The organism is Allobosea sp. 05T433, assembly GCF_056396065.1.
Genome location: NZ_JBFTKS010000030.1, coordinates 1 through 54,983 on the forward strand (window position 1 = coordinate 1; position 54,983 = coordinate 54,983).

At 60.3% G+C, this 54,983-nt stretch carries 58 protein-coding genes and 3 pseudogenes (1 of these 61 running past the window's edge); 34 read left to right on the forward strand and 27 right to left on the reverse strand.

Annotated elements, in window-relative coordinates:
• Window positions 1–195: 195 nt before the first annotated feature.
• Window positions 196–1,107, reverse strand: a complete 912-nt coding sequence (locus AC1DGP_RS29045) for a universal stress protein (protein WP_441493352.1) — start codon at window positions 1,105–1,107, stop codon at window positions 196–198.
• Between the two features lie 672 nt (window positions 1,108–1,779).
• Here AC1DGP_RS29045 and AC1DGP_RS29050 point away from each other — a divergent pair.
• Both AC1DGP_RS29050 and AC1DGP_RS29055 read left to right on the forward strand, forming a co-directional pair.
• On the forward strand, window positions 1,780–2,415 hold the full coding sequence (locus AC1DGP_RS29050) for a DUF6904 family protein (protein ID WP_476826833.1): 636 nt from the start codon (window positions 1,780–1,782) through the stop codon (window positions 2,413–2,415).
• A 274-nt stretch (window positions 2,416–2,689) separates the two neighbouring features.
• On the forward strand, window positions 2,690–2,911 hold the full coding sequence (locus AC1DGP_RS29055) for a hypothetical protein (RefSeq protein ID WP_441480352.1): 222 nt from the start codon (window positions 2,690–2,692) through the stop codon (window positions 2,909–2,911).
• A gap of 203 nt (window positions 2,912–3,114) precedes the next feature.
• Here the strand turns inward: AC1DGP_RS29055 and AC1DGP_RS29060 are convergent, their stop codons facing one another.
• A complete protein-coding gene (locus tag AC1DGP_RS29060) occupies window positions 3,115–3,696 on the reverse strand; it encodes a transglycosylase SLT domain-containing protein (RefSeq protein WP_441508883.1) in 582 nt (193 codons plus the stop codon).
• 1,019 nt (window positions 3,697–4,715) lie between these two features.
• Here AC1DGP_RS29060 and AC1DGP_RS29065 point away from each other — a divergent pair.
• A complete protein-coding gene (locus AC1DGP_RS29065) occupies window positions 4,716–4,994 on the forward strand; it encodes a hypothetical protein (protein WP_441508884.1) in 279 nt (92 codons plus the stop codon).
• An 860-nt stretch (window positions 4,995–5,854) separates the two neighbouring features.
• On the opposite strand, the gene AC1DGP_RS29070 is transcribed toward AC1DGP_RS29065, so the two are convergent.
• Window positions 5,855–6,391, reverse strand: a complete 537-nt coding sequence (locus AC1DGP_RS29070; protein WP_441508902.1) for a hypothetical protein — start codon at window positions 6,389–6,391, stop codon at window positions 5,855–5,857.
• Between the two features lie 483 nt (window positions 6,392–6,874).
• Here AC1DGP_RS29070 and AC1DGP_RS29075 point away from each other — a divergent pair, with 483 nt between their 5' ends.
• Window positions 6,875–7,351, forward strand: a complete 477-nt coding sequence (locus tag AC1DGP_RS29075; protein ID WP_441508885.1) for a Ros/MucR family transcriptional regulator — start codon at window positions 6,875–6,877, stop codon at window positions 7,349–7,351.
• 1,164 nt (window positions 7,352–8,515) lie between these two features.
• On the opposite strand, the gene AC1DGP_RS29080 is transcribed toward AC1DGP_RS29075, so the two are convergent.
• Window positions 8,516–8,875: a DUF7957 family protein gene (locus AC1DGP_RS29080; RefSeq protein WP_441508886.1), complete on the reverse strand. Its 360-nt coding sequence runs from the start codon at window positions 8,873–8,875 to the stop codon at window positions 8,516–8,518.
• Window positions 8,876–9,114: 239 nt separating this feature from the next.
• Here AC1DGP_RS29080 and AC1DGP_RS29085 point away from each other — a divergent pair, with 239 nt between their 5' ends.
• Together AC1DGP_RS29085 and AC1DGP_RS29090 are read left to right on the forward strand one after the other, a co-directional pair.
• Window positions 9,115–9,426: a response regulator gene (locus AC1DGP_RS29085; protein ID WP_476832805.1), complete on the forward strand. Its 312-nt coding sequence runs from the start codon at window positions 9,115–9,117 to the stop codon at window positions 9,424–9,426.
• A gap of 56 nt (window positions 9,427–9,482) precedes the next feature.
• The gene (locus AC1DGP_RS29090; protein ID WP_476832806.1) at window positions 9,483–9,788 is read left to right on the forward strand and encodes a response regulator transcription factor; all 306 of its coding nucleotides are present in this window, start codon (window positions 9,483–9,485) and stop codon (window positions 9,786–9,788) included.
• Between the two features lie 158 nt (window positions 9,789–9,946).
• Here AC1DGP_RS29090 and AC1DGP_RS29095 read toward each other — a convergent pair.
• Window positions 9,947–10,267: pseudogene (locus AC1DGP_RS29095) on the reverse strand (IS110 family transposase); the annotation flags it as partial.
• An 81-nt stretch (window positions 10,268–10,348) separates the two neighbouring features.
• Here AC1DGP_RS29095 and AC1DGP_RS29100 point away from each other — a divergent pair.
• A pseudogene (locus AC1DGP_RS29100) lies at window positions 10,349–10,589 on the forward strand (IS481 family transposase); the annotation flags it as partial.
• A 202-nt stretch (window positions 10,590–10,791) separates the two neighbouring features.
• On the opposite strand, the gene AC1DGP_RS29105 reads toward AC1DGP_RS29100, so the two are convergent.
• Entirely contained in the window at window positions 10,792–11,436 is a 645-nt protein-coding gene (locus AC1DGP_RS29105) for a metallophosphoesterase (RefSeq protein ID WP_476832852.1), read from the reverse strand.
• 116 nt (window positions 11,437–11,552) lie between these two features.
• On the opposite strand from AC1DGP_RS29105, the gene tnpA reads away from it, so the two are divergent.
• From tnpA to AC1DGP_RS29125, 4 genes are all read left to right on the forward strand, one after another.
• Window positions 11,553–11,948 (forward strand): IS66-like element accessory protein TnpA, encoded by a 396-nt coding sequence (tnpA, locus tag AC1DGP_RS29110; RefSeq protein ID WP_476832807.1) that lies wholly within the window; start codon window positions 11,553–11,555, stop codon window positions 11,946–11,948.
• On the forward strand, window positions 11,945–12,292 hold the full coding sequence (gene tnpB / locus AC1DGP_RS29115; protein WP_476832808.1) for an IS66 family insertion sequence element accessory protein TnpB: 348 nt from the start codon (window positions 11,945–11,947) through the stop codon (window positions 12,290–12,292). The genes tnpA and tnpB overlap by 4 nt, the downstream gene beginning before the upstream one ends.
• A 99-nt stretch (window positions 12,293–12,391) precedes the next feature.
• On the forward strand, window positions 12,392–13,999 hold the full coding sequence (tnpC, locus tag AC1DGP_RS29120; protein ID WP_476832809.1) for an IS66 family transposase: 1,608 nt from the start codon (window positions 12,392–12,394) through the stop codon (window positions 13,997–13,999).
• The gene (locus AC1DGP_RS29125; protein WP_476832853.1) at window positions 13,944–14,630 is read left to right on the forward strand and encodes a UPF0149 family protein; all 687 of its coding nucleotides are present in this window, start codon (window positions 13,944–13,946) and stop codon (window positions 14,628–14,630) included. Before tnpC ends, AC1DGP_RS29125 begins: the two co-directional genes overlap by 56 nt.
• Window positions 14,631–14,640: 10 nt before the next feature.
• On the opposite strand, the gene AC1DGP_RS29130 is transcribed toward AC1DGP_RS29125, so the two are convergent.
• The 3 genes from AC1DGP_RS29130 to AC1DGP_RS29140 are packed head-to-tail and all read right to left on the reverse strand — an operon-like array spanning window position 14,641 to window position 15,947.
• A complete protein-coding gene (locus tag AC1DGP_RS29130; RefSeq protein WP_476832810.1) occupies window positions 14,641–14,811 on the reverse strand; it encodes a hypothetical protein in 171 nt (56 codons plus the stop codon).
• Window positions 14,812–14,861: 50 nt separating this feature from the next.
• Window positions 14,862–15,485, reverse strand: coding sequence for an HAD family hydrolase (locus tag AC1DGP_RS29135; RefSeq protein ID WP_476825777.1), 624 nt, complete (start codon window positions 15,483–15,485; stop codon window positions 14,862–14,864).
• Between the two features lie 6 nt (window positions 15,486–15,491).
• On the reverse strand, window positions 15,492–15,947 hold the full coding sequence (locus AC1DGP_RS29140) for a hypothetical protein (RefSeq protein WP_476832811.1): 456 nt from the start codon (window positions 15,945–15,947) through the stop codon (window positions 15,492–15,494).
• Between the two features lie 116 nt (window positions 15,948–16,063).
• On the opposite strand from AC1DGP_RS29140, the gene AC1DGP_RS29145 reads away from it, so the two are divergent.
• The 7 genes and pseudogenes from AC1DGP_RS29145 to AC1DGP_RS29175 all read left to right on the forward strand — a co-directional run.
• Window positions 16,064–16,291 (forward strand): helix-turn-helix domain-containing protein, encoded by a 228-nt coding sequence (locus AC1DGP_RS29145; RefSeq protein WP_476825779.1) that lies wholly within the window; start codon window positions 16,064–16,066, stop codon window positions 16,289–16,291.
• Between the two features lie 839 nt (window positions 16,292–17,130).
• On the forward strand, window positions 17,131–18,342 hold the full coding sequence (gene repA / locus AC1DGP_RS29150) for a plasmid partitioning protein RepA (RefSeq protein WP_476825780.1): 1,212 nt from the start codon (window positions 17,131–17,133) through the stop codon (window positions 18,340–18,342).
• Window positions 18,339–19,379, forward strand: a complete 1,041-nt coding sequence (gene repB / locus AC1DGP_RS29155; protein ID WP_476825781.1) for a plasmid partitioning protein RepB — start codon at window positions 18,339–18,341, stop codon at window positions 19,377–19,379. The genes repA and repB overlap by 4 nt, the downstream gene beginning before the upstream one ends.
• A 285-nt stretch (window positions 19,380–19,664) precedes the next feature.
• Window positions 19,665–20,894 (forward strand): plasmid replication protein RepC, encoded by a 1,230-nt coding sequence (gene repC / locus AC1DGP_RS29160; protein WP_476832812.1) that lies wholly within the window; start codon window positions 19,665–19,667, stop codon window positions 20,892–20,894.
• A 199-nt stretch (window positions 20,895–21,093) separates the two neighbouring features.
• Window positions 21,094–21,429 carry a WGR domain-containing protein gene (locus AC1DGP_RS29165; RefSeq protein ID WP_476825783.1) on the forward strand — a complete coding sequence of 112 codons (336 nt, stop codon included), beginning with the start codon at window positions 21,094–21,096 and terminating at the stop codon, window positions 21,427–21,429.
• A gap of 332 nt (window positions 21,430–21,761) precedes the next feature.
• Complete coding sequence (locus AC1DGP_RS29170) at window positions 21,762–22,151, forward strand: MbcA/ParS/Xre antitoxin family protein (RefSeq protein WP_476832813.1); 390 nt, start codon at window positions 21,762–21,764, stop codon at window positions 22,149–22,151.
• A pseudogene (locus AC1DGP_RS29175) lies at window positions 22,148–22,468 on the forward strand (RES family NAD+ phosphorylase); the annotation flags it as partial. The gene AC1DGP_RS29170 and the pseudogene AC1DGP_RS29175, both read left to right, overlap by 4 nt.
• 427 nt (window positions 22,469–22,895) lie before the next feature.
• Here AC1DGP_RS29175 and AC1DGP_RS29180 read toward each other — a convergent pair.
• The 3 genes from AC1DGP_RS29180 to AC1DGP_RS29190 all read right to left on the reverse strand — a co-directional run bounded on the left by AC1DGP_RS29180 (window position 22,896) and on the right by AC1DGP_RS29190 (window position 24,632).
• Window positions 22,896–23,915 (reverse strand): tyrosine-type recombinase/integrase, encoded by a 1,020-nt coding sequence (locus tag AC1DGP_RS29180; protein WP_476832854.1) that lies wholly within the window; start codon window positions 23,913–23,915, stop codon window positions 22,896–22,898.
• 61 nt (window positions 23,916–23,976) lie between these two features.
• Window positions 23,977–24,381 (reverse strand): PIN domain-containing protein, encoded by a 405-nt coding sequence (locus AC1DGP_RS29185; RefSeq protein WP_476825785.1) that lies wholly within the window; start codon window positions 24,379–24,381, stop codon window positions 23,977–23,979.
• Entirely contained in the window at window positions 24,381–24,632 is a 252-nt protein-coding gene (locus AC1DGP_RS29190) for a type II toxin-antitoxin system Phd/YefM family antitoxin (protein WP_476832814.1), read from the reverse strand. The genes AC1DGP_RS29185 and AC1DGP_RS29190 overlap by 1 nt, the downstream gene beginning before the upstream one ends.
• 270 nt (window positions 24,633–24,902) lie before the next feature.
• On the opposite strand from AC1DGP_RS29190, the gene AC1DGP_RS29195 reads away from it, so the two are divergent.
• The 4 genes from AC1DGP_RS29195 to AC1DGP_RS29210 all read left to right on the forward strand — a co-directional run bounded on the left by AC1DGP_RS29195 (window position 24,903) and on the right by AC1DGP_RS29210 (window position 27,725).
• Window positions 24,903–25,859, forward strand: coding sequence for a DUF1403 family protein (locus AC1DGP_RS29195; protein WP_476832815.1), 957 nt, complete (start codon window positions 24,903–24,905; stop codon window positions 25,857–25,859).
• Between the two features lie 3 nt (window positions 25,860–25,862).
• The gene (scpB, locus tag AC1DGP_RS29200) at window positions 25,863–26,579 is read left to right on the forward strand and encodes an SMC-Scp complex subunit ScpB (protein ID WP_476832816.1); all 717 of its coding nucleotides are present in this window, start codon (window positions 25,863–25,865) and stop codon (window positions 26,577–26,579) included.
• A gap of 133 nt (window positions 26,580–26,712) precedes the next feature.
• A complete protein-coding gene (locus AC1DGP_RS29205) occupies window positions 26,713–27,408 on the forward strand; it encodes an IS6 family transposase (protein ID WP_476832817.1) in 696 nt (231 codons plus the stop codon).
• Window positions 27,409–27,545: 137 nt separating this feature from the next.
• Entirely contained in the window at window positions 27,546–27,725 is a 180-nt protein-coding gene (locus AC1DGP_RS29210) for a hypothetical protein (protein WP_476832818.1), read from the forward strand.
• A gap of 28 nt (window positions 27,726–27,753) precedes the next feature.
• Here the strand turns inward: AC1DGP_RS29210 and AC1DGP_RS29215 are convergent, their stop codons facing one another.
• Window positions 27,754–28,695: a LysR family transcriptional regulator gene (locus AC1DGP_RS29215; protein ID WP_476832819.1), complete on the reverse strand. Its 942-nt coding sequence runs from the start codon at window positions 28,693–28,695 to the stop codon at window positions 27,754–27,756.
• A gap of 107 nt (window positions 28,696–28,802) precedes the next feature.
• Here AC1DGP_RS29215 and AC1DGP_RS29220 point away from each other — a divergent pair, with 107 nt between their 5' ends.
• Complete coding sequence (locus AC1DGP_RS29220; protein ID WP_476832820.1) at window positions 28,803–29,411, forward strand: FMN-dependent NADH-azoreductase; 609 nt, start codon at window positions 28,803–28,805, stop codon at window positions 29,409–29,411.
• 283 nt (window positions 29,412–29,694) lie between these two features.
• Here the strand turns inward: AC1DGP_RS29220 and AC1DGP_RS29225 are convergent, their stop codons facing one another.
• From AC1DGP_RS29225 to AC1DGP_RS29250, 6 genes are all read right to left on the reverse strand, one after another.
• On the reverse strand, window positions 29,695–29,928 hold the full coding sequence (locus tag AC1DGP_RS29225; RefSeq protein WP_476832821.1) for a tautomerase family protein: 234 nt from the start codon (window positions 29,926–29,928) through the stop codon (window positions 29,695–29,697).
• Between the two features lie 101 nt (window positions 29,929–30,029).
• On the reverse strand, window positions 30,030–32,207 hold the full coding sequence (locus AC1DGP_RS29230; RefSeq protein WP_476832822.1) for a xanthine dehydrogenase family protein molybdopterin-binding subunit: 2,178 nt from the start codon (window positions 32,205–32,207) through the stop codon (window positions 30,030–30,032).
• A 9-nt stretch (window positions 32,208–32,216) separates the two neighbouring features.
• Window positions 32,217–32,681: a (2Fe-2S)-binding protein gene (locus AC1DGP_RS29235; RefSeq protein ID WP_476832823.1), complete on the reverse strand. Its 465-nt coding sequence runs from the start codon at window positions 32,679–32,681 to the stop codon at window positions 32,217–32,219.
• Window positions 32,682–32,767: 86 nt separating this feature from the next.
• The gene (gene msrA, locus AC1DGP_RS29240) at window positions 32,768–33,277 is read right to left on the reverse strand and encodes a peptide-methionine (S)-S-oxide reductase MsrA (protein ID WP_476832824.1); all 510 of its coding nucleotides are present in this window, start codon (window positions 33,275–33,277) and stop codon (window positions 32,768–32,770) included.
• Between the two features lie 141 nt (window positions 33,278–33,418).
• Window positions 33,419–34,027 carry a flavodoxin family protein gene (locus AC1DGP_RS29245; protein ID WP_476832855.1) on the reverse strand — a complete coding sequence of 203 codons (609 nt, stop codon included), beginning with the start codon at window positions 34,025–34,027 and terminating at the stop codon, window positions 33,419–33,421.
• 5 nt (window positions 34,028–34,032) lie between these two features.
• Window positions 34,033–34,743, reverse strand: coding sequence for a type 1 glutamine amidotransferase domain-containing protein (locus tag AC1DGP_RS29250; RefSeq protein WP_476832825.1), 711 nt, complete (start codon window positions 34,741–34,743; stop codon window positions 34,033–34,035).
• Window positions 34,744–34,998: 255 nt separating this feature from the next.
• Here AC1DGP_RS29250 and AC1DGP_RS29255 point away from each other — a divergent pair, with 255 nt between their 5' ends.
• Window positions 34,999–35,943 (forward strand): response regulator transcription factor, encoded by a 945-nt coding sequence (locus AC1DGP_RS29255; RefSeq protein WP_476832826.1) that lies wholly within the window; start codon window positions 34,999–35,001, stop codon window positions 35,941–35,943.
• Here the strand turns inward: AC1DGP_RS29255 and AC1DGP_RS29260 are convergent.
• From AC1DGP_RS29260 to AC1DGP_RS29290, 7 genes are all read right to left on the reverse strand, one after another.
• Window positions 35,890–38,796, reverse strand: a complete 2,907-nt coding sequence (locus tag AC1DGP_RS29260; RefSeq protein WP_476832827.1) for an ATP-binding protein — start codon at window positions 38,794–38,796, stop codon at window positions 35,890–35,892. The two genes, AC1DGP_RS29255 and AC1DGP_RS29260, sit on opposite strands and share 54 nt — an antisense overlap.
• A gap of 160 nt (window positions 38,797–38,956) precedes the next feature.
• The gene (locus tag AC1DGP_RS29265; protein WP_476832828.1) at window positions 38,957–39,790 is read right to left on the reverse strand and encodes an enoyl-CoA hydratase/isomerase family protein; all 834 of its coding nucleotides are present in this window, start codon (window positions 39,788–39,790) and stop codon (window positions 38,957–38,959) included.
• Between the two features lie 83 nt (window positions 39,791–39,873).
• A complete protein-coding gene (locus tag AC1DGP_RS29270) occupies window positions 39,874–40,506 on the reverse strand; it encodes a cysteine hydrolase family protein (RefSeq protein WP_476832829.1) in 633 nt (210 codons plus the stop codon).
• 26 nt (window positions 40,507–40,532) lie between these two features.
• Window positions 40,533–41,066, reverse strand: a complete 534-nt coding sequence (locus tag AC1DGP_RS29275; protein WP_476832830.1) for a hypothetical protein — start codon at window positions 41,064–41,066, stop codon at window positions 40,533–40,535.
• Window positions 41,067–41,093: 27 nt separating this feature from the next.
• The gene (locus AC1DGP_RS29280) at window positions 41,094–42,038 is read right to left on the reverse strand and encodes an alpha/beta fold hydrolase (RefSeq protein WP_476832831.1); all 945 of its coding nucleotides are present in this window, start codon (window positions 42,036–42,038) and stop codon (window positions 41,094–41,096) included.
• Window positions 42,039–42,042: 4 nt separating this feature from the next.
• Entirely contained in the window at window positions 42,043–43,080 is a 1,038-nt protein-coding gene (locus AC1DGP_RS29285) for an alpha/beta fold hydrolase (RefSeq protein ID WP_476832832.1), read from the reverse strand.
• Between the two features lie 28 nt (window positions 43,081–43,108).
• On the reverse strand, window positions 43,109–43,531 hold the full coding sequence (locus AC1DGP_RS29290) for an organic hydroperoxide resistance protein (RefSeq protein WP_476832833.1): 423 nt from the start codon (window positions 43,529–43,531) through the stop codon (window positions 43,109–43,111).
• A 290-nt stretch (window positions 43,532–43,821) separates the two neighbouring features.
• Between AC1DGP_RS29290 and AC1DGP_RS29295 the strand changes: the two genes are divergently transcribed.
• From AC1DGP_RS29295 to AC1DGP_RS29340, 10 genes are all read left to right on the forward strand, one after another.
• Window positions 43,822–44,652, forward strand: a complete 831-nt coding sequence (locus AC1DGP_RS29295) for an enoyl-CoA hydratase/isomerase family protein (RefSeq protein WP_476832856.1) — start codon at window positions 43,822–43,824, stop codon at window positions 44,650–44,652.
• Between the two features lie 116 nt (window positions 44,653–44,768).
• Entirely contained in the window at window positions 44,769–45,476 is a 708-nt protein-coding gene (locus AC1DGP_RS29300; RefSeq protein ID WP_476832834.1) for an SDR family NAD(P)-dependent oxidoreductase, read from the forward strand.
• Window positions 45,477–45,493: 17 nt separating this feature from the next.
• Window positions 45,494–47,290, forward strand: a complete 1,797-nt coding sequence (sdhA, locus tag AC1DGP_RS29305) for a succinate dehydrogenase flavoprotein subunit (protein WP_476832835.1) — start codon at window positions 45,494–45,496, stop codon at window positions 47,288–47,290.
• Between the two features lie 74 nt (window positions 47,291–47,364).
• Window positions 47,365–48,561: a YbfB/YjiJ family MFS transporter gene (locus AC1DGP_RS29310; protein ID WP_476832836.1), complete on the forward strand. Its 1,197-nt coding sequence runs from the start codon at window positions 47,365–47,367 to the stop codon at window positions 48,559–48,561.
• 257 nt (window positions 48,562–48,818) lie between these two features.
• A complete protein-coding gene (locus tag AC1DGP_RS29315; protein WP_476832837.1) occupies window positions 48,819–49,133 on the forward strand; it encodes an antibiotic biosynthesis monooxygenase family protein in 315 nt (104 codons plus the stop codon).
• Window positions 49,134–49,362: 229 nt separating this feature from the next.
• The gene (locus AC1DGP_RS29320) at window positions 49,363–50,661 is read left to right on the forward strand and encodes an ABC transporter substrate-binding protein (protein ID WP_476832838.1); all 1,299 of its coding nucleotides are present in this window, start codon (window positions 49,363–49,365) and stop codon (window positions 50,659–50,661) included.
• A gap of 18 nt (window positions 50,662–50,679) precedes the next feature.
• Entirely contained in the window at window positions 50,680–51,585 is a 906-nt protein-coding gene (locus AC1DGP_RS29325; RefSeq protein ID WP_476832839.1) for a branched-chain amino acid ABC transporter permease, read from the forward strand.
• Between the two features lie 32 nt (window positions 51,586–51,617).
• Window positions 51,618–52,520, forward strand: a complete 903-nt coding sequence (locus AC1DGP_RS29330; RefSeq protein WP_476832840.1) for a branched-chain amino acid ABC transporter permease — start codon at window positions 51,618–51,620, stop codon at window positions 52,518–52,520.
• The gene (locus AC1DGP_RS29335) at window positions 52,517–53,263 is read left to right on the forward strand and encodes an ABC transporter ATP-binding protein (protein WP_476832841.1); all 747 of its coding nucleotides are present in this window, start codon (window positions 52,517–52,519) and stop codon (window positions 53,261–53,263) included. Before AC1DGP_RS29330 ends, AC1DGP_RS29335 begins: the two co-directional genes overlap by 4 nt.
• A 1-nt stretch (window position 53,264) precedes the next feature.
• Complete coding sequence (locus AC1DGP_RS29340) at window positions 53,265–53,969, forward strand: ABC transporter ATP-binding protein (RefSeq protein WP_476832842.1); 705 nt, start codon at window positions 53,265–53,267, stop codon at window positions 53,967–53,969.
• Window positions 53,970–54,104: 135 nt separating this feature from the next.
• On the opposite strand, the gene AC1DGP_RS29345 is transcribed toward AC1DGP_RS29340, so the two are convergent.
• Window positions 54,105–54,983: the 3' portion of an alkyl sulfatase dimerization domain-containing protein gene (locus AC1DGP_RS29345; protein WP_476832843.1), read on the reverse strand. 387 nt of this gene lie beyond the right edge of the window; the window shows 879 of its 1,266 coding nt (coding positions 388–1,266); its start codon lies off the right edge, out of view — the gene reads right to left on this strand; it ends in the stop codon at window positions 54,105–54,107.

A 54,983-nucleotide genomic window follows, 5' to 3' on the forward strand; every position in this document is an offset into this window, starting at 1 on the left:
GATGCTTAGTAGGCCTCAGGTGGCCTTCGCTACCTGATGCCGGGAATTCCTGCCTGATGCGTTCGGCGTGGGCGGCCGGACAGAGGGAACCCAAGAGGCATCTCCGCGCTCGCTCCTGCGCCGACCGTGCGTCTGCATTCCCCACTCAGCCGCCCAGACGCGAAGGGGTGCGACGTCTGAAAACGAGTCGCTAACCTACGCTGATGCGACCGCAACTTCGTCAGTCTGGTCAGCCGGGATAATGAGAATGTCACGTTCTGCGTCGCGAAGTACTTGCTCGGCCACGCTGCCTATCAAGGCACGCTTTACTCCGCTCTTCTTGCTGGTCCCGAGGACGATAAGATCGCTGCGTTCATCCTGGGCGCTAACCAGGATAGTTTGCGCAGGGCTGCCTTCACGCAGAACGACGCCGCTGGGCGTAGGTGGAATTCCAAGCTCGTTTGTATACGCCTCAAGTCGCTCCGCTGCTTCGACCCGTTCTTTATCCAGGTACGCATTGATCGCTACCGGATCTAGAACAGATCGCTTCATCAGCCCGAGGGCCGGAGCATCAAACGCATGAACGATCTTCACGGCGGACTTGCTGAAGATTCCCATGCGCAAGGCACCCTGGGCTGCCGCCTTCGACGCATCGTCAAAATCGAGCGCGAGGAGAGTTCGTTCATATACAGTTGAAGGGGGCTGGATCGCGACCAAGACTGGAATGCGGCTCCGTCGAATGACACGCTCGACGGTGGTCCCAGTGAAAACGTCCCGGAAGCGGCGGCGATGAGGTCCTAGGACGATCAGGTCGGCGCCGAATTCATCGGCGGCGGACAATATTCCGTTGAACGAGTCATCTACCACGATCTCGAATTTGGCTGACACCCCATCGGCTTCGCAGGTTGATCGAACAGTATCTTCGAGCACGGATATGGCGGCCGATCGCTCCGCTTCGATCATGCGATGAGGCAAATCGCCATCCACGACATGGACAAGCGAAAGTGAAGAACCCAAACGTTTTGCTATGAGCGTGGCCCGTCGTAGCGCCCTGTCCGATCTCGTCGAAAGATCGGTTGCAACGAGGATGCGTTTTAGGGGGCCATCGTTTTTCGCAGTTAGCGTCATGGCTATCTCCAGCCTCCAAATGCAGAGCGAGAACTCGTCAAACAGCGTCGCGCTAACCTAATATGCCTGAGCGGCACAGGATTGCTCAGGCTTCACCATTCTCTTTGGGCAATCGTTCCGCAAGTGAGCGCAGTCCGTTAGCGCCTCAGCGCCAACAATCTAGAGATCGCCGCGGCGGTCGCGCAGGCCATCGGGCCGAAATTACATGCATCGTCGAAGGTCCCTCAGGAGCTACCGAGACCCCCCAATGCTGTCCGTCCTGGGCAACCCCTCAATGTCGGAAGTTGTTGCTGAAGAGACGTGAGACAGGCGCGCGGCCAACTTCGGCTTTCCACCCCTCAGCGACCTTCAGAACGGCTGGTAATGGGTAAGGCCCCTGTATCGCTGGCGGCCAATTCCTGTCGCGGCGCTAATTCCGACGATCGTCATCTGGCTTATGGTGTTCTACTGGGCCGCTCGACTTTAATTCGCGCTGGACACCCTCGGCATTGGTGGCTGGGCGATGAGGGCAGCCGCTGTGCTATCTGCGGCCTCCGTCACGAGACGGGCGTGCGAGAAGCCCCCCTGGCCTGATCGGTTCCCGTCGGACTAAGGGCGAGAATTGGAAAGCGTGATCCTGACCGCGATTGTGATAAGCTAAACATTCGGGAACCCGGCGCGTGGGAGATTCCTATGTTGGCGTTCTCCTTGCTAAGCACTCACGCCGGAATTCGGTTGGAAGGCGATTACACGTCACTGAGGGCGCTTCGTGACGTTGTTCATGACATCAATGAGCGCTCACCCCTGATAAAGGATCGGGAGGGCTTATTCATCGCGCTTGCCTACGACCTCAGAAAAGCTTTCGAGCTGGAGCGAGACGTCATTCGCCCGCCTGCACACTGCAAGGAAATCGGAACCCGATATGGCGTGAATATCCTTTGGCCAGTCTTGCTGCTGCAACATCTAGTGCTGCGATCGTCTCTGGCCTTCATCGATCATGGCCCGCAACACCAAGCCTGCGCGTACATGCTCGAGGCGGTCATTGAAGACGCTTTGGAGGACGATTTCGGCGGCCATGCTGGAGTGATCAGAGAAGCCTGGAAGCAGACTGCAAGCTGCGTCGAATTTTTCGACGACCGCTATTCCGCGCGTTGCGCACTATTCTCGAGCTGGAACGCCGGCGACCGCAAAGGGGGCCTTGCCGATCTCCTTGCTAGCATGTCCCCCATGTTCGACCAGAGCCAGAAACTCAGTCCCTTCCATGGCCTTGTGACGGCGGCGATAATCGCGGCGTGGGAGGGCGCCGAGTGGCCCGATCCGAAATGGTAAGCGGTCTAAATCTGGGCAGGCCCTAAGGAATTTGCCGGATGGCGTCCCGTCTCGGCTATCTGTTGTACTGGGTCGCGTCATGGATCGCCGTGATCGTGATCACCGCTGGAATCGTCGTTTGGCTCTACCTCGCTCGCCCGGACAAAGACCCCATTGGATTGGCAATCGCTGGCACAGGCATCATTATTTGGGTCGCGGCTCGTGCGGTCCGATATTGGCTTGCCGGTCGATAGACGCCGTACGCGAACCGTTCGACTTTATTGGAGCCGAACCGATGCCTGACGAACGCACCGAACTCGCGGTCGAAGCAGCTGCGAGAGCCTTCCATGAGAACGCCCGCGAGAAGCGGCAATTCCAGTGGGAGCAGTCGTCCGAGGAGTGGAGGCGGGACATCCGGGCTTTCGTACGCCCCATGGTCGAGGCCGCCTTACTCGCCTCTGATGCTTTCCTGGCAACCGCAATTCCCAAGACACCAAAGCCAGGAGACATTGGGTGACGGAAGCCAGCATTCACCCGCGAAACTGCTGCCCGGTTGCCCGGTAAGCGGCGAACGTTGGCCCCCACGGGCGGTCCGCGTTTTAATTTCATCGGCGCCGTCGGGAATGTGCCTTCCGGGTCCGCTGACTGTCCCCATCCGGCTGTGTCGCAGATCATCCCGACGCACGAAAACCCAAGCAGGGACCCCCCGTTCCGATCAATCTAGCGAGTTGGAGGAACTGTGTCCGACGCGTAGCGGGGTTTGGCTAATCGCGTACGGTCCTTGCCTAGGCCGGTCGCTTCGAGAAGCCCCTTCCGCTTGGCATCGTAATAGTACCCGGTCCGATAGTAGTGGCCGGCGCGGGCCTGGTCGCGACCGGCCACGAGCCAGGCTCCCCGCAGGTATTTGAGCCCGTAGGTGAGATTGACCTCGGGATCGAGCAACCCCGCTGCCGGGCCGGTGTAACCCATGCTGCGCGCCGTCGCATGCTTGATCTGCATCAATCCAAAATGACCACCGTTCTGGGCGGTTGGGCGAAAGTTGCTCTCGCGCTTGACGATTCGCCGGACCCAATCTGAGGGGAGTTCGTAATGCGCTGACTTCTGTTCGATGATCCGGTCGATGCCCGCGCGCGCTGGGCCGCCTGGTGACCGACGAACAACGGACTGTTCGCTGGAGTAAGCAAGTGGTTTCGCTGCCTCCGCGGAGGCGTCGTCCGTAACGATGCATCCTCCAACTCCGGCAGACAGTAAGGTGATACCGGCTGCAACGAGACGTCTTTGCCACGGCAATCTGACCTCCATCAGCTGATGAACCTGCTCACGGGGATACCAACTCTAGGCTCAACCGAATGTACGCCCACTGGCGGCAGTTCTGCGGCCGACGATCCGAACAGGTGACGTCGCACCTGAATCGTCTCATGCAGCCCAACTTGGATTTCGCGGCTATCATTCTCCCGACAAGTGAGCGTCGTGAAAACCCCGTAGGGCCAGCTTCTAAGGTGGCGTGCAACTACGGGGTCTTCGTCACCCGGCTACCAACCATACTGGGGGGCAGTCGCCGGGGAGCCAGTTGGACCTATGCATCTCCTGCCATCGAAGCGTGTGATGGCACCGTCGTGGGCGATGTCATGGTGATCCCGGAAGACAGCCTGGTCAAGCAAGGACAAGATCATACCTTGCGCCTTCGGACCCGAGCTCTTCGAGGAGACCCTCCTCTAATTAATGGCCTACCTGCGCAGCGGAGCTGTGAACGCCATTATCAACGCAGCCAGGCGCTCCTTCCGGGTGGGCAAGACAAGACAAGCATGGCCGATTTCTGTCCTTGCTTGACCAAGATGCCGATTGTCAGCACCATGCCGCATAGCACGACCTTGCCATGACAATCTCCGGCGGCAGGAAGTGGTGGTAGCGGACAGGCCGACACGAATCCAAGGCTCCCCGGCACCCCCCCTTCCCCGGGTGACACTGCCGGGTGCAGGAGACCCCGTAGCGCCAGGGCTCTCCCAAACTGGTGTCTACGGGGTTTTTCGCCAGATGTGTCAGGCGAAACCGACCGAACGGGATCGCCGCCGACGGAAAGCTGCGGCCTCCGCGGCTAGCGGCGATCATGTTTCGAGGAATGTGCCCCAGGCCGGTATCCCGTCGTTGAAACCGCTCGGCGCGGATCGACCGGCGCTGGAGGGTTCCTTGGGAGCGCAGGCGCACCGACTGGCTCTTGCGACGTGAGGTCGACAATCTCCCTCGTGCCTGCCTTCACCAGTACGGCGGTTGTTGCAATCAGCCTTTGCCTCCAATGTGTTATCGAAAAGCACGGAGACGATATGATTTTGTTCGAACAGCTCGCGTCCCGCATCAAAGGGCCTATGGCCGAGAACGAAGATTGGTGGCACCTCTGCTACGAGACCGACACTAACGAATTCTACGTCGAGCACGAGTGGAGCCACGTCCCCAGTAACGGGGTGCAGCTGAATAGCGGCACCGAAAAGCATGATGCAATGACATGGGTAGGACCGGGCGCCGAGCTCATTCCGAATGCCAGGAACCTGTTGCTGGAGCGGGCGAACGACATGCGAAAAGCTCGAAAGCGCCCCGTGGCATGATCGCAAACGCCCTCGGCCAGATGCGGGGCGGGCTGTAAGGGGAGTTTCCAGGTGGGCCAGATCATCTCAGCAAGTTGCGAGGCTTGCCATCTACAACGCCACGTCGTGATCGGGGGAACTAGGACGGCGTTTCGAGAGCACTCGGCTTGGCCGTGCCACTGCACGAACTGCGTCGACCTTACCTCAGTGAACCTTCAGGTGGTGCCGTACCGTTGTCTCAGATGCGGATCAGAGGCGGTTGTGAAGTACGGCGATCCCGCAATATCCGACGTGTCTGGCCGTACTGTCGCGTCCTGGGATAAGGACACGCTTTCGAGCGGCCTTCATCTTTGTCCCAACTGTGAGAAGCGAACGCTGAGGTTTGGTGATGGTGTTCTCCAGCGGCCCCTTCGCATGTTCGACTAAACCGCGCGGTTTTTCGAGACGGCGGTCCTAGCCGGCGACTGAACCTACAATATTAAGCCATCGATCAACTGGTCGGTTCACTTAGTTTCGCTACTCGGTTCTACGCGCTGGAACAGCAGAGACTGCGTCAGCACCCTGTCGAATTTCTCGCGCCGGCAGTCAGCTTGATCGAGCTTTCCCGAACTGATGCCGGTCATGAAGATCCGAGACGTCTCCTCGCGTTCACTGGCGCGATAGCTGCGTGAACTTGGATGGCCTTTCGCGAACGTTTACGGTGCTCATGGCCCGGTCGTTTGGGCTGCCGGGGCGTTAATCGTAGCGATCGCCAGCTCGTCGCTGCTGGGGGCTGCCAGAATAGCAGCGACCGGTGCGGCGCAGCCGCTCTGATCAGTCAGCAAGCGGCCCCCCTGGGTTCAGCCTTGGACGCCAGTTTGCCAGGCGATGCCCAGCGGCACCTAGATCGGCGGCCGCACATAAGGCGGAGCTTCGGGATCGAATTGCGTCCAACCTTCCCGCTCATAGGTGGTCCGGCGGTCGACCGCATCGATCGGTGTCGCGCCGTCCATGACTGCAACGATCGCCGGAGCCTGTTCCTCGTTTGCTCGAGCAGCCACAACGCTGCCGCCACGCCTGACCGCCTCCGCATAGTAGTGGGCATCCTGCTGATCGACGCCAGACTTCGTCAGAGCGCCTACGAGGCCGCCGGCGACGGCACCGGTTGCAGCCCCCGCGGCAGTTGCGGCAAGCCAGCCAGCGGCGACTACAGGGCCAATGCCGGGGATCGCAATCAGGCCGAGCCCAGCGAGTAGCCCGGCAGCACCGCCGATCAAGCCGCCGACCCCGGCGCCCTCCCCTGCATGGTTCTCGCCATCGATATCCGCTCGGCGGCCAACAAAGCTAATATCGGAATCGACGACGCCGATATCCTTCAGCTTTCGAACTACGGATTCAGCTTGATCGTAGGTGTCGTACGAACGAGTGATTGTCTGGATCATGTGAAAGACCCTCTCAGTTGCGCGTGATATTGCCTCGACAATCGAGGCTCACGCCGCCTGGCCGCCATGAGTCGCCCTGCCCTGACAGACGCCATTGTCGTCCTTCCTGAGTTCGGACACGGCACCCATTGGCCTCGAACCGGCTCTTCGCCTGGCCCTTGGTGAAGCTGTTTGAGCCGGGCAACGGCGCGTTGGTATCGGAACAGCAAATATTCTGCGCCCAAGAAACGGCACCGATAGGCACTTGTTCCATGGAAGGGATTGCGGGCATTCGCCCCTAGACCGAAGGCCAGGAGCCAAACCGGCGGCATCACCAAGGCGATGGTCACATACGCGCGGTCGCTAGTGGTACACGACAAGATCGTTTCGCCAATGACGAACCACAGGATTATCGCGTTCAAAATTTGGACTGAGCATTGCGCTTCTAAGTATCAATAGGTTAGAAGATAATTTAGCGAAATGTTTATTTTAGGAAGCGCCATGAACGAAGAAAACGACAATGTAATTGAGCTGACGGCGATGGTTGTTTCGGCCTATGTCGCGCATAATAACCTCCCGTCCGGGGATCTCGTGGCGCTAATCTCGAGCACCCACTCCGCGTTCACGCAGCTCGGCGCCAAACCCGAAGCCCCGCCCGAACCTATCGTACTTGTGCCCGCGGTTCCGATCAGGAAGTCCATAACTCCGGACGCCATCATCTGCCTGGAAGACGGAAAGGCGTTCAAATCTCTCAGGCGCCATCTGGGTACGGCTTACAATCTCACCCCTGAACAGTATCGCGCGAAATGGGGCCTGCCTCCAGACTATCCGATGGTCGCACCCAATTATTCCCAAGCCAGGGCAGCGCTCGCAAGAGCGTCAGGGTTGGGACGAAAGGCCAAAACTGAACCGGTCCCTCCCGTCGCTCCGAAGCCTGCCCGGGCCAAGCGTGGCTCGAAATCCGGGCCCAAGACCTGACGCATCCAAAGCTTGTTTGCCAAGCGCCGCGACGTCGATTGCATGAACTCGACGTCGCGCCATTCCGACACGCTTTTCCTCAACTGGGCGACGTCCGGAAGGCTCAGGCAACACGAGCTTCTCATACCCGACAAGCACCGTAATGGATCGGGCTAGTTCACGATAGGATTTCACGCGCCGCAGTTGCCGGGGATTGCCGGACGCTTCCACCGTGAGGCATGCAGCGCCGGCCACGCGATCTGGAACTGACGGAATGGAGTGTTGGATCCGGTCGGCGTACCTTAAGGCGTAAGGTCACATGCGAGCGACGGAGCGTCCTCCGTACTGCACACGACGATTATCTCGTATTCGCCACTGGCATTGGAAAACTGTTCCGCCAATCCGAGCCCGCCAGGCAATGCGGCTCTGGAAACCTCGCCTTTCGATGTCGAGGAACGGAGCCCAACGATTGGGCGAGAGACGTCCATCGCGATCACGTTATCGCCCTGCGCTCTTATGGAAATTCGGGATATCGGCTTAGTCAATTTAACGCGGTATACGTATAAATGCCAAGAATCTCTTGGAAACGGACCAGATTGAGAGATGATATTCAATCTAGCGGGATCTCCCGTTTCAGTTATGTTATTTCTTTTCGAACTTGCCGCACGTGAACTCCGCTTTCTTCCGAAATTCAAGTAGAATCCTAGCGCGATGAACAGCAATGGAGGCACGTATGTCGCTAGCAGGCGCAAAGTCTCCGGAGACAGCCCTTGTGGGATCGAAGGCTTGATCCAGTCGAACACTCGATCCCCGAACTGGCGGTCAAGCACCCCGTAAACTACAGAGAACAGGTACGGCCAAACCGCCTTGGCGGCACTGATGATGCTGCGCATTTCCGAACCGCCACCACGACTGCCTTCAGATACTTCTAACTTCACATGAAGGAAGTGTTTCTGCGGCGACCTGTTGTTGGCTGGCTGGCGGATTCGTCGAATGGGTAACGGACCGCTTGCCCGTCGGGCAAAATCCACTGTCGTCCCCTAAGCCTGGGGTGCCATTCCCGAATGACGCTACGCGACGACCGAGCCGTAGCCTGACAGCAGTGGCAAAAACGCGACCGTTCCCTGCCCGGCTATCACTGTGCACGATCCACGGCATTAGCGCAGGTCGGTCGGACAATGGCACCTATTTGGCGAACTCTTTTTCGATCTCACCGCCCGTCGTCGGATCAATCACCAGGCGATAGCCGCTCATGCTATGCGCCAGAATGCCGGCCTCACTTAGGCTGGCGTCGATAAACGTATCAGGCATGCTCGGTAAAGCCGCCCGCCATAGCGCTCGGCCGGTTTTGCCAATGCAGAGCAGGTTCTCGAAGAGATTGGCCCTGCTGGATTCGGGATCTATCAGGACGATGCATCGCTCCGGGCCGAATGGGATAGCGGTTTTGATGGGTGCACCCCGATAGAGGCCTTTCACAGCCAACGGCCCGTCACCGTTCCTTACGACGATGAAATTGCCATTCGCCGTGAAAACAATCGCTCCCATTGCCCTCCCCGATCACTCTCGCGGCTTCAGAGAATGACTCGGGGCGGGCTATTTGTCTCTCGAAACCGTCTGCATTGCGTGGTGACGACTTCACAGTCGGGGCACCGCAAAGACACAGCGTCCGACAGAGTTAATTGGGTCGCCATTCTTCCTGTTCGAACTCGTTTTACATCGATCATTGGCTACGCAACCATCGGGATCATTGGCCGGGAGGAGACGAATCAGAAGGGAACTGGCCCATGCCGGACCGGACGGTCGCGATCGTTGACGATCACCCATTGTTGGCCGAGGGCGTTGCTGCACTACTGAGACGATGGGGCGGTTTCACGCTCACTGCGACGGGGAACGTCGCGGATGATATCCTGTCGATCACCAAGACCCATCAGCCCAATTTTATGATCGTCGATCTGAGCATGGCTGGGGATGTCTTTCAGGCTATCTCCGACACATTGAAGATCGCTGCTGAGACCAGAATTGTCGTATTCACAGCCTCAACCAGCACGGATGATGCGATTGCGGCTCTGAACGCAGCGCCAAGGGCTACGTTCTGAAGGGCAGCCCTTCCGACGATCTCTTTCAGGCTCTAAATGCAGCGCAACGAGGCGACGTGCATGTCACCCACTCCTTCGCCGCCAAGTTGATTGGCGCGTTGAAAGACCAGAACCGGGAGCGCCAGAAGCCAGCCAGCGATAGGCTCAGCGTCAGAGAGGAGCAGATCGTAAGGCTGCTGCTGCTCGGGAAGATGAACAACGAGATCGCCCAAGAACTTTCGCTCAGCGCCAAAACCGTCAAGGGCTACATGACGAACCTGATGGTCAAGATGCATGTCCGAAATCGACTTGAGGTCGTCATCGCGGCGCAAAAGCACATCCCGCCGCCGAGCGGCACATCGGTCACACGGATTCGGCCATAGAACGCCGCCCGAGTTGAGCCCGTTAGCGTCATCGAACCATCGCGCGCATTATCTCAAGTTCCGTACTCTCTTACGAGCAGAGCGGGTACTCACGGTGGTTCGTGCGAGGGATCTCGAGATGCACCCTGCTTCCAATATCGCAGCGCTTATGAACGGTCAGCCTCGCAGATTGCCGCTGCATCTGCTGCATCATTTTTCTGGCGCCGGACATAGGCCTTCACGTAGGCCGGCGGCATCAGCCGCACATCATGACCACAGCCGATTAGCCTACGCGCCCAATGATGGGCGGAGCCACAAGCTTCAAGCCCGACCAGGCATGGCGGTAGCTGCTCGAAGAAGGGCAAGAGGTCGCGCCGTCTGATGGCTCTCGTCAGCAACACACCGCCCTTGCCGTCGACCACGTGAACCTGGAAGATAAGCTTCGCCAAATCGAGACCGACCGTTACAGCTGCGGACAGGTCGATGTTCTGCTTGCGCATGGATGGGGCTCCTCGGAATGGTCCGTGATGGCAACGCGCCTGCCTTAAGAATGGTGCCGGTGCAGGCGCCGTCCATCCCATCAAGAGAGCTTGAGGGCTCTGGCTAAGCGCGACGGCATCAACCAGAAGACGGTGGCCAAGTGGAAGAGACGGAGCTCGACGGCGGATCTCAAGACCGGTCCATGCGAGCCTCGATCGACCGTGCTGTCGATCGAGGAGGAGGCGGTCATCGTACCGCCGGCATACTCTGCTGCCGCTCGACGATTGCCTCTATGCTCCGCAGGCGACGATCCCGCATCTGACGCGCTCATCATTGCACCGCTGAGCCTGCCGGCTGTTCGCTGCGATGCCAGGCACAAGCCAGGTCATTCGGCACTTGACTGATATCGCGCGCAAGACGTGCCCAGTTATCACCGTGCACCCGCGCGACTGAGCGGGCGCTAGTCACCTTCGGCGACCCTGTCTATCGCGACCCCTGTTCAAGCCCGAAGGCAGCGTCGACGGGTCGACGAGGCCCCTTCCCTTTAAGCAACTTCAACGACGCAGAGAGGGTTGAACCCGTGATTTTCCCGGTCGCCGTGAAGATTTGGATAGCCGGCCTGATTGGCGAAGACGCGTGTCCGTCCGACTCGATAATCATGCGACCCGTGATCGTGACCGTGGATCCAGAGTTCAGGCTGAAACTCTTCAATAATGTTGCTGAGGTCAGAAGCGAAGGCAGGCGTAAGCGGGCTGCCCTGATACCGCGACGCGATCGAATGTGGATGGGGGGCGTGGTGAGTGACCACGACAGTCGGGCCGCTGTGAGGTATGGCAAGCTCGTGCCGGACAAACGTCAAGTCCAGCCTGTGTTCTGCCGCAGCGTGCCATGGCATGAACCGGCTATAGTGCCCTCCCTCTTCCCGATAGCGAATGAGGCGATGATCATTCAGCGTTTGGCCGGCATAGACCATGGATGGCTTCGGCGTCCCGTACAGCCGGTAATCGGTCCATAAGATGCATCCGACGAAGCGGACGCCGTTGATGATGACCGTCCGGCGAAAAAGCAGATCAACATCGGCGAGCGCGGCCGCCTCCGCGCCCTTAGCAAGATTGGATTTGAATTCGGTTCCGTAGAACTCGTGGTTCCCTGGAACGTAGACGATCGGCCGATTTTGCAGCGGTCCGATTTCCCTTTGCGTGGTAACCGTCCGGTCTCGGCCGCCTTGCGCGGTGGGCGGGGTTTCCCGAACGGTGTGACCTTAAGTCTAGCTTTAAGGTCATGGCGATGGTGCGGGCGGAGGTTTTGGGCGCGATCGAGCGGCGACGACGCTGGCGCTATGAGGACAAGGTCCGGATCGTCGAGGAGAGTTTCGCCGCGGGTGTGACGGTGACGGATGTGGCGCGTCGCAACGGCGTCGCGGCGAGCCTGGTTTTCACATGGCGACGTCAGGCGAAGCTGGGACAGCTGAGCGGCGGTCATCCGGCGCCGCTTCTGCTTCCGGTCGAACTGGCTCCTGCCGTGACCGACCTCACGCCGGCCCCGGCATCCGAGATCGCCGGCGCGGAGCCTGCGCGTCGAAGCCGTCGTTCGTCCGGCATCATCGAGATCGCGCTCGGTTCTGGCCGCAGGCTGCGGGTCGATCGCGATGTCGATGCGGATGCGCTGCGGCGGGTGCTCGACGTTTTGGACCGGCGATGATCGCGATCCCCGCCGGGATGCGGGTTTATCTCGCCATGGGCCCGACCGATATGCGCAAGGGCTTCGACGGTTTGGCGGCACTGGCGCAAGGGGCGCTGCAGCAGGATCCTTTCTCTGGCCACCTGTTCGTCTTCCGCGGCCGCCGTGGCGACCTTCTGAAGGTGCTGTACTGGGACGGTCAGGGCTTCTGCCTATTCGCCAAGCGGCTGGAGAAGGGCCGCTTCATCTGGCCGGTGACGACGGACGGCGTGGTGCGGCTCACGCCGGCGCAGTTGTCCATGCTGCTGGAAGGGATCGACTGGCGCGCGCCGATCCGAACCGATCGCCCCAGCCTGGCGGTATGAAGCGGAGGGCCAGGGGCCGATTCAGAGACACGGCCTGCGGTCAAGATCGACCATGATTCAATGGCTTGGCCGCCAGCTTCCCGGTAATCTCGGACGACCATGCCGAGCGCCTCCGCAGACCTTCCCGACGACGTCGCGACGCTCCAGGCGCTGCTGATCGCGGCGCGGGCCGAGAGCGCCGCCCATCTGCTCATGATCGAGAAGCTGAAGGCGCAACTGGCGAAGCTGCGCCGGATGCAGTTCGGGCAGTCGTCGGAGAAGCTCGACGCCGCGATCCATCAGCTGGAACTGGCGCTCGAGGATGTCGAGGAGGGCACGGCGGCACGGACGGTTCTGGAGCGCGCGATCATGCCCGCAACTCCCGACGCCCGGCAGCATCCGGTTCGTCGTCCCTTGCCCGATCACCTGCCGCGCGAGGACGTCGTGCATTGGCCGGCGGGCATTGCCGGCGGCGATCTCGGCTGCGGCTGCCCGGCCTGCGGCGGACAACTGCGCCGGCTCGGCCAGGATGAGACCGAGGTGCTGGAGCGCGTCACCCTGTTCAAGGTCGTCCGGCATATCCGCCCCAAGATCGTCTGCCGCCTGTGCGAGATGATCGCGCAGGCGCCGATGCCGTCGCTGCCGATCGAGCGCGGGCGGCCTGGCCCTGGATTGCTCGCCCATGTGCTGGTGGCCAAGTATGCCGACCATCTGCCGCTGTACCGCCAGTCCGAGATCTATGCCCGTGAGGGCGTCGACCTCGACCGTTCCACCCTGGCCGATTGGGTCGGATCGGCGGCGGCGTTGCTCGCGCCCCTGGCCGAGGCGATCGGCCGACACGCGCTGGCGGGGCACACGCTCCACGCCGACGATACGCCCGTGCCGGTGCTCGCGCCCGGCTTTGGCAAGACCGCGACGGGTCGCCTCTGGGTCTATGTCCGTGACGAGCGACCCCATGCCGGAGCTGCGGAGCCGGCTGTCCTCTATCGCTACACCCCGGATCGGAAGGGCGTGCGCCCGCAAGGCCATCTCCAGGGCTTTGCGGGATATCTCCACGCCGACGGCTATGCCGGGTTCGACAAGCTCTATGCCGGCAGCCAAGGCCAACCGGCCGCGGTCATCGAGGTCGCCTGCTGGGCGCATGTGCGGCGCAAGTTCTTCGACATCCATCAGGCGAACGCCTCGCCGGTCGCAGCCGAGGCCTTGCGCCGGATCGGCGAACTCTACCAGGTCGAGGACGCTGTCCGCGGCCGCCCGCCCGACGAACGACGACGATCGCGTCAGGAGCATGCCGTTCCGCGCCTCGCGGATCTGCGAAGCTGGCTCGACAGGACGCTGCCAATGCTGTCGGGCAAGAGCGAACTCGCCAGGGCGATCCGCTACGGACTGTCGCGCTGGCCCGCGCTGACCCGTTACGCCAGTCGCGGCGATCTGGAGATCGACAACAACGCAGCCGAACGCGCGATCCGGCCACTCGCCATCGGCCGCAAGAACTGGCTCTTCGCCGGCTCCGACAGCGGCGGCGAGCGCGCCGCCGTCATCTACACCCTGATCGAGACCGCCAAGCTCAACGGCCTTGATCCCCAGGCCTATCTCCGGGATGTTCTGGCCCGCATCGGCGACCACCCCATCAACCGCGTCGGTGAACTCGCCCCTTGGAACTGGACGAGCCATGCCCGGACTGTCGCGCCAACAGAAGCAGCTATCGAAAGCGCTGCTGGAGCTTGATGAACAGGCGATGCTAATCGAGGAGCTGGACGGCTTCATTGCCGGCCTCCTCGTCTGCCCGCAGATGATCCCGCCCAGCGCCTGGCTGCCATGGGTCTGGAACAGCGAGGATGGTCAAGGCGAGCCGGTGTTCGAGAGCCTCGACCACGCCAACAACGTCATGGGACTGGTCATGGCGCTCTACAACGATGTCGCGCGCACGCTGTTCGACCAGCCAGAGCGCTATGGTCCGATCTTCAGCATCGACAAGCGCCATAACGAGATCATGTGGGAGATCTGGATCGAGGGCTTCGAAAAGGCCGTCAAGCTGAAGCCCGACGCCTGGTTGCCCCTCGCCACCGCCGATATCGAAGCCGCCAAGGCCTGGACCGGCCTGATGACGCTCGCCGACGTCGCCCGCCGCGATCCCCGCTTCTCCGACGAGCAGATCGAGGCCATCACCGCCACGGCCCACGACAAGATCGCCGACTGGGTGATCGAACTTAACGACTGGCGCCTCGCCAACGCCCAGGCGCCAACCATCCCCGTCCGATCAAACCCCTTCGCCGCTCCAGCTCAGAAGGTCGGGCGAAACGACCCGTGCCCCTGCGCCTCCGGCAAAAAATACAAAAAATGCTGCGGCCTGAACTGAGCGCCAAAGCTCACAGGGCCGAGACCGGACGGTTACTTTGCGTGGACAGCCACTGGGCCGCTGCGGAAATTGGCTGACCGATGTCGCCGGCGAAAACGGCGACGTCGAATTCGGGCATTGGGGCTGGAAACTCGAACTTTCCACATTCGAGATGAATGTCGGAAATCACTAGCAGGCGCATTCTATGTCCATTCGAAGATGGCCGCGCGATCGAGCGGGCGGCCGAAGTTTTCAGCCTGCCTTGGCAGCGGCAATTCGGGCGAAGAGTTTGACGATCCTACTTGGCGCATAGATCGATGGCCGCGTGGCATAGGACGCTTCGAACTCGGCAATCGGCATTGCGGAGGCGCCTGCGGCGATGGGGCCCATCACGTCGGCTTCGAGGCTATCGCCGACGAACAGTATTTGCGACAGCCGAAGCTCAAGCTCTGAGGAGACGAGCTGATAGATTTCCCGCCGTGGCTTGGTAAAGCCGACTTCGCAGGAAAGAACGAACCCGTCAGGCCAATCTGGCAGGCAATTAAGCAGTGGCCACTTGTAGGGCCACGCCAAATTCGAGCAGATAGCGATCTTCAGCCCCGCTCGTTGCAACGTCGGCCAGATCAATTTCATGTCCGGTCGTACGCGTATCGAAGCGCACTCCGCCTGTAGATCCGCCTCTAGTTCTGCGAATCTCGCTTCATCTACGGGTGTGGCAATCTCTCGCGAAAGCTCGCGAAGGCCGATCGCTTGAGTGAGCGCCTGCACAGCGGCTGCGGGCTCGCTTCTAAGAAGCGCGTGGTACGGCCGGCGCTTGTCAGTGATCTCGACAACGGTGCCAAAGGCATCGAAGCAAATTGCGCGAATCTCAGCCATCGAGTCTCAGTGCCAGATTAGATTGTCGATGGTGTACGGCTTAAAGTTGATGTCGGCTTCGTTTGGAGCGATGTGGCGGACGACGCCTGCTAGGCATTGCCGAACTTCGATTTGACGTTCGAACGACACGGACAACAGTTCTATCGGTGCCTGCCCAGCGAACGGTTCGGCCTCAATTGGGCGCAAGAGCCAACGCCTTTCCTCCTCGGCGGTTTTCACAAACTGCCGCAAGCCGGCGAAGACTCCTAAGATCGCCGAAATCCGCATCATGGTGTCTGTTTCGAGAACGAGCGGCTTGTGCCATCGGGCGAGGCGAACCCAGCGGCGAAATTCTCGCTGTCTGCAGCCAAGCAGTTGAAGCTGTCGCCGCTCTGGGAGATCCCATCGCTTCGCGATGTTGACGAACACGCGCATGACGGAGCCGCTCAAGCGCGCCCGCTCTTCGTCGGTTGGTTCTTTCACCGCTTGGCTCCCACGTGGATTCGAGTTTGACGAATGGCCGCGCGGCAGCGCCATCCGAGATTCGTGTAGAGTATACTCCGTGGTGAAATACTCTACAATCCAGCTCTTTCCATCGGATGGAAATCCGAGAGGTCCTGGCGGCCAACATAAAGCGATACCGGCGCACCGCTGGTTTGTCGCAGGAAGAACTCGCTCTCAGAGCAGGGGTCGACCGGACTTACATCAGTGCAATCGAGCGGTGTCGCTACAGCGCAAGCGTCGACGTATTGGATAGGATCGCCCGGGAGCTCGGTGTCGACGCAGCTGCGCTTTTGACACGACCGAGCACCGAATTTGGCGAGTGAGGTACCTGCGCTGCTAGGCGTCCCACGGCAGCGGTAGCGCAACCTACCCCGGTGCGTTGGCTAGTGGCCCAAATGGTAGGTGCGCTGCGCGCCCGGCAGGCGCCGGGGTTTGCGCGTTGGCAGGTCGTCCCCTGCCCTCAAAGCCAGCACTGCCGCCGCGACAGCGGGCCGGGCATGCGTCTCCTCTTCCTCCCTCGCCTGCGCAAACAATCGGACACTTGGCACCCTCGAGCCACTCTTCGGCAAGCGAAGGCGAACTTCCCGACAAGGTCGTGATGCTGTCCGCTGGTCGAGCGGCGTCAAAGCTATCATAGTTTACTCTCGGAGCTGCGATACCACTTGCGCGTGAGCCATCTTGTCCGGCGTTTAGATCGGCATCCTGCCGGATGATCATCGCAACATCGCCGCCGGTGTCGCTGCGGCTCTCACGAGGCGACCCGTCGAGGTGGAAGCGATCGTTTCAACCCCGAGTGGCGCGCAGATTGTCGGCCACATAATTCTGCCTGCCGGCCCAGAGTAATTAGCCCCCTGATTCTACCCATTTTGTCGGTGCAGCTGTGCGAGCGCCCCTGGTCATCGCCTGACGCGACTTGTGGCCGATTGTTGGTTGGTCCGGAACGTATCAGGAAAGGTGGCCCATTAGTTTCGATAAGCCAATGATATATAACGGCTATTCTCCGTATCGGCCAGCTTGAAAAGCTCTGGTTCGGCGCCGGTTCCACAAAGGTCAGAATCCATTAACCCTAAATGGCTGGACGCCCGCAGAGAATCGTGGCGTAGCTTGTCGGGCATTGGGCGCTAGAACGCCCTTAACCCGACAATGAGGACAAGAAGCGCCAATGGCCGACCCCCTGGCGAAGGATATCCGCCATAGTGAAGCCGCGGAGCGCGTCTGGCGGCATGCTGGTGTCCTGTCACGTCAGCTGAATGTCTTGCGTGAACGGATGTACCCCCCTCACGCGCAGAAGCATTTGCGACACTTTCTGACGAATGAGGTGTCAAAACTTACCTCCATTCCTGACTCGACGCTGAAGCTGATGTCGAACGAGGGCAAAGGTCCCCTCCCCGCTCGGCTTGAGAACAATCATCGGGCTTACACGCTAGCGCAAGTAAATGAGTTACGGCGCCTGTTTGCACAGCAGAAGCCTGCGGAGGCACTGCGCTTTTTACCTCACCGGCGCCGTGGCGAACACCTGCAAGTTATCGCGGTTGCGAACTTCAAAGGCGGTTCGGCGAAGACCACTACGAGTTTGCATCTGGCGCACTTTCTCGCCCTCCAGGGCTATCGGGTGCTGACCATAGATCTCGATCCCCAGGCTTCACTATCTGCGATGTTCGGTGCGCAGCCGGAGATCGACGTTGGCGACAACGAAACGATCTGGGCGGCGTTGCGGTACGACGAGTTGCGCCGGCCGATGCGGGAGATCATCCGGAAAACCTACTTTGACGGCGTTGATCTTGTTCCCGGCAACCTCGAGGTTATGGAGTTCGAGTACGACACGCCCCGTGTGCTCGCGCGAGGAGCAAAGACAGACAGCTTGTTCTTCGAGCGCCTCGGCTTGGCCATCGACGAGGTGGAAGCTGACTACGACGTTGTTGTCCTCGATACGCCCCCTTCCCTCGGCTATCTGACGCTCGGCGCGATCTACGCATCGACGGGCATGATCGTGACAATCCATCCAGCGATGCTCGATGTGGCGTCGATGAGCCAATTCTTGTTGATGATGGGTGACCTGATCAATGTGATCGCTGGCGAGAATGCCACGATGCGTCAGGATTTCTTTCGCTATCTGGTCACTCGCAACAATCCGTACGACAAGCCGCAGACTGAGATAGTTTCGATGCTGCGGACGTTGTTCCCTGATGACGTCATGACGCCGACGGCAGTCGAAAGCACTGCGGTTGAGGCTGCGGGACTTGCCAAGCGTAGCATCTATGAGCTCGAGTCTGGCGAGATCGGGCGAGATGCGTTCAAGCGCGCGCGGGAGTCGTTCGACGCGGTCAATGAAGGAATCCTCGAATTGATCAAGCAGACCTGGGGGCGGGCATGAGTAAGCCGCCTCGCCGCTCGATCGTCTCCAGCTTTGGCGCGCTTTCGCTTACCGCGAGTTCCGCCGCGAGCGAGCAGGATACCAGCCTCGAAAGCGTGCCAAACGCTCCGCCCCCCAGAGTTCCGGCTGGAGTAATTGGAGCAACTCAGCGGACGCTGGCCGATATCCGCGAGGAGCGTGATCGGCTGAAAGCACTGGTCGAGTCCGGGGCCGCCGGTCTTAAGGAGCTTGACCCAGCGCTGATCGACCCGTCGCCGTTCCCAGATCGGCTAGCGGACGATTCTCCTGCCGAGTTCGAAGCTTTCCGAAAGACATTTCTGGAAGAGGGTCAACAGATCCCAATCCAGGTTCGTCCACACGCGGAACTGGAGGGGCGCTATCAGGTCATATATGGACACCGCCGTGTCCGAGCTGCACGTGACATTGGTGTTCCGGTTAAGGCGCTGGTCCGATCTCTCTCTGATTCCGAGTTGGTGGTTGCACAGGGCCTCGAGAATGGTAGTCGCCAGGATTTGACCTGGATTGAGCGTGCCTTGTTCGCGTGGCGAATGGAGAACGCCGGAATTAAGCCGCGCGACATCAAAGCGGCACTGTCGTTGGATGATCAGGAAATGGCGCGGATGCGATCCGTTTGGCGCGCGCTTCCAATCGATCTGATTACAATGATTGGTCGCGCTCCAAAGGTGGGGCGACCGCGCTGGCTTGAGTTGGCGGGAGCTGTTGGGGAAAAAGCAGCACTGCTCGAACTGGCTCGAAAAACCTTGTCAGCTGGCAAGGTTTTGGCGCTGCCCTCTGACGAACGCTTTCGCGAGATCCTTGCGGCTGTGCAGCCGCCAGGCTCGCCGCCTCAGACGGAAGTCGCGCTGCTTGCCGGATCCGGAGCCCGACTCGGGCGAGCGAGCTTCACGTCAAAAGAGGTGCGCCTCGTTGTTGATCGAGCTCATGCGGCGTCATTCGCTGAGTTCCTCAGGGGCGAATTGCCATCACTGATGGATCGATATCTCAGCCAAGCGAGTGCTGCGAAGGACTCCAGGTGAGGAGACCTTGTCAGCTGGCAAGGTTTTGAAACGCTGGGAATGAAAGGAGAGGAAATGGGAGCAGCTCGGCTAGGCCCGATAGTGTTGAGTTCTCGAAGGCCTGGTCAACAACGAAGCTAACGGCAGTAGGCAAAGAAAAAGGCCCCCGAAACGGTGTTCCGGAAGCCCTTCTCATAGTCGGCAACTTGAGAATCGCACTTCCCTGAATCCCCGTCAAGAGTCCCATTGGGATTTAAGCGCCTTTTCGGCGAGCGGACTTCTTTTGCCCTAATCAGGCGAAGACCCATGGAAAAAAGACTCTCGACGACGCCCTTTGGGCGGCGAACGCTGACGCTTGCGCATGTTGCAGGCCAAGTGATCGCAGACGCTTGCCCGCCCGCCAAGGCGACTCATAAGTGGAATGTGTTTCGTGACATCTGCGCGGCGAAGGCCCGAGTCGGCGTGTCCGAGCGGGCGCTTGCCGTCCTGGATGCCCTTTTGACCTTTCATCCGGAGACCGTGCTGACTGGCGAAGGGTTGATCGTCTTCCCGTCCAACCACCAACTTTGTCTGCGCGCCCATGGCATGGCCCCGGCGACACTGCGCCGGCATCTGGCTGTCCTTGTGGATGCGGGGCTCATCGTTCGCCGCGACAGCCCAAACGGCAAGCGCTATGCGCGCAAAGGCAGTCACGGCGAGATCGAGCTGGCTTTTGGGTTCGACCTGGCGCCGCTGGTTGCGCGGGCCGAGGAGTTCGAAGTCTGGGCTGAAGAGGTTCGCGCTGAAGAGCGGGCGCTGAAGCTTGTGCGAGAGCGCATCACGATCTGCCGTCGCGACCTCGCGAAGATGATCGCGATGGGCATAGAAGAGAGCATCCCGACCCAGCGCCAGGGGGTAGGTCCCGCTAGCTGGGCCGATATTCAAGGCGAACTCCTCACACTTCTCGGCCGGTTGCCGCGGAAGGGCTCGGCGATCGTCCTGGAGCCGCTAGCGCAGCAGCTTTCGATGCTCGCKGACGAAGTGCACAGCCTTCTGGAAATGCACGTTAAAAATCAAAATATGAGCGGCAATGAGTCTCATATTGAGCATCACATACAGAATTCAAAACCAGACTCCCTCACTGACTCTGAACCTAGCTTTCCAGAAAGCAGGGTGGCCGCTTCGGAGGGAGAGCTTGAAACGACGCGCCTGCCAGTTCGCGCTTATCCCTTAGGGATGGTGTTGGACGCCTGCCCGGACATCATTGATTACAGCCGTGGCGGTATCTCGAGTTGGAGGGATTTGGTGGCAACCGTAGCGGTGGTCAGGCCTATCCTCGGAATTAGTCCGAGCGCCTGGGCCGGGGCACTGGCTGTCTTGGGAGAGATAGAGGCATCGATCGTGGTCGCCGCCATTCTGCAGAAGGCTGAAGCTATCAACAGCGCGGGGGGCTATCTGAGAAACCTAACGCGGCGAGCCGAAGCGGGTGAGTTCTCATTAGGGCCAATGCTGATGGCGTTGATTGGATCCCGAACGCGCGAAAAGCGAAGCGCGTAATCGTGCGGGGGAAGTTTGTTAAGGTTAATGAAGCCGCAGCCTGCGCTCGCGTGATGAGGCGATGTCTGGCTCGCGGGTGGGGAGGGAGCCCACAAGAGTGTTCATTTGGGTGGCTCGCATCAATCCGGTGAATCGATGATAGCCAATCGATTCAAGCTTTGCGTTGGACGTCGTCCTGCCGCGAGGATGGAGTGGCGGCATGGAACACGTGCTCGAACCACCTCCTTACAAGTTGCAAATGCTGGTCCTCGAACGGCGGGACCATGCGCGCAACATGGCGCGCTTTTATGTGCTGGCCGTCGAACCGACTTTGTTTGACGAGTTCGCGCTCGTGCGCGAGTGGGGGCGATGGGGCAATGTCGGCCGGCGACGGTTGGATCTGTACGGAGATCTCGACCAAGCGGCTGAGGCGCTGGAGGATTGGTTGCTTAGAAAGACCAAGCGCGGCTATCGCATTGTCGGCACCGCGATAGGAGGAAATGAGCCTGAGTTGGGTCAGGGGAGGGCATTTTCAAGCCCAGCTTCGACGAGGTAGCACGCAACAGTCTCTCAATGGCGAAGGCACTACTCGATGAGACATTGCGGTCATCCTGACCTTTCCGGGCATCGTCGAGGTGTACACCGCAGGGGAGGGCGGCTACTACAACCCGACAGCCTTGGTCAGATTGACCTGGAAGCGACCGCGGCGGCGCTTTGTGTGGACGCGCTGGAGCTGAATTCGACAGATTCGAGCCGAGCCTTAGGATGGTCGATCGGGTGCCGGCCTGTCAGGAGCGCAAGCTCTGCCTCGAATAGGGCCTGAGGTTGAAACTGGGCGATTATATTCTGTCAGGTGAATGTGCGACTAGATGTGGCAAAGGGGGCAGAATGGCTCAAGCTGTGAAGGCTCCGCTGCAGAGCGAATCCCTGGTCCTGTCCTATATGGACCGGGCCGGCAGGATTGCGATCACTCAGCAGGCGGACGGCTTCGGCATGTCGAAGACCCAGCTCGCCGAAACCGCGGGTCTCGCTCGCGAGACGCTATACCGAGCCGAGCGGAGCGGTGCGCGACGGACCCAGGGCCGGCTCCGCGAAATGCTCGAAATCATCAGCTGCGTCTCGGAATGGGCGGGTGGCAAAGAGCAGGCGATGGCCTGGTATCGGGCTCAGCCCCTGCCGGCCTTTGGCGGACGAACCGCCGAGGCACTGGTCAAGGAGGGCAAGGCTGCGGCCGTTCGGGACTATCTCGACCACATGGCGCTTGGCGGCTTTGCGTGAGGTTTGTCGGGACCTGCTACCGGGCACATGATCCGCGCTGGGCTTTCAAGCCGCTGTCGGGGGATGGCGCGGCGATCAGGGGCGCCCGCTTCAACCCAAAGGGGATCCCCGCGCTGTATCTCGGCTTGAGCATCATGACCGCGATCAAGGAGGCCAACCTGGGTTTTGCGCATCGCATCGACCCCTGTGTGTTGTGTTCCTATGAGATCGATAGTGAGGATGTCGCTGACCTGACGACGGAGCAGGGCAGGAGAGAGCATGCGGTCGAGCGCGATGATCTCAACCTTGTGCTCTGGCGCTGGGGACCGGATCTGCCGATCGCGCCGGCGCTGATCACGGCGGGGCAGTTCGGCTGCGGCATGACCGGGTTGGCTGAGCCGCAAGGTGCAGTGCGGCGACCAAGCTGTTGCGCAGTGAATTGTTGGCTGATCGAGCGATCCGCCCGTTTCGCTTGGCTTGCATTGCCCATAGCTTAGCGGTCGGGGAATCGTAGACGAGGGGCGTGGTGTGATGACGAATCGCGTTGAACTCGCTGTCGAAGCGGCAGCGAAGGCTCTTCATGAGACGGTCCGACGTCAGCATCAGCTGCGCTGGGAGCTGATGACGGAGCGCTGGCGCGCTGACATGAGGGACTATGTCCGCCCCTGTGTTTTAGCGACGTTGAAAGTCGCGGATAAACTCAGCCCCCAGCCGCGTCGGCCGACCGTTCCGAGCAGAATCTCGCTCCGGGCCTGAGGCTAAGCTCTAAAGGCCAGCTGCCTTGGTGAGATTGACCCGGAAGCGATCGCGGCGGCGCTGGTAGCGCCGGGTCATTTCGGCACTGGCGTGCCCCAGCTGCTTTTGGACATAGCGCTCGTCGACCTCGGCCGAGGAGGCGAGCCCGGCCCGGAGCGAGTGACCAGAAAACTTCTCGGCCCGTTGCCCTTCAGGAAGGTCGCCGCGCACGCCGGCAGCCAGGGCCGTGCGCTTGACGAGACGCGCCACCTCCTGATCAAGGAGGCGCTCAGGACCGACGTCCTGGCCCTGGCCGGTCACGCGGCGAAACAGCGGCCCGTGTGCGATCCGGGCGAACCTGAGCCAGGTTTGCAGCGCGGCGATGGGGCAGGTCGTGTCCGACGAGCCGCGGCCGATCTCAACCTCGCGCCAGCCAGTCTTGCCGCGCAACGTCACAATCATGCCCTTGTCGAGGATCTCGACCCAGCCCCGGCCATCCTCGCTGTGGTCCGGACCAGCATCGAGGCCGACGATCTCCGAGCGCCGAAGACCGCCGGCGAAGCCAAGCAGCAGCATGGCGCGATCGCGCAGGCCACGCAGGCTGGCGCGATCGAGCGTCTCGAGCATGGCGATGACGTCTTCCGGCAGCACCGCCTCTTTCTGGACTGGTGGACGACCGTGGGTGTTTCGGATCCCTGCGAGCACGGTCGCAATATGGCGATCCTGCCGGTCGAGGGGGGGACCGCGCTGAGCGTAGGTCCAGGCCAAGGCAGAGAGGCGGCGTTCGATCGTGCTCACCGTTGACGGCCGCCGATCGCCACTGGCGGTGCCGGAGGCAAGGGCGGTGATGTAGAGCCCGATGACCTGGGGATCGGGCTCCCCAGCCGAAATGCCCTGGCGACGGCACCAGCCCGAAAAATGCTTCCAGTCCGAGGCATAGGCGCGACGCGTATTGGGCGAGCTGGCCGCTTCGACGTAGCGGCGGGCCCGACCGGCAAGATCCTCGAGCTGCGGTGAGAGGACACTTTGCGCAGCGACATCGGGCGCCATGGGAGGTGAGGGGGTGATTGTTCCGGATGACCCCGTGTCGCTGCTCATGACTGCGCCCCTATCAACGGACGTCCCAGGGATTGACGACCGAGGCGCCCATCGTCTCGAATTGGTCTGACCGGCGGCTGACCACGATCATGTCATGCACGATCGCGGTTGCCGCAAGCAGCGCGTCCGCCACCGCATCAGGGGCAGGGGAGGCGATCCGGCCCCACGCGGCCGCCACGCGGTCGCAGACCGGCAGGATTCGATCGTGATGGTCATGGCGGAGCTTGCGCAGCCATTCGCTGAGCTGGGCCGCTTGGTCGGGTTCGCGCGGCCGGTGTGCGGCGATGGCCCGGCCGAGCTCACCAAGCGTGATCACGCTCAGATAGACGCCCAAGGGGTAGATGGCGCGCAGCCAAGCGACCGCCGGCGGTGATCCCGTGCGAACCTCGGCAACGAAATCAGTTGCAAGCAGGTACATCAGACGATCTCGCGATCGAGTGCGCCGCCCGCCGATATCACCAACTTCACGAGCGCTTCGTCCCAAAATGGCGGGTTAAGGAGATCGTCGACGAGCGTGGGCCGGGTGGCGCGGAGCGCCTCATAATCCTGGGCTGAGAGAACGACGGCGGCGGACTCGCCACGCAGCGTCACGAATTGCGGGCCCTCGCTTCGCGCCCGTTGCACGACCTTGGAAAAGTGGTTCTTGGCGTCCTGCAGCGGCCATTCCATATTGCGAATCCCCTAGCTAGTCAGTCTAGCTAGTTACGCCTGTCGTTAACCATGTGCAATATTCCCGGCGTCCGGGCAACGGAATGGTGTGACCTAGCGGCATCTTCCTGGTGCAAGTCACAGTGATAGCGGGCTCGATCCTGCGTTTGTCGCAGCATGGCAGGAATGAATGATAATGCAACATTATCGTTCATTTTGCCGACATGACAGGCGCGGCGCTTGTCTCGGATAACTTTAGCACGAAGCGCCGCTGTGTATTATGCTGGCGGCATGCTTCGCCGCGCCGTGCCCCTGATCCCGTCACCCTCGGCCGTCCGGCCGGTCCCAGGCTGGGTGCGGACAAAACCGCAATCCGATCAGGGAGTTGACGCGGCCTTTCAGGCGGGCGCCAGCCTCGCCGTGCTCGATGCGATCGCCCGTGACGCGCCGCCCTGGAGTGGGGTGTTTCGGCAGCGCCTGGCGCTGCAGGCCGCGGCCGCCAGCCTGCGCCTGCTCGGCCGCCGCGAGGATCAAAACCAGTTGCGCGACGTGCAGCTGCTGCGCCGGCCTGGCGACGACCCTGGTCCGGCCGGGCGTGTCCTGCTGGCCTGGCGCCAACTCGTTGCCCGCTCGCCGGGTTTTTCGCCAGAGGCGATCGCGCGGGCCGCCGCCGGGTTTGGTTTGGCCCTGCGTGCGACAGAGCTCGCGACGCTTGCCGAGCTAGCATCCGAAGCGGCCGGTTCGGGGCGGGCGGCGATCGTCGCCGTGGCCGAGTTGAGCGAGCGCGTCCTCAGGGTGCGCCCGGACGCCGAGGTCTTGGCGCTCTGGTTGGCTGACGCCGTGCTGGCCCAAAAGTTCAGATGGCCGGTTCCGGTGCCGCTTCTGGCGACGACGATCCTCGATCCGGCTGCGCGGGTCGGCGCGACCGGAAAACGTCCGCGCCCGGGCGGGGAGGGCTGGCAGCCGGCGCTCGCCCTGGCCTATGCGCAAGCTGCGGGTCGCGCGATCGATCTGGCCGGCGAGCTGGCGCGCCGGGCGGATGTTCTCGCGGCGGCGGCGCCAAAACTGCGGGCGAAAGGCTCGGGTGCGGTGATCGCAGCCTTGCTGAACGAGGATGCGTTGGCTGGCTCGGCCGAGATCGGCGGCATCTCGGATCGCGGTCTGCGCCGCCTGTTCGATCGGCTCGTCTCGCTCGGCGCTGTCCGCGAATTGTCGGGCCGGGCGACCTTTCGCCTCTATGGGCTCTGAGCCATGGCACGGCGTCCCAAACCCGAAATTGCGCTCGACACCGAACTGGCCGAGCTGCCGCCTGAATTGCGTTGGCGCGAATGGATGGGCCGGGTCGAGGCGGTGATCTTTGCCGCCCCCGAGCCGGTCTCGCGCGAGGTGCTGGCGCAGCTGGTTGGTCGCGACTGCGCGATCGATCTGATCATTGCCGACATCCGCGAGGAGCTGCGCGGCCGCCCCTATGACCTGGTCGCGGTCGCCGGGGGCTGGCAGCACCGGACGCGCGGCGCTTTCGGGCCGGCAATCCGGGCGGTGTCGGGAGCGCCGCAACCCACCGCCGGCCTGTCACCGAGCGAGATGCTGTTCCTGTCCGGGATCGCTTATCTGCAGCCGATCACCCGTAGCGAGCTCGGCAAGGTCTTTGGCAAGGAGATGAGTCGCGACAGCGTTGCGGCGCTGAAACGCGCCGGCGTGATCACGGCCGGACCGCGCAGCCCGGAGCCGGGGGCGCCCTATACTTATGTGACGACCGACATATTCCTGTCGGTGTTCGGTCTCGCCAGCCTGCGCGACCTGCCCGACCTGGAAAAGCTCGAGGATGCCGGCCTTCTGAGCAAGGATGCGCTGCTGGCTGGGGCGATTCCGACGGGTGGAGGTGACGAGGGAGAGGGCGACGCGGAACGCGACGACCTCCCCTTTGATGACCCGGATCCGAGCGGTGGAACTGAGCCTCGGCTCTGAACAGGGATCGCTCGGGTTCTGTTGCAAATTCGTCAGTGGCGCAGATTAGGGCATCCCCTTTCAGCCAATACCTGAACAATCGGCATTGTCACGGGAATGGTGCGATCTGAGCCTGCTCCGGTAGGGTAGGGGCATGCAGCCGATTTCCTACGCCCGTCACCAGTTCCCGCCTGAGATCATCCGGTACGCCGTGTGGCTTTATCTGCGGTTCACCTTGAGCTACCGCGATGTCGAGGAACTGCTGGCGGAGCGCGGCCTCGACATCTCGTACGAGACGATCCGGCGATGGGTACTCAAATTTGGATGCAGCTATGCCGGCAACCTGCGCCGGCTCCGGCCCGCACCGGCAGACATCTGGCACCTGGACGAGATGGTGATCCGCATCCAGGGCCGGCGCCTGTATCTTTGGCGAGCCGTCGACAGCGAGGGCGAGATCCTCGACGTGCTGGTGCAATCCAGACGGGACAAGGGGGCCGCCCTGCGGCTGATGCGCAAACTGCTCAAAAAGCATGGCTTTGCCCCCAAAGTGCTGGTGACGGACAAATTGCGCTCCTACGCGGCCGCACGGCGAGACCTGGGGCTCTCGGGGCGCCACGAGCAGGGCCTGCGCCGAAACAATCGGGCGGAGAACTCACACCAGCTAATCCGACGACGTGAGCGCAAGATGCAGCGCTTCAAGTCGCCAATGTCGGCGCAGCGATTTCTCTCCGTTCATGCTGCCATCCATAATATCTTCAACCTCGAGCGCCATCTGATCTCCCGACCGACGCTGCGGCTCTTCCGAGCCGCGGCCGCGCAGCAGTGGCAAAACGCGACCACCGCCGCGTAAGTACAGCATTGCACAGAGCGAAATCCGGCTCGTCGAGTTTCCCGTGACAATGCCTGCTGGCGAACGATGACGGCATCGTCGACGGTAGTCCGATCTCCGTCGACCGCGGCCTGGTATCCAAAGAAGGCGACGCCGTCATGGTCGACGTCAACGACGAGCGCTCGATCAAGATCTTCAAGCTTGCCGGCGGGCGGTCAGACGTGACATTCGGAAACCGTCGCTATCCGGACTACAATCCCGGCCCGGACGCCGGGATCGACATCCGGCAGTTCCGCCAAGTTCGTGACGGCGTTTTTTGCCGGTGTCCAGCAGCGTAGATAACCAAACTCAACGATAGACGCGGCCTTATACAGCCGCCGGGGCCATGCTCGCCCCGCGTGGGGGGTCTTGTAATGCCTGATCACGCAATCGCTGAATCAACCAGCGGCCCGCTGGACCCGGCGGAGTGTCGAGCCGATACAGGGAGTAGAGAGTCATCTGGTTGCCGTAAGGCCAGGCGCCGCTCTCCGTGTCCAGTTCGACAAGCCGACCCGCGGCCAGGTCACCATCGATCATCGGCATTGGCATGCTGCCCCACCCAAGCCCCGCTCTGAGAAAAGCGAGCTTCGCGCCCAGATCTGCCAAGCGCCAAGTCTTGGGTGCGATCACGCCGAATTGCTTGCCTTGGGAGAGCGGAGACCTGTCAGTGAGTACGAGCTGGACATGCTCCGAAAGTTGGTCCGTGGTGATCGGTCCGACCAGTTGCGCAAGCGGGTGGGCAGGGGAGGCAACAATGGTGAGTCTGACCGTGAGAATTCGCTCCGGGTTCAACTCGGGGGAGAATAGCGGCAGTGTGCCTGAGATCGCAAACGAACAGCGTTTGTCTAAGACGGGCTCGATGACCGCACCCAAGCTCTCAACATAAACCCTAAGCACCGTATCGGGGAATTTTGCTTTGAATTCCGTGACGGCGTCGGTAAACAGTTCGATTGGAAACATCACGTCAACAGCAATTGAAATTTCTGGCTCAATTCCTCTTGAAAAATCGCGGGCTCGCGCCTTGAACTGGCCGACTTGACGTAGAACAGACCTTGCTTCATCGGTAAGAGCCAGGCCTATTTCTGTTGGAACCGGGTAGCGGCCTACGCGCTCAAACAACGCCACATTGAGTTGGGTTTCCAATCCGGAGATTGTCTGGCTTACCACGGATTGCGCCCGCCCGATCTTTCGACCCGCCGCAGAAAAACTGCCTTCATCCACTGCGGAAACCAGCGTTCGCATCTGATCAAGTGTTATCGATTCAATCATCTATCTGTCCACACGATAGTTCGTATCGGATAATATAGGCTACTGCGATGCTTCTGCCATTTTTATTGTTCTTTCCAACGCAGCACGCAGCGCGAAGGAATCGGGACATGAAGCTTCTCCAAATTGACTCAAGTATTCTCGGCTCGGCATCTGTCAGTCGGCAACTCTCGGAAGCCATCGTTGCTGCCGAGTTGGCGGCCCGCCCCATTACTGAATTCGTTCGTCTGGACCTCGCGAGGCATGCGATTGGACATCTCACCGGTCAGCATCTCGCAGCAGCCCGCGGCGAGGTGCCGGAATCTTCATCACTCTCCAGCGATATCGCGGCCGGCAACGACGCGCTTGATACCTTTCTGGCAGCCGACATTGTCGTGGTCGGCGCTCCTATGTACAATTTTGGCATTCCCAGTCAGCTCAAGGCTTGGATCGATCGCCTTGCGGTAGCCGGAAGGACATTCCAGTACACTGAGAACGGCGTGGAGGGCTTAGCGGGTGGCAAGCGCGTGATCATAGCCTCTTCGAGGGGAGGGCTCTACGGCACTGAGACGGCACTGGCGGCACTCGATCACCAGGAAACCTACTTGCGCGGCATCTTTAACTTCTTTGGTATTACCGATATCACCGTCATACGCGCAGAAGGCTTGGCACTCGGTGAGGCACAGCGCGATCAGGCGATTGCTGCTGCGCGCGCGGAGATCCAGAAGCTCGCGGCCTGACGAAGGGATCGGCGGTGACTTGTAGCTAGCCGTGTGAATGTCTGTTTCCCCTTCACTAAGCAAGATAGGAAAGACGCGAAGCGGCAGGTACTCGCTGGAGTTAAACAATTTGAGGGCCGTTTATTTCACACGAGGCGTCAAGCTGGAGCATCGCGCGCATGAGTGATGATCACATCCAGCCTGCGGGGGCTAACCAGCCGGACCACGCCGGTGGCCGAAGGTAACTGCCTCCCAGATAACGCATGAGTAAGGAACCCGCGCTCCGCGAAATTCGAACGTTCCGCTAGCCACTAGCAGCACGTCGCTTACGGAAATCCGGCACTGGCAGACCGCCCCATCCCCAGTTCTCCAAGTCGACTTCCTCAATGACGACGAAGGTCGAGTCGAGCGGCTTATTGAGTACGTCGAGAAGGAGTTGACTGACACCCGAGATGAGGGCGGCCTTTTCCTCCGGACTTACAGAATCGCGGCCGGGTCTGGTTCCCTCGCGTGTGACCTGAATGGTTACGATAGGCATGATGGACTCCGTTGACAAAGAAAAGACCGCTCATGAATGAGGCTATTAATGGTCTCGCACGAGGATCGAGAGGACGCGTCCGTGGCTCTCTCTTGCGGCCACTATTTCGAGGCCAAGAGGTCGGGCTTGATCGGCAACTGCCGTAGTCGGACCCCCGTTGCCGCATAGGTTGCGTTGAGTACAGCGGGAGCTAGCGCCGACGTTCCGGGCTCCCCCAATCCGCCGGGGGACTCGCCACTCTTGACGATCTCGACTTCGATCGTTGGAGCCGCATCGATGCGGAGCATCTGATAGGTATCGAAGTTTGTCTGTTCGACACGGCCGTCCTTAAGGGTGATCTCCCCGTAAAGGGCCGCTGTGATGCCGAAGATAATGCCGCTCTGGATCTGAGCCACGACGGTGTCGGGATTGACGGCGACCCCGCAATCGACGACCGCAACGACGCGATCGACGTGCACATCGCCGCTCCTGGAGACCGTCACCTCTGCAACCTCGGCGAGATAGGTCCCGAACGACTGCGACAGTGAGATGCCGCGCCCCCTGCGGGGGCCCAGCGGTGTTCCCCACCCCGCTTTCTGCGCTGCACGTTCGAGAACATGTAGAGCGCGCGGGTTATTGTTCAGAAGACGACGACGAAAGGCGACTGGGTCCGTCTTCGCAGCAGCGGCGAGTTCGTCGATGAAGCACTCCACGACATAGACATTGTGCGTGGGGCCAACGCCGCGCCAGAATGCCGTCGGGATGCCTGGAGGCTCCACACGCACATATTCGACGCGCCTGTTGGCGATCGCGTAGGGAATTGCGGCGGCGCCGTCGACCGCGTCCGGATCTAAGCCGTTCTTGACCACCGACGGAAAGTAGCGGGACATAATCGACGACCCGGCAATTCGATGGCTCCAGGCTATCGGCGTGCCCTTTTCATCTAGCCCGGCGCTCATGCGATCGTAGTAGTACGGCCGATACATGTCGTGTTGGATGTCTTCTTCCCGGCTCCAGACGACCTTGATCGGCCCCTTGGCTTGCTTGGCGATGAGTGCCGCCTGGACGATGAAATCGACCTCGAGCCGACGCCCGAAGCCGCCGCCGAGCAGGTGATTGTGAACCCTGACCTGATCCTCCTTCAATCCGAGATGCTTTGAAACCTGAAGTTGGGCGATATCGGGAACCTGCGAGCCGACCCAGATGTCGCAGCCGTTATCCGTGACCTGTACTGTGCAGTTGATCGGCTCCATCGTGGCATGAGCGAGAAACGGCGCCTCGTAAATGGCGTCGACCTTTGTCTTCGCTCGGCCGAGTGCGGCGTTAGTGTCCCCTTCGTTGGTGGCAACGGCGCCGGGTTTCAGGGAGGCGGCTGCCAGAGCGGACACKACGGCCGCCGTCGAGACKGACGCGTTAGGCCCATCGTCGAATGTCACCGCCGCGGCCTCGAGGCCCTTCTTCGCCGCCCAGTAATGATCGGCGATGATGGCAATCGCGTTGCCGAGATTGGTGACCTGATGGACGCCGGGGACCTTCAGAGCGGCCGCCTCGTTGAATGAGGCGACGGTACCGCCGAATACCGGGGAGGCAGCAACGGTTGCGACTTTCATGCCTGGCAACTTGACGTCGATACCAAACACCGCCGTGCCGTTGACCTTGCCGGAAACGTCGAGCCGCTTGGCGGGCGTTCCGATGATGCGGAAGCTTCCCGGGGCCTTGAGCGGGAATTCTGCTGGTACCGCGAGTTTCGCGGCTTCATCGACGAGTTCGCCGTAGCCGATCCGGCGATTGCTCGCCGCGTGGATGACCTGGCCGGATTCGGTCGTCAAGCTTCTGGCGTCCACGTGGAAGCGCTTCGCGGCCGCTGCGATGAGAACCTGCCGCGCCGCGGCACCGGCTCGACGCAGAGGCAGATAAAACGCTCGGATCGAGGTCGACCCGCCTGTCATTTGCACGCCGCCGATGAGGGCGTTGCCGTATAGCTTGGCATTCGCGGGCGCATGGTCAACGGTGACATCGCCCATGTCGATGTCGAGCTCTTCTGCGACCAGCATCGGCAAGGACGTATAGGTGCCTTGGCCCATCTCAACCATTGGCGAGATGACGGTCACCTTGCCCGCGTGATCGACGCGGATGAAAGCGTTCGGGGCAAACGGCTGAGCCTGCGGCGCCGCCTCTGCCAGCAGGCTTCCGGATGGAAGGGACCAGCCGATGACAAGACCGCCGCCCATCGCTGCGCCGGCGTGGAGGAATGCGCGGCGAGAAACGGATCGATCCGCAACGTCTCGAACTAATGTCATGTGAAGACCTCACTGTGCGCGAGAGGAGGTTGCGGCCTTTTTGATCGCTTCCCTGATGCGCACATAGGTGCCACATCGGCAGATGTTGCCTGACATCGCCGCGTCGATGTCAGCATCCGTGGGCTTCGGGTTGCCTGCGAGAAGCGCGCTCGCCGACATGATCTGGCCTGATTGGCAATAGCCGCACTGCACGACCTCCAGATCGAGCCACGCAGTTTGGACGGCCTTGCCGGCAGCCGTGTTGCCGATCGCCTCAATCGTCGTAACGGATTTTCCAGCCGCATCACTGATCGGCGTGATGCAGGAGCGGGTCGGCTCGCCATCGATATGAACGGTGCAAGCGCCGCACTGGGCGATCCCGCACCCAAATTTCGTTCCCGTCATTCCGAGAATGTCCCTGACCACCCACAGGAGCGGCATTTCGTCAGGGGCATTAACGGACAAGGATTGGCCGTTCACTTTGAGACGATGCATCGCATGATCCTCCCTGGGCTTGCCGTAAGAAACTTCCATCGAAAATTCGGGGTTCGCCGGCTTCTGGCAAAAAGTAGTTTACAGCTTCAAGCGACCGCAGCCCGTCTCGGCAGCTTCCAGTCCGGGCGAATGAAGTGGCAAGTATAGCCACCCGGATAACGCTCCAGGTAATTCTGGTGCTCCGGCTCGGCTTCCCAGAAAGGTCCGGCAGGGGCGATTTCCGTTACGACCTTCCCGGGCCATAAGCCCGATGCTTCGACGTCGGCTATAGTGTCTTCGGCGACGCGCTTCTGCTCGGCGCTGGTGTAGAAGACCGCCGAGCGGTAACTGAAACCCCTGTCATTGCCCTGACGGTTGAGCGTCGTGGGGTCATGAATCTGGAAGAAGAATTCCAGCAATTGACGGTAGCCGACTCGCATCGGATCGAAGATGATCTCGATGGCTTCGGCATGAGTGCCGTGATTCCGATAAGTGGCGTTCGCGACGTCGCCGCCAGAGTAGCCGACGCGTGTGGAAATGACGCCATTGTAATGCCGAACCAGATCCTGGACGCCCCAAAAGCAGCCACCGGCAAAGACCGCGCGTTCCTGTGTCATCGGATACTGTCCTTGTTTGTATTCGAGACGAATGACAATGCGTGGGCGTCTACGGCGAAACCGTCGTCGCGAGCCATCGCGCTACTGCCATCCTCCTATCCCTCGTAGGTCGATCATTCCCGTCGAGCGAAAGCCGATTACTCACGCGGCAATTCGACCTCGCACCATTTGCTGCGCCACCTTGGCAACCCGTTCGCCGAGCCCTTCAGCGGTCAGCAGATCCGATGCAGGCGGTGCCAAGTCCGGCCCTTGGTCCGCATTCGACTGTGCCGCGGCGCCGAGCCAGAAGCCCAATCGATTGAGATCCTCCTCGGAGCCAGTCGACTGGTTATTGCCGCCCGGAACACCGAGGTTCACCCAGTGCATTCCGTGCTGGGCGGCAAGTATCGCAAGCTGGAACAAGGTCACCAACTTGTCTCCGGAGCGCGATGCCGAGTTCGTAAACCCGGCGGCAATTTTGTCACGCCAAGCGCCAGATGCGAATACCTCCGACGTCGTGTCCATGAAGCTTTTGAAGGGGCCGGAGATACTGCCCATGTATGTAGGCGCGCCAAAGATGATGGCGTCGGCTTTCGCCAAATCGTCCCAGCGGGTCGGTGCCTCGTCTGAAGTCATGAAGAGGACTGTTGTCCCAGGGACTTTTTCGACACCTCGCCGGACGGCTTCGGCCTGGCGTGCGGTGTGCCCATAGCCGCTGTGGAAAACAATCGCTACGAGGACGTCTGAGTTCGAGAAATTGGGTGCCAACATGGCGGTCACGCTGCGCTCAAGCCACGTGCCGAAGGCTGCATCTCGGATAGCAGCTTCAGCAGCGCCTGGGCTCCGGCTGTCGACGAACTGGGGTTCTGGCCCGTGATCAAGCGACCGTCCGTGATGGCGAAACTCTCCCAATTCGGCACTTTCTCGAAGAGGCCGCCGAGGCGCTTCAGCTCATCCTCCACGAGAAACGGCACGACATGAGTCAACTGGACTTCCTCTTCTTCAGTATTGGTGAAGCCGGTGACGCGCTTTCCCTTTACGATAGAAGCGCCCTGATACATGACCCTGTGCAGCACTGCCGGGGCATGGCAGACGGCGGCCACGGGCTTTCCCGAATTGTAGAAGGATTCGATCAGCGCGATTGAGTCAGTGTTATCGACCAGGTCCCACATCGGCCCATGACCGCCGGGATAGAAGACGGCATCGAAATTGTCGGACCTCATGCTTTCAAGTTTTACAGTGGTGGCCAGATCCTTCTGAGCCGCCGGATCCATCTTGAATCGCGCCATGGCGGGCGTCTGGTTTTCTGGGAGATCGCTCTTCGGATCGATGGGTGGCTGCCCGCCCTTTACCGAAGCAAGAGTCAGTTCGACGCCGGCGTCGCGAAATACATAATAGGGTGCAGCAAACTCTTCGAGCCAAAATCCGGTCTTGCGGCCGGTGTCGCCAAGCTTGTCATGCGACGTCAGTACCATCAGAATGTTCATCACTCTTCTCCTTGAGATGGGCTCGTTGAATTCTCCCGCATTAGGGCGCTTCGAGTGGTGGAAGTCACTTGGACCTAGGTACCGACGACACGATGGTATAAGGCGCAGCTGGGGCGACGGCGACGATCACTGATCGTTGGCTGCATGGGGTAAGATCGCCGGTATTATCCAGCGGCCATCTCGTAGCGCCAGGCGCTGTCGCACATCGTCATGAGGCGGCGGGAATCTAAGCATTCACGCATACGGGGCTAGCACTTGGCCTTCGACGTCTTCCGCGCCGCATTAACAATTATTCACGACGATTCATTCGCTGTTTTTCCCGCACCGGAGCACGGTCAGCGTGCCTCGCACGGCAAGCGGCCCCAACGTGTCGAGTATTGGTCAAACCTATTGGGGCCTTCGCGTATTTATCCAGCAGGAGAATGCACCATGTTCCCTTCCTCGGAGTCGGTCATCACCGAACGACATTCAGGTAAAGCATTCGCCGAACTACCCGGCGCGCTATCAGCGCCGCTCGTATTTATCGCCGGCGGCGATAGGTCCACGCGCGAGGGGTTGGGGGCAATCGTCCGCGATGTGGGCTGGCGTGCGCGGGAGCTGTCGTCTGCCGTGGCCCTGCTTTCGGAGCCTGAGGCCTCTTCGCCGAGTTGCCTCCTGCTCGACCTAACGCTTCCAACGCAGGGAGATATTCAGTTTCAGGAATGTCTAGCGGCCGAGCGCGCTGGCACGCCGGTGGTATGCATAACCGCTGTTGCCGATGTGCTCACGACGGTACGCGCCATGAAGGCCGGCGCAGTGGACGTTCTGCCGATGCCCGTGCAATCCGATCTCTTGATCGATGCGGTCCACCAAGCTTTGGCACGCAGCGAAGCCCTGCTGCGGGATAGCTTGGCCTTGCGACGGCTCCGCGAGAAGTATGCTTCGCTTAGTCCGCGCGAACGCGAAGTGATGATGCTGGTCGTGTCGGGCCTCATGAACAAGCAGGTCAGTGGCAAGCTGGGCATCAGTGAAATCACGGTGAAGGCGCACCGCGGCCAAGCGATGCGCAAGATGATGGCGCGTTCATTCGCCGAGCTGGTGAAAATGGCCGACAAGCTGATGAATCTGGGGGGCGAATGCCGTTTGCCGGGCCCGCGCGCGCCAATTTTAACTACCATCCAAGCTGGACAGTTCGTCGAGCAGCGCCTTGGCGCGGCGTAGATCGGCGGTCTCGAACCCTTCGATGAAGCGCCCGTAGATCGAAGCGACGAGGTCTCGCGCGTCTCGTCGCCGGCCATCCCTCTGGTGGCGCCGGGCGAGGCTCAGGGCTGTTCGAAGCTGCCACGAAAGTGCTTCCTGTCGGCGTGCCCACTCAAGGGATTGTTCGAAATGCTTCTCGGCCTCCAGATCAGCCGCCTGGCCACCCGCTTCCTGAAGCAGCTCGCCTTTAATCCGCAGGATCTCGGCGATGCACCATAACTCTTCGTCGCGTTCGCACATAGCGAGCGCCTTGTCGATGATCTGTATGCCTTCAGCGACGCGGCCGGCGAGTCGTAGTCCTTCGGCATATTCGGCGTACACCCAAGTTTGCCGTAGCGAGAAGCGGTTCTCGGGCAACGTCGCCAATGTCGTTTGCAGCAGGTCCAGACCGGCTGCGAGTTGGCCTTGCTTGATCAGTAAAATTGCCTTGAAGCATTTGCCCCACGCCTGCCAGATCGACAGGCCTTCCCGTGCTGAGCGGCTGAGCAGTAGCTCTATGTAGTGCTGCGCGCCGGGTAGATCGCTGGCCATTAATGAAAGAAAACAGGCGCCTTTGGTCAGCGAGTTGCAAAGGGTGAGTGTGTGGTCGAGCTCCTGCGCCTCCTCAACGTTGAGGGCATTCATAGTCGACGCCTGGGTGACGAACCCTTGCAGCCACAAGATTGAGACCAGGAAATTGCGGGCAGTAATTTTTTGGTCGAACTGAAAACGGATGATGTGGGCGCGATGGACGGGCGCCACATAGCGGTTCAGCATGTATTCGATCTGCCGCCGGGCGACCCGTTGGTCGCCCATGAAATGGATGGTAAAGCCACGCATGCGTTCGCCCGTCAGTGGATCGACGGGGTCATCCGATCGGTTGGCGAACGCGCAGAACCTATCCGCCAATGCCAGAGCCTCGCGAAACGCGCCTCGATTGTGAGCATCGCACCAAAGGCACCACAGCACGCGCATCATGTAGTCGACATCGTCGAGCTGCTCGGCAAGCCTAAGTGCCTCGTTCAGGGCCGTTTCCAGTTCTGGCCCCGACGCCTCGATGTTGAGCAGCACCGCCCCCAAGGCGTGCTGAAATTGAAGTTCGAGGTGCAGGTCGCGCCGTGTCTCGGAGGTTAGCAATGTGAGCGACTGCGAAACGCGCGAGCGGCATTCGTTCATGAGCGACAGATGCATCCACAAGGGCAGCGCTGCTTCGGTCAGACCCACACCCAACATCGCGTCGTCTGCGGACAAGAAGGCCCAATCCAATGCCTTGCGAACGTTGTCGATCTGGCGTCCATACTTCGTGAGCCAATCATCGCGTCCGATCGCTTCCACATCGTTGCCGGCGCTGACAAGCATAGTGCGATAATGCTCTGCATGGCGGCGCGCGGTCGAGACGAACTCGGCGCTCTCGACAAGCTTCTCGATCGAGTAAGCGCGTGTTGTGTCGAGCAGGCGATAGATAGGGGCCTGGTCTAGGGCATTTACGGAGACCAGCGACTTGGCAACCAGATCGGCGATTGCCCGGATAATGTCGGCTGCGTTATCCTCCTTGTCGATGGCAACCGCTTGAGCAGCCTCGAGAGTGAAACCGCCGACGAAGATCGAAAGGCGGCGCAGCACAGTCTGCTCAGTGCGGTCGAGATACTCGTAGCTCCAGTCAAGCGCTGCCGCCAGGGTTCGATGCCTCGGCAGAGCCGTGGTACGCCCCTGCATAAGGAGTTGGAAGCGGTCGTTCATTTGCGAGGCGAGATCCTGCAGGCCAAACGTGCCCACGCGGCTTGCTGCGAGCTCAATGGCCAACGCCATCCCGTCAAGCTTGCGGCAGATATTTGAGACCAGCGAGACTGTCTCGTCAGTCACTTCGAACGCCTCTGTGTTCGATTTGGCCCGCTCTATGAACAGTTCGACAGCCGGAAAGGAAAGAGCTTGCCGGACTGTTAGGACTGCTGCCCCTGGCGGTGTGTCGAGCGGTTCGAGATGATGAACGTTCTCTCCCTCCGCCCTCAGCAGCTCTCGGCTTGTGGCGAGCACGCGCAGGGTAGTCGTACCGCGCAGTACGAATTCGACGAGTTCACTTGCTGCCTCGAGGACGTGCTCGCAACTGTCGAGTACAAGCAAGACTTGGCGAGCGCGTAGGAATTCGACCACCTCCGCTATCGGATCGTCCGATGTCACGACAAGTCCAAGCGCCTCCGCAACGACGCTCGATAGCGAGATCGACCTTGAGACCGTCGAAAAATCGATGAAGAACACGCCATCAGCGTAAGCCGGGGTTGCCAGATCCGCGACTGCGAGAGCTACAGTCGTCTTGCCAATGCCGCCTGGGCCTACGATCGTAAGGAGTCGGCGACGTTCAAGTCGTTTGACCGCCTCGGCTACCACGCCATCGCGCCCGATCACCCGCGAGATCGACTTGGGCAGTTGTTGACTACGCTCCGCAATGACGGGCACGGTATCTGCTGCCGCCGTCGGCGGCGCGGCGAGCGCAACCGGCGCCACGAAGCGATAGCCTCGGCCCGGCACGGCAACCACGTAGCGGGCGCCATCGCGTCCGTCGTTTAGCGCCCGTCGGAGCAACGCGATCTGGGTGCGCAGATTTCCCTCGTCGACTACGACGTTGGGCCAGACCCGCGAAACCAGCTCGTCCTTGGTAAGCAGTTCTCCCGGCCGTTCTACCAGGGTAATCAAGATATCAAGCGCGCGGCCGCCGATACGGACAGGCTTGTCATCCTCAAGCAGGAGCTGCCGCTCCGGCTGCAGGCGAAAGCGCCCAAACTTCATCTCTCGGGCAATGGGATGGCCCGAACTCTCCGGCGGCGCTGCAATCGACAAATCAAGGATCCGATGTTGATTCCCAGATTATCAGCTAAGGTCCTCCGATGATAAAGCGCCATTTTGTTGCGATCGGGCTGCGCAATAAGCGCAGCTTCATTCAAGTAATAGCGTAATGTTATAATGGAATTTCTATTGATAAGGCATCAGAACTTATTGGCTAGTTCGTATGTTCGAAGCCGCTTGCTACATGTCGTCCAAGACGGAGTTCAACATCTGATCGTTGTTGAAGGCCATTCACGAGGAGCGATTTCGTCCTGGCCTGCGTCGCAGGTCTAGCAACGGAGGCAAAAAATCGATCGAGTGCGGGTGGAAACACGCTATTATCAGGTAACGTCACCTCGTCGACGAAGCCCTTCGCCTCCGTAAGCGCCGTTTTACTGAAACTCGAAATACGTAGGGCGATCTCGTCGACGAATGAGTCGAGCTGCTCGTCCGGTACAGCGCGATTGACATATCCATAGCGTTCTGCGAGCGGGCCGGGAAAGTCATCCGCAACGAGAATGACCTCCATGGCGCGCCCGCGGCCCATCAAACCCCCAAGGCGAGCCATGGGGTTGCCGCCGGGCACAGCGCCGAGGCCTACCTCAAACTGCCCTAGAATAGCCTTCTCTGCACTCGCGAACCGCATGTCGCACGCTAATGCAAACTCGCTGCCAGCCCCCCGCGCACGTCCTCGGATTGAAGCGATCGAAACGACCGGCGCGCGGCTCAGCCGAACCAATACGTCCAGCCAAGGATGCATCCCGGTTGGACCTTTCACCATTGCGGCAGTGCGCGACTTGTCAGCCAGCACGTCATAGTGTGCGAGAAAAAAATCGGGATCTTTGCTGCTGAATACAACAACCTTGACCTCGGCATCGTTCTCCAGACGGTCTATTAGCGCTGCAAGCTCGCGGATAGTGTCGGGATCAATCAGATTAATCGGCGGATTGAAAAACTGGGCACGCAAATACCCCTTGGCGGGTTCAGTTAGCTCGATCTGAGTATGCATGTTCGGCCTCGCAAATGGTGCAAACTGAAACACGGCCTGTGCACGGGTAGATTCACGGGCCTCAGAAATCCATTCTCGGCTACCTACGCTTGCACGGCCGAGAACGCGTCCACTACTTCGCGTGTGGTCAGTATCGCGTGGGCGTAGGTCGGGCCGTTTAGCTCGTGAGCCGCGTGCATCATCTCACGCGTGAAGGCGGCCGTTGCGTCACGAACAAGCGTGACATGATAACCTAATTCCATGGCATAGCGTCCGGTGGATTCGACGCAGGTGTTAGCTAGCAGACCGATAAGAATCACATGCGTGATGCCGTGTTGGCGTAATTGTTGATCTAAATCCGTGTTGGCAAAACCGCTTTGCGCCCAATGTTCGTGGACGATGACATCGCCCGGTTTAGGCGCAAAATCAGGATGCCAGTCACCACCCCACTCGCCACGAGCAAACGAGTGGCGTTTCATGATGGCCCGTTGTGTCGGATTCGGATGGCACCAGCACTCGTAGTCGCCAGGTTCCCACCGGCGGTGGGGAACGATGAAGACCTTGACTCCGGCTTTTCGAACGGCACCGTCCACGCGTTTCAGGTTCACAATAAGGTCGATTTCCTCAGCGACCTCCTTGACCCTCGGCCAAATAATCCCGCCCTCGGACAGAAAGTCATTGTAGGGGTCAACGAATAGAAGCGCGGTTGATTTCCTATCGTACGCAGGCGCTGACATTTGCTTTCTCCTTGAAATGACATCGCCTAGTGGGACGCGATTTTGAGGGCTGCGCGCTCAATGCTCTGCGCGAAGAGTGGTGTTTCACCCTTGTTATGGGCGATCGACATCGGAGCACGTTGCGCACGGAAGATGTCGAACGGAATTCCTTGCCGATCGAGGAACTCCATGAATGCTGGCGTGGCTGTAGCGCGAACGTGGTTCGTGAACTCGCACTTCGTGGTATCGATGGCCTTCACGCTCAGTTCCCAGAGTACATTGATCGTTGTCCTCCCCGTTGGCGTCAGGATGTCAGACACTGACTCCAGCACGAGATGATCGGGTTTTCCGAGAGTTTCGACGTAGTGCTGTATACTGAGACTGCCGCCGATGATCTCAACGTTGATCGACATCCGCCGTCCGTCAGCAGCGGTCGTTGCGCCTGCCGCGATATGCGCGGGTGAACAGCCCTGATATTCTTTCTCGCTGAGTGAGAAGCACCAGGTCGGGATGTCGACCTTGTCGACAGGGGCGTTGATGATCGCGGTGAAGCTGGAATTGACGATCTCGTTCTCGGTCATTTTGGCATCTCCTTGTCGCACTTGGGTTCACCGATAGAGGGCCTGCGCAGACGAGCGCTCAGATCGCTGCAGAAGGCCGGCACATAGGGCGGGTCCGTCACTTTTGACGGGGCGCAGTCGGGCCAGAAATTCGCTGGTAATCGCGGCAACCTCATCGGCTGCGACATCGAGCGCGAAATGCCCTGCTTCCAGGAAATGCACTTCTGCCGAGGGAACATCGCGCTGGTACGCGTATGGCTCCGAATTTTCGAAAGACAGATCGTACTTTCCCCACACGATCAGTAGCGGAGGTTGATGGTCTTGCAACCAGCGCTGCCAACGGCGGTAGGCAGCGACATTTGTTCTGTAGTCAAAAAAGAGATCAAGCTGGATTTCTGCCTGCTTCGGCTGGCTAAGGAACGTGCTCTCGTCCACCCAAGAATCTGGGTTGTAGACTTCGAACCTTGGATCCGATCCGACGTGCCGCCGCCTATTCGCCTCGATCGAGAAGAGGCTCTCCCATACATCTTGTTCGTGCCTGATACGGTCGTTCCAGAAAGCTTTTCGCTGGTTCCAGATGCTCGCCAGACCCGTATGATGCGCAACGGCATTCTGAACGATCAAGGCTTCAAGGCGATGTGGAGCGGCGATCGCCATGCGAAAGCCTATCGGCCCCCCGTAGTCCTGCAAGAACAGGCTGTAGCTCTTGAGTTTCAGCGCCTCAGCAAATTCACGCATCACTTCGCTGAGATGCTCGAATGTGTAGGCGAAATCGCCAGGATCCGGCGCCGCACTATGTCCGAATCCTGGATAGTCCGGCGCGATCAAGCGGTAATGGTTGGATAGTCGCGCCAGAAGCGGTTCATACATCCGAGATGACGACGGAAGGCCGTGGAGTAGCAGTATGACGGGGGCATCTCGGTCACCTGCCTCTCGATAGAAGATGGGCAGTCCGCCGACGTCCACGAAATGGTAGGAAATTGAGGTGCCCATCGACCTACATCCGACTGGCGTCGACGATGGCTTGGCTAAAGCCGTGTGGTGCCTCCTGGGGGAGGTTATGGCCGATCCCGCCTCGTATCACTCGATGCTGATACTTGGCCGTGAACTTCCTTGCGTAGGTCGCAGGGTCAGGGTGGGGAGCCCCATTTGCGTCGCCTTCGAGGGTGATGGTCGGCACCCCGATCGCTGGCGCAGTGGCCAAAGTCTTCTCGATCTTGTCGAACTGGCGCTCTCCATCGGCTAGACCCAGACGCCAGCGGTAATTGTGGACGACGATATCCACGTGGTCCGGGTTGGCGAAGGCGAGGGCGCTCTTCGAGAACGTCGTTTCGTCAAACCGCCATTGCGGAGAGGCTGTCTTCCAGATCAGCTTGGCGAAGTCGCTCGTATTTGCTTGATAGCCAGCTCGACCGCGCTCCGTGGCAAAGTAATACTGATACCACCAGGATAATTCTGCGGATGGCGGAAGTGGCTGTTGATTGGCCTTCTGACTGCCGATTAGATAGCCACTCACAGACACCATCGCCTTGCAGCGTTCCGGCCACATGGCTGCGACGATATTGGCCGTTCTCGCACCCCAGTCGTATCCTGCGATGACAGCGTTTTTGATGCCGAGCGCATCCATCAGCGCAACAACATCAACTGCGAGTGCAGCTTGCTGTCCGTTTCGGGGTGTTTCGCTCGTGAGAAAGCGCGTCGTGCCGTAGCCCCTGAGATACGGCGTGATAACGCGAAAGCCCTTCGCGCCCAGAATGGGCGCCACCTCTGCGTAGCTCTGGATATCGTAAGGCCAGCCGTGGAGGAGGATGACCGGCTCGCCGTTCTTCGGACCCACTTCACTGTAACCGACGCTGAGAACGCCCGCCTCGATCTGCTCCACGCGAAGAAGAGCGGGACTTTCGGCCCGCGCTGGCGCAGCTTCGGCCGGTGACGGCGAAAGAAGACCGAGTTCGCCGACGGCGGCTATCGCGGCTGCGGTTCCGACGAAGTTCCGGCGGCCAAAATCAACAGGTAATGATCGTTCGATCGTCATGATGCCTATCCTGGTTTGAGGGGCAGCTCTAGACGGCGATCGCCGTTGCTACCTCAATGTTGCCGTGGGTTGCGCGGGAGTACGGGCAGAGCGTGTGCGCCTCATCGGCGAGGGCCTGCGCCGTGTCTCGGGGCAGGCCGGGGAGGTTAATGTTGAGCCGCGCGCCGAGGGTGTAGAAGCCGTCGACAAGGCTAAGGTCCACCTCTGCGTCGATCGAGAAATTCGACGGTAGGGCGACCTTTTGCCGCCTTGCTGCGATGCCGATCGCGCTTTCGAAACAGGTTGACCAACCCGCAGCGAAGAGTTGCTCGGGGTTGGTTCCCCTACCCTGGCCGCCGGGTGGAGAGATTTTGACGTCGAGATGCCCGTCAGAGCTTCTCGATGCTCCGCCCTCCCGACCGCCGGTCGTGTGGACTTTTGCGGTATACAGTAGCTTTGACTGATGGTTCATGACGGAACATCCTGCATAACGGTTGTCATTTTCGACCAAATTGATTGGCCGATATTTGTCGACACGTCATGTATCGGACGTTGCAAATTCGGGCGCGATTGAACTCAGGTATCGGTCAATACCTAGATATCGATTGTTAGATGCCGCGGCCGCCTGGATCTTTTGTATCTGAATGCGCTTAACCCGGCACTTATGTATCGGCGATACCTTTGTGCGATAGATCGCATGATCGCTGTGCCTCATCATCATGTCCGAAGCCATGAGCTCGGGCGATGCATTGGGAGGCCAATATGGTTGGAAATGACCTGATCAAGGTGAAGCGCGACACTCGGGCTCTTTGGCGCGTTTTGATCGACAATCCGCCACTGAACATTTTTGGCCCGGAATCGCTGCCGGGCCTGAACGATGTCGTGACAGCGCTGGAAACAGATCCCGAAGTCAGAGTTGTGGTGTTTGAAAGCCCGGTGGAGGGATATTTCGTAACGCACTACGACTTTCTCGCCGACCCGGAAGCGACGCTCGGCCTGCCGCCCGGGCCTACAGGCCTCCAGCAGCTGCCAGATCTGCTCGTCCGCATCAGCCGTGCGCCAGTTGTTTCGATTGCGAAGATCCGCGGTCGAGCGACAGGCGTGGGCAGTGAGCTCGCCCTTGCCTGCGACATGCGCTTTGCCAGTCGCGAGAAAGCTATCCTGTCGCAGTGGGAAGTGGGAGCCGGTCTGGTTCCCGGAGGCGGTCCCATGGCGCGCTTGCCACGGCTTATGGGTAGGGGCAGGGCGCTGGAAGTGCTGCTTGGAGCGGATGACATCGACGGCGAACTTGCCGAGCGCTACGGCTACGTTAACCGCGCTTTTCCTGATCAGGATCTGGACACTTTTGTTGGTGCCCTCGCGAGCAGAATTTCGACATTCGACCGGGACGCGATTGCCGAGACCAAACGTCTCGTGAACAAGGCGAGCCTGCCATCAGATGCCGACATTGCGCCTGAATGGGATGCGTTCCTGGCTTCGCTCAATCGGCCGGCGGCCAAGAAGCGGATCCAGAAGCTGATGGAGCAGGGCTTCCATCGTCCTGGAGAAGTCGAGCGCAGGCTAGGGCACTACGTCGGGCAAATTGGGCTCTGACGTCCCCTGCAGCCCGCAAAGACAACGCCTTGGCAGCAAATGGCATTGCTCGGACCCCAGCGGATGGGCGCCGTCTGCAATGCTTGTCTTCAATTTTCAAATGTGAGGATAGGATCATGAAAGACGGTAAAGTAGCCATTGTGACAGGTGCGTCCCAGGGAATGGGAGCCGCTCTCGTCGAGGGGTATCGGCAGCTAGGCTACAACGTTGTAGCGACTGCGCGCTCGGTGAAACCCAGCGAAGACCCGAAGGTTATTACAATCGCGGGCGATATTTCGGACCGCCAAACCGCGGAGCGTGTAGTCGCGGCTGCAAATGAGAGATTCGGAAGGATTGATACACTCATCAACAATGCAGGTATCTTCATTGCGAAGCGCTTTACCGAATATACGGTGGAGGAATTGGAAGCGATCTTGGCTGTCAACACGACTGGTTTCTTTCACATGACACAACTCGTCGTCGCTGAAATGGAAAAACGCGGCGCCGGCCACGTGGTCCAGATTACGACGACTTTGGCCGAGTCGGCGAATTCAGAAGTCCCGTCGGTCCTTGCATCGCTCACCAAGGGTGGGCTGAACGCGGCGACGAGATCGTTGGCCATCGAATTGGCGTCGCGCGGCATACGCGTGAATGCTGTTTCGCCAGGAATTATCAAGACGCCGATGCATGCGGTCGAAACTCATTCCTTTCTGGCGGGGCTGCACCCAGTGAAGCGGATCGGAGAGATTTCCGACATCGTTCAAGCCGTTCTCTATCTGGAAACGGCTCCCTTCGTGACCGGCGAGATCCTCCATGTGGACGGCGGCCAGAGCGCGGGTCACTGATCTGGAGGAGTGCTCGGATGGGCCAAGCCTATGAGATCGTTGACCACCAATACGATGTGGTCATCGTCGGCGCCGGAGGCGCCGGCATGCGGACGGCGCTCGGCATGTCGGCGTCCGGCTTGAGGACCGCCTGCCTGACGAAAGTCTTTCCCACACGGAGCCACACGGTCGCTGCCCAGGGCGGGATGGCCGCCTCCCTGGGGAATATGGGGGACGGTGACGACTGGCGTTACCACATGTACGACACCGTAAAGGGATCCGACTGGCTGGGTGATCAAGATGCGATAGAATATATGTGCCGAGAGGCGGTGCCCGCCGTGCTCGAATTGGAGCGGTTGGGAGTTCCGTTCTCGCGGACCGACGACGGTCGAATTTATCAGCGGCCGTTTGGCGGTCAGACGATCGGATATGGTCAGTCGATGGCCCAGCGCACTTGCGCGGCGGCCGACCGAACCGGACATGCGATCCTGCACACGCTTTATCAACGCTGCCTAGAGCACCACACGGAATTCTTTATTGAGTTCTTCGCGCTCGATTTACTAATGGACGAAGACGCCGGTTGCCATGGCGTGCTCGCCTGGGACCTTGAGGGCGGTACGCTTCACCGGTTCCGATCCCAGCGGGTCGTGCTTGCCACTGGCGGGTATGGTCGAGCTTATTTCTCATGCACCGCCGCCCACACTTGCACCGGCGACGGGAATGCCATGGCGCTTCGCGCCGGCTTGCCACTGCAGGATATGGAATTCACGCAGTTCCATCCGACCGGAATCTACGGCTCGGGCTGCCTCATCACTGAAGGAGCAAGGGGCGAGGGAGGCTACCTTACCAACTCCGAGGGCGAGCGCTTCATGKAGCGCTATGCGCCAACTGCTAAGGACCTAGCGGGACGCGATGTGGTCTGTCGCGCAATGACCATAGAGATCAACGAGGGGAGAGGATGTGGTCCTTTGAAAGACCACATCAATTTGCACCTTGAGCATCTGGACAAGGATATTCTGCATCATCGGCTGCCCGGGATCAGTGAGACCGCGCGCATCTTCGCAGGCATTGATCTGACGCGAGAACCGATCCCAGTGCTGCCGACGGTCCATTACAACATGGGCGGCGTACCCACGAATCTGCACGGAGAGGTCGTAACGAAGCGCGGCGCGGCAGCCGATATCGTTGTCCGAGGCCTCATGGCAATCGGTGAGGCTGCCTGCGTATCGGTTCATGGGGCCAATCGTCTAGGCTCGAATTCATTGCTAGACATCATTGTTTTCGGCCGCGCTGCCGCTCTGCGGGCTTCAGCCAGCCTGCGACCCATCGATTCCCTGCCACCGCTATCGGAAGACGTGACGGATCGTGCCATCGCCAGGTTCGATCGCTCACGATGGTCGAACGGAAGTGCTGATGTGGCCAGCATCCGCCGGGCGATGCAGCAGATCATGCAGAAGCATTGCGCCGTCTTTCGCGACGGTTCGTTGCTGGTTGAGGGTCAGGCGCGCCTTGCGGAAGTGGCTATGGAGATGAGGCATAACCTGGGAATTAATGACCGCTCGATGACGTTCAACACTGAACTCGTCGAGCTCATCGAGTTGGAAAACATGATGGCGCAGTCGATCGTTTGTCTCCAATCAGCCATAGCCAGGACGGAGAGCCGCGGATCGCATGCCAGAGAGGATTTTCCGCACCGGAATGACGAGACTTGGCTGAAGCATAGTTGTGCGTGGCTGGATGACGGAGGTCGAACGCGCATGGAATACCGCCCTGTGCGGCTCCAGCCATTGTCGAACGAGGTCTCTTCGATCCCGCCACGCGAACGCGTGTACTGACCGCGAGGCTCGTCGATAAGCCCGCCTGCTCCAGACGAACCACTTTTTGCCACTAGAGAATGCGAGCGCATCTGATGACTGCCGGTCCTCGCGCACTGGATACCCGAGCTGAGTCCGTATCCCGCGGGAGAGCGGTTCTGTCAGCATTCTGTGCGACCCTGATCGGCGTTGGTTTAGCCAGGTTCGCTTACACCCCGCTGCTGCCAGCTCTCGTCGAGGCCCGCTGGTTTGAAGCCTCTGCAGCGGCGTATCTGGCCGCCGCCAATCTGGCCGGATATTTGGTCGGAGCGCTGTTGGGACGAGCTGCCGCCGAACGTCTGGGAACGATAGGCGTGCTTCGCGGCATGATGGTGATGGCGACGGCATCGCTTCTCGCCTGCGGCTTTCCGCTCGGATTTCCATGGTATTCGGGCTGGCGTTTTGCCGCCGGTATGGCCGGCGGTGCCTTGATGGTCCTCTCAGCCCCTACCATCATTCCCCATTTTCCAGCTTCGCGCCGCGGACTCGTTGGCGGCGTCATCTTTATGGGCGTTGGTGCTGGCGTAGTGATCTCCGGCACCGTCGTTCCGCTCCTGCTGCAACGTGGCTTGGCCGCAGCCTGGATTGGCCTCGGGGTACTTTCTGCCGTGCTGACTATCGCTGCGTGGTCGGGGTGGCCCAGCGAAAGCCAGCACTCATTGCCTCACGCGCGAGCAAGCAATGCTCTCAGGCCTGGGCGACTCCGCGCACTTTATGCCTCATATGCCCTAAACGCCGCAGGCTGGGTGCCCCACATGGTCTTTCTTGTCGACTATGTAGCACGGGGTCGCGGGGAAGGAATTGCGATCGGCTCCCAGTACTGGGTCCTGTTTGGCATCGGTGCCACGTTCGGTCCCGTACTAGTGGGCTTCTTTGCTGATCACTTCGGGTTCGCTACGGCGCTCCGCCTCAGCTTCGTGCTTGAGGCCTGCGCGGTTGCCGTGCCAGCCCTCGGGCTGGGCGCATTCTGGTTGATGGCGTCCAGCGTAACTGTAGGGGCGTTCGTCACCGGCACGGTGCCCCTTGTCCTGGGCAGGATATCCGAATTGCTGCCTGACCACCCGGCGCAGCAGCGCGTGGCTTGGAGTAACGCGACTGCGGCCTTCGCTCTTTTCCAGGCAGTTGCCGCTTATTTGCTCTCACTAATATTTTCTCTGACCCATGGAAGTTATCAGACGCTTTTCCTTATCGGAAGCGGCGCACTGGTCGTGGCGCTGGTCATAGATCTAGCCGCAGGGAGGCGTGCAAAATAACGAACTGAGATAGCTTCTTAGAGTCTGTCCGGGCTGAGCGATCGGGTCGATGATGATTCCGCGAATGTGTCTGCGGCTAGAGCGTCACGGACGCGTGGTCGTGTTGGGCATGGCAAGCGTGGTGAAGCATGACGCTGCTCACTGACGATCTACAAGCCTCTAGATGATTGTCTTCGAAATTATTTATCCTCATTTGTGCGGAAGCAACCGTCAACCAGTGGCCGATGAATTACAATCTAAACGAAAGCAATATACGAATGACCGATGATCAAAGCATCGTAATGATCAACGTCTTTACCGTCAGACCGGACGATCAAGATAGGCTTGTGGACCTTTTGACATCCGCAACGAGTGGCGTGGTGGATCAAGCACCTGGCTTCATTTCAGCAGCACTGCACAAAAGTGTCGACGGTACGAAAGTCGCCATGTATGCGAGGTGGAGAAGCGCCGCCGACTACCAGGCCATGCGTGCCGACCCTAGGCCGTTGCCCTACCTCAAGGAAGCGCTGGGTTTCTCCACATTTGAGCCCGGTATGTACCGTGTCGAGCGTGCGTTCTCTCCTTCCGTATAGCAGTCCAGGTAGGGTCGCCATCGATACGCAGCAGCCGCCTCGTCAGGCGGCTCAAAGTCAGACGAGCGGGCGCTGTCACTCCATGGTCGCCACCGCTCGGCACTATGACTATGCGATCAGCCCAATGACTGATGAAATGGCGGAACTCCAAGTGGCGAACCGGCTTCGCTGCCGAGGCGCTGGAACGGATGGAACTTAGATGAACCAATAGCCAAGGAGGGAGGTAACGATGTTTAGCAAGACACTTGGTTCGCTATGGGTCGCAACGCTGTTAATTTCTCCGGCGGCGGCCGCCGACAAGCCGAAGGAGTTGGTGGTGGGAATTACCACCTTCCTATCCGGACCGGCCTCCGTGTTCGGAGTTCCCGGCAAGGACGCCGCAGATCTGCTGATCGCGAACCTCAATGCGAAAGGCGGCATTCTTGGCGTGCCGCTGCGCTCAATCGTCATCGACGAGGGGGCCGGTGCCAACCAGCTCATGTCGGAATATCGCCGGGTAGTGTTGAACGAAAAGGCTGAGGTCATGCTGGCCTCCGTCTCAAGCGCGAGCTGCCTAGCGCTGGCGCCGGTCGCTGAGGACCTCGAAGTCCCGAACATCCTATGGGACTGCAGCTCGCCGCGAATCTTCGAAGATAACAACTATAAGTACAATGTGCGCACGCAGGCACATTCGGGCGCGGAAATGCTCGCTGCGGCGCTGTATCTCGTCAAAAACAAGCCCGATTTCAAGACCGTCGCCGGCGTCAATCAGGACTATGCCGCCGGCCGCGATCAATGGGCTCTATTCATCACGGCTTTGAGGGCCTTGAAGCCGGATATTCAGGTCGTTGCCGAGCTATTCCCGAAATTCGGCGCGCCGGACTATTCGACCGAGATCTCCCGCATCCAGGCGCTGCGTCCAGACGTGATCGTCAACACCTCATGGGGCGGCGATCTCGACACATTCGTTCAGCAGGCGGCAGCGCGGGGAGTCATGACACAGGGAACCTTTGTCTTTCCCCTCGGCGAGAGTTCGCTTGAGCGTCTCGGTAATGCAATCCCGCCCGGCGTCATCATCGGCGGACGCGGCGATCATTACTTCCTGCATCCCAAATATAAGCAGGACGCCGCCTTTCAGGATTTCGTGAAGCGTTACCGAGAAAAGACGAACGCCTACCCGATATATCCGGTCTTCCACATGTCGCAGGCGATCTCGGCACTCCAGGGTGCCTACGAGAAGGCTGCTAAGGCCAACGACGTCCCCTGGCCGTCGAAGGAGCAATTGATGGCGGCCTTCCGCAACCTCAAGTTCCGTGGTTTGACTAGCGAAATCTCTATCCGTGAGGACAATCAAGGTCTGGAGGACCAGCTAATTGGCACCTCGGTGCGGGTTCCCGAATACGGCTTCGCAATCCTGGATCGGATGTCGATCTACCCCGCCAAGCTTGTGACCACCCCGATCGGCCAGAAGTCAGCGGACTGGCTGGCGAAGGTCAAGCTGGAGATGGCGCATGATCCGACAATCGAAACCTTTGTCGCCAACAAGTAGGGAACGGGGTATCGCGCCATGTCCATCCAGACCGTCATCCTGGCAACGCTGGATGGGCTCTCCTATGGGGCCCAGATCTTTCTGGTCGCCGTAGGGCTGTCCTTGATCTTTGGCGTTCTGCGGATCGTCAACGTGGCCCATGGCAGCTTCTATGCGATCGGCGCCTACGTGACAGCATCCATTGGCTTGTTCATCGCTGCCGCGGGCTGGAATCCGTGGCTCTCCTATCCGGCGATGATACTGTCGGCCTGCATCGTCGGTATCATGCTCGGCGGCGCACTCGAGGTCGGCCTTTTGCGCCGCATCTACGGCAAAGAACAGGTTCTCCAGCTGCTGCTGACCTTCGCCGTTTTCATGATACTGGAAGATCTTCAGAAGGCGGTTTGGGGTGTCAGGCCCTACTTCGTCAACGTGCCTCTCAGTCTGCTTGGTACGGTAAAGGTCCTCGGCATAAACTATTCGACGTACCAGGTTGTGGTCGTGCCACTGGTCGCGGTGATCGTCCTCGTCAGCTTGCGCTACATCCTGCGGCACACCCGGATAGGTCGGGTCTTGACGGCGGTGACAGACGACCGCGAGACTTCGGCCGCGATGGGCGTCGACGCCGGCAGGGTCTATCTCCTCGCCTTCATAATCGGGGCCTCTCTCGCCGCCTTCGGGGGAGCCTTGGCCTCGGCATCGACCTCTCTGGTGCCGGGGATGGGGGCCGGTATGATCATTCTATCTTTTGCAGTCGCAGCGACGGCCGGCCTCGGCAGGATTGAGGGGGCGGCCGTGGCCGCGCTGATGATCGGACTGGGCCGTTCGATCGCCGTCTACATGGCGCCCGAGTTCGATGTATTGGTGCCCTATCTGATCATGTTCGTCGTTCTGCTCTTCAAGCCCAAGGGCTTGTTCAGCGTCCCGCAGACGCGGAAAGTCTGATGCGTGCAGAAACCCTGATGGGAGCGACGGCCGTGGTCGCGGTGGCGATCGTCCCGGTCCTCGTGCCATGGACGGCGGTGATGCTGACGATCGCGCTCGCAGTTGGCCTGACGGTGCTTGGCATCATCGTGCTACTGCGAGCCGGGCAGGTCTCGTTTGGGCACGGCCTCTATTACGCTGCCGGCGCCTATACAGTCGCCTTTCTAGTCAAGGCTCGGCTCTCGCTGGACGCCCTGGTCCTGATCCCTCTGGGCGCGCTGGTCGCAACGCTGATCGCGGTCGCTTTCGGTTTCTTCGCAGTGCGTTATCGCGACATCTTCTTCTCGATGATCAATCTGGCGATCTCGATGGTAGCATTCTCCCTGCTTGAGAAACTCTACAATATCACCGGCGGCGGCGACGGCCTGAACGTGGCGCGTCCGACTCTGGCCGGCGTCCGCCTCGGCCGGATCGCCTTCGAGTCCTGGATGTTCTATTCGACGCTGGCGACTGCCATGCTTTGCGCTTTCCTGGTAGCGCGCTACCTCGCTTCACCGCTGGGCAAAGCGCTCGAGGCGGTCAAAAGCAACGAGACCCGGCTGGAATATCTTGGCGTCTCCGGCAACCGCGTTCTCCATATTGCCTATGCGATTTCGGGTACGCTCGCTGGCTTGAGCGGGGCGATAATCGCTATCGTCAACGGGCATGTCTCGCCCGAGTTCGCCTATTGGGTGCGCTCGGGCGAGTTCGTCTTCATTTCAATTCTCGGTGGCGCGGGCAATGTATTAGGGGCATTCGCGGGCTCCATTGTCTTCGAAGTCATTCGCAATTACGCGGCTGCTTACGCCGCCGACTTCTGGCAGACGATTCTCGGCCTTTCACTCATCGCCATCATACTGTTTGCACCTGATGGCCTGGGTCAGTTGCGCTTCGCTAAGAAGAGGGCGCAGCCATGACACAGGACCTTGTACTGGAGGCCCGCAACTTGAGCCTCTGTTTTGGTGGCGTTGCCGCGGCCGATAACGCTTCGCTATCGGTTTTCAGTGGTCAGAGGGTCGCAATTATTGGAGCGAACGGGGCCGGCAAGACAACTTTCGTCAACATCTGCACGGGCTATCTAAGGCCGCAATCAGGCTCGGTTCTATTCGAGGGACGCGACATCACTGGTGCCACGCCGCGCCGGATCGCGAAGGGCGGGATCGGCCGCTCCTTCCAGTTGCCGCAACTCTTCCTTGCGAGCACTGTGATCGAGAATTTGTTGGTAGCACTGGCGGCGAGGGAAGGCATCTGGAACGCTTGGACCCCACTGGAGAGGCACCCCAAGCGCAGCGAGATGCTCGAACTGCTCGAAGTGATCGGGCTTGGCGACGCGGCGCACCGCCCCACGCGCGAGCTGCCCGAAGGCATGCGCAAGCTGATTGACATCGCCATGGCCCTCGCTCTGAAGCCACGGCTCATCTTCATGGATGAGCCGACTAGCGGTGTCTCCAGCAAGGAGAAGTTCGCGATCATGGACATCCTAGTCCGAGCGTTGCAGCACAGTGCAACCACGGCGATCTTCGTCGAGCACGACATGGACGTGGTGTCGCGTTACGCCGACAAGGTCGCGGTCTGGTCAGGCGGGCGAATCAGCTTGGAGGGCAGGCCGGACGACGTCCTCAACAATCCCAACGTGCGCAAGGACTTGATCGGAGTGTGACATGCTTCGGCTCGAACGAGCATCGACGGAGATCGAAGGCGTCACCGTTGTTCGGGATGCCAGCTTTGAGATAGTCGGGGGCAGCGCTGTAGCCCTGATCGGGCGCAACGGCGCCGGCAAAACCAGCGTGCTGCGCTCGATCATGGGCTTCCTGAAGCTTAGTTCCGGGCGGATCAGCTTTGACGGTCATGACCTGGCTGAAGTGCCTGTGCATCGCCGCCCATTCATGGGCATTGGCTATGCGCCGGAAGATCGCCGGCTCAACGGCTCGTTCACGCTGGAGGAGAATCTACGGTTTCCGGGCGAGGTCATGCGGCTTTCGGCGGCCGAAATGTCTCGGCGGCTCGATTTGGTCTACTCGATCCTGCCTGAATTGCAGGACTTGCGCAAACGGCCGGCAGCCGGCCTGTCAGGTGGGCAAGGCAAGATGGTCGCGCTCGGCCGCGCGCTGGTAGCCGGCGGCCGACTCGTCCTGCTGGACGAGCCCTTCCAGGGCTTGGCGCCGGTTCTCGCACAGCGCTACGGCGCTGCGCTGCGTGCGCTTCGCGACGCCGATCGAAATATCGCTCTGCTGATCACCGAGTCGAACCCCGACCTGCTGCGCTCCTTCGCCGACGAGAACTACCTGATTGAGCGCGGCGAGGTTTCGCGCCAGAGCGTGCTGCCCCGGCGCCCGCTCGCCGAATTCGGAGAGTCATGCCACTGACGGCACCGGAAATCCTACTCAAACGTGCGCTTCGAAGGCGGCCGCTGGAGGCTCCCGCGTGCTTAGCCCTGCTATCCCAGCCGGCAACGCAGCTCAGCACAGTCGAAGAAGGACAACCTCTGGCAGGGGTCGTTTTCAGACCTTCGACAATTGTGCAGCATCGCGCTGAAAAACACCAAGGAAGGCCTTCCCCATTAGCGAGCTTTCGCTGTCGATGGCCTTTTGAAGGACGGCGGCGCGGGCAGCCTGGATGTCGCTGTTGTCAGGCCCTGCCGCGCTAGCCAGTTCAACCAGTTCAACGGCAAGTCGTGACTGCCCGGTCTCTGCCAGGGTGACTGCTCTCTCGGCCAGCTTGGCCGCTCCGCCTGCAAGGCTCGCAAGCTCCAGAGCAAGATCGGCCGTCCGGGCTGGTTTCAGATGTGCCGCGTTGCCGTCGAACCAGCCGCCATTGAGATGGTAGATGCCGCGGACAAGAAACTCGGGGTCGTCATATTTCGGATGCAGGTAGGGCTTCGAGAGGACCGCGGCTGGCAATCTCACCGCGTGCAGGACCGTATCGAGCGTTGCGCCATTGTTCATCAGCGCGAGAGTTCCTCGAACCAGATGCTCCAATGCCTCCGCGCCGTCCCGCACCATTTGAGCAGCACGCTTCTCTCCAAAAACGACGGGACCGTGGCCGGGGATCAGTACGTCGGGCTTGAGGCTCTCGATCGTGCGAAGTGCGACGGCCCATTCGGCAGCGTAACGCTGGACCTTGCGGGGATTGCCGGCGTTGGGAAACACCCAGATCACGAAGTCGCCACTGGCAAGGACGCGTCGTTCGGGAAGCCAGACGATGCTAGCGTCGTCGGTTTCGCCTCGTCCGTGGATCAGCTCGATACGCTCGCCGCCGATCGTCAAGGCCAGCGTGTCGTCGTAGACCTGATCTGGGCGGCGCTGACCAACAGGATAGACATAGCCCGGCTTATTGAACTGCTGACCCTGCACAAAGCTGTTGAAGCCATGAGCGTCCTG

Bases quoted from the DNA above. Each gene is read 5' to 3' on its own strand.
- AC1DGP_RS29045 (WP_441493352.1), bottom strand. From the start codon at position 1,107: ATGACGCTAACTGCGAAAAACGATGGCCCCCTAAAACGCATCCTCGTT.
- AC1DGP_RS29050 (WP_476826833.1), top strand. From the start codon at position 1,780: ATGTTGGCGTTCTCCTTGCTAAGCACTCACGCCGGAATTCGGTTGGAA.
- AC1DGP_RS29055 (WP_441480352.1), top strand. From the start codon at position 2,690: ATGCCTGACGAACGCACCGAACTCGCGGTCGAAGCAGCTGCGAGAGCC.
- AC1DGP_RS29060 (WP_441508883.1), bottom strand. From the start codon at position 3,696: ATGGAGGTCAGATTGCCGTGGCAAAGACGTCTCGTTGCAGCCGGTATC.
- AC1DGP_RS29065 (WP_441508884.1), top strand. From the start codon at position 4,716: ATGATTTTGTTCGAACAGCTCGCGTCCCGCATCAAAGGGCCTATGGCC.
- AC1DGP_RS29075 (WP_441508885.1), top strand. From the start codon at position 6,875: ATGAACGAAGAAAACGACAATGTAATTGAGCTGACGGCGATGGTTGTT.
- AC1DGP_RS29080 (WP_441508886.1), bottom strand. From the start codon at position 8,875: ATGGGAGCGATTGTTTTCACGGCGAATGGCAATTTCATCGTCGTAAGG.
- AC1DGP_RS29085 (WP_476832805.1), top strand. From the start codon at position 9,115: ATGCCGGACCGGACGGTCGCGATCGTTGACGATCACCCATTGTTGGCC.
- tnpB (WP_476832808.1), top strand. From the start codon at position 11,945: ATGATCGCGATCCCCGCCGGGATGCGGGTTTATCTCGCCATGGGCCCG.
- tnpC (WP_476832809.1), top strand. From the start codon at position 12,392: ATGCCGAGCGCCTCCGCAGACCTTCCCGACGACGTCGCGACGCTCCAG.
- AC1DGP_RS29125 (WP_476832853.1), top strand. From the start codon at position 13,944: ATGCCCGGACTGTCGCGCCAACAGAAGCAGCTATCGAAAGCGCTGCTG.
- AC1DGP_RS29130 (WP_476832810.1), bottom strand. From the start codon at position 14,811: ATGCGCCTGCTAGTGATTTCCGACATTCATCTCGAATGTGGAAAGTTC.
- AC1DGP_RS29135 (WP_476825777.1), bottom strand. From the start codon at position 15,485: ATGGCTGAGATTCGCGCAATTTGCTTCGATGCCTTTGGCACCGTTGTC.
- AC1DGP_RS29145 (WP_476825779.1), top strand. From the start codon at position 16,064: ATGGAAATCCGAGAGGTCCTGGCGGCCAACATAAAGCGATACCGGCGC.
- repA (WP_476825780.1), top strand. From the start codon at position 17,131: ATGGCCGACCCCCTGGCGAAGGATATCCGCCATAGTGAAGCCGCGGAG.
- repB (WP_476825781.1), top strand. From the start codon at position 18,339: ATGAGTAAGCCGCCTCGCCGCTCGATCGTCTCCAGCTTTGGCGCGCTT.
- AC1DGP_RS29165 (WP_476825783.1), top strand. From the start codon at position 21,094: ATGGAACACGTGCTCGAACCACCTCCTTACAAGTTGCAAATGCTGGTC.
- AC1DGP_RS29170 (WP_476832813.1), top strand. From the start codon at position 21,762: ATGGCTCAAGCTGTGAAGGCTCCGCTGCAGAGCGAATCCCTGGTCCTG.
- AC1DGP_RS29180 (WP_476832854.1), bottom strand. From the start codon at position 23,915: ATGGCGCCCGATGTCGCTGCGCAAAGTGTCCTCTCACCGCAGCTCGAG.
- AC1DGP_RS29185 (WP_476825785.1), bottom strand. From the start codon at position 24,381: ATGTACCTGCTTGCAACTGATTTCGTTGCCGAGGTTCGCACGGGATCA.
- AC1DGP_RS29190 (WP_476832814.1), bottom strand. From the start codon at position 24,632: ATGGAATGGCCGCTGCAGGACGCCAAGAACCACTTTTCCAAGGTCGTG.
- AC1DGP_RS29195 (WP_476832815.1), top strand. From the start codon at position 24,903: ATGCTTCGCCGCGCCGTGCCCCTGATCCCGTCACCCTCGGCCGTCCGG.
- scpB (WP_476832816.1), top strand. From the start codon at position 25,863: ATGGCACGGCGTCCCAAACCCGAAATTGCGCTCGACACCGAACTGGCC.
- AC1DGP_RS29205 (WP_476832817.1), top strand. From the start codon at position 26,713: ATGCAGCCGATTTCCTACGCCCGTCACCAGTTCCCGCCTGAGATCATC.
- AC1DGP_RS29210 (WP_476832818.1), top strand. From the start codon at position 27,546: ATGGTCGACGTCAACGACGAGCGCTCGATCAAGATCTTCAAGCTTGCC.
- AC1DGP_RS29215 (WP_476832819.1), bottom strand. From the start codon at position 28,695: ATGATTGAATCGATAACACTTGATCAGATGCGAACGCTGGTTTCCGCA.
- AC1DGP_RS29220 (WP_476832820.1), top strand. From the start codon at position 28,803: ATGAAGCTTCTCCAAATTGACTCAAGTATTCTCGGCTCGGCATCTGTC.
- AC1DGP_RS29225 (WP_476832821.1), bottom strand. From the start codon at position 29,928: ATGCCTATCGTAACCATTCAGGTCACACGCGAGGGAACCAGACCCGGC.
- AC1DGP_RS29235 (WP_476832823.1), bottom strand. From the start codon at position 32,681: ATGCATCGTCTCAAAGTGAACGGCCAATCCTTGTCCGTTAATGCCCCT.
- msrA (WP_476832824.1), bottom strand. From the start codon at position 33,277: ATGACACAGGAACGCGCGGTCTTTGCCGGTGGCTGCTTTTGGGGCGTC.
- AC1DGP_RS29245 (WP_476832855.1), bottom strand. From the start codon at position 34,027: ATGTTGGCACCCAATTTCTCGAACTCAGACGTCCTCGTAGCGATTGTT.
- AC1DGP_RS29250 (WP_476832825.1), bottom strand. From the start codon at position 34,743: ATGAACATTCTGATGGTACTGACGTCGCATGACAAGCTTGGCGACACC.
- AC1DGP_RS29265 (WP_476832828.1), bottom strand. From the start codon at position 39,790: ATGCATACTCAGATCGAGCTAACTGAACCCGCCAAGGGGTATTTGCGT.
- AC1DGP_RS29270 (WP_476832829.1), bottom strand. From the start codon at position 40,506: ATGTCAGCGCCTGCGTACGATAGGAAATCAACCGCGCTTCTATTCGTT.
- AC1DGP_RS29275 (WP_476832830.1), bottom strand. From the start codon at position 41,066: ATGACCGAGAACGAGATCGTCAATTCCAGCTTCACCGCGATCATCAAC.
- AC1DGP_RS29280 (WP_476832831.1), bottom strand. From the start codon at position 42,038: ATGGGCACCTCAATTTCCTACCATTTCGTGGACGTCGGCGGACTGCCC.
- AC1DGP_RS29285 (WP_476832832.1), bottom strand. From the start codon at position 43,080: ATGACGATCGAACGATCATTACCTGTTGATTTTGGCCGCCGGAACTTC.
- AC1DGP_RS29290 (WP_476832833.1), bottom strand. From the start codon at position 43,531: ATGAACCATCAGTCAAAGCTACTGTATACCGCAAAAGTCCACACGACC.
- AC1DGP_RS29295 (WP_476832856.1), top strand. From the start codon at position 43,822: ATGGTTGGAAATGACCTGATCAAGGTGAAGCGCGACACTCGGGCTCTT.
- AC1DGP_RS29300 (WP_476832834.1), top strand. From the start codon at position 44,769: ATGAAAGACGGTAAAGTAGCCATTGTGACAGGTGCGTCCCAGGGAATG.
- AC1DGP_RS29310 (WP_476832836.1), top strand. From the start codon at position 47,365: ATGACTGCCGGTCCTCGCGCACTGGATACCCGAGCTGAGTCCGTATCC.
- AC1DGP_RS29315 (WP_476832837.1), top strand. From the start codon at position 48,819: ATGACCGATGATCAAAGCATCGTAATGATCAACGTCTTTACCGTCAGA.
- AC1DGP_RS29320 (WP_476832838.1), top strand. From the start codon at position 49,363: ATGTTTAGCAAGACACTTGGTTCGCTATGGGTCGCAACGCTGTTAATT.
- AC1DGP_RS29325 (WP_476832839.1), top strand. From the start codon at position 50,680: ATGTCCATCCAGACCGTCATCCTGGCAACGCTGGATGGGCTCTCCTAT.
- AC1DGP_RS29335 (WP_476832841.1), top strand. From the start codon at position 52,517: ATGACACAGGACCTTGTACTGGAGGCCCGCAACTTGAGCCTCTGTTTT.
- AC1DGP_RS29340 (WP_476832842.1), top strand. From the start codon at position 53,265: ATGCTTCGGCTCGAACGAGCATCGACGGAGATCGAAGGCGTCACCGTT.